The organism is Halobacillus sp. B29 (genome assembly GCF_052246755.1).
GTDB classification, from domain to species: domain Bacteria; phylum Bacillota; class Bacilli; order Bacillales; family Halobacillaceae; genus Halobacillus; species Halobacillus halophilus.
Map to the genome: position 1 here is coordinate 1 of NZ_JBQQCM010000018.1, position 53,269 is coordinate 53,269.

General features: G+C 42.1%; 53 protein-coding genes, 2 tRNA genes and 1 rRNA gene. 53 read left to right on the forward strand and 3 right to left on the reverse strand.

From position 1 onward, the window contains the following. The first annotated feature begins 15 nt into the window (after positions 1-15). The 12 genes from rrf (at position 16) to rsmI (ending at position 8,342) form a co-directional block, all read left to right on the forward strand. Positions 16-129: ribosomal RNA gene (gene rrf, locus ACTWP7_RS18385) — 5S ribosomal RNA — on the forward strand. A 142-nt stretch (positions 130-271) separates the two neighbouring features. Beyond that, complete coding sequence (locus ACTWP7_RS18390) at positions 272-454, forward strand: sigma factor G inhibitor Gin (RefSeq protein WP_041601127.1); 183 nt, start codon at positions 272-274, stop codon at positions 452-454. Positions 455-580: 126 nt separating this feature from the next. After that, positions 581-2,017: an aminotransferase class I/II-fold pyridoxal phosphate-dependent enzyme gene (locus ACTWP7_RS18395; protein ID WP_443124429.1), complete on the forward strand. Its 1,437-nt coding sequence runs from the start codon at positions 581-583 to the stop codon at positions 2,015-2,017. After that, positions 2,014-2,649: a dTMP kinase gene (tmk, locus tag ACTWP7_RS18400; protein WP_443124430.1), complete on the forward strand. Its 636-nt coding sequence runs from the start codon at positions 2,014-2,016 to the stop codon at positions 2,647-2,649. The genes ACTWP7_RS18395 and tmk overlap by 4 nt, the downstream gene beginning before the upstream one ends. A gap of 50 nt (positions 2,650-2,699) precedes the next feature. After that, positions 2,700-3,029 carry a cyclic-di-AMP receptor gene (locus tag ACTWP7_RS18405; protein ID WP_014641339.1) on the forward strand — a complete coding sequence of 110 codons (330 nt, stop codon included), beginning with the start codon at positions 2,700-2,702 and terminating at the stop codon, positions 3,027-3,029. Positions 3,030-3,048: 19 nt separating this feature from the next. Beyond that, positions 3,049-3,489, forward strand: a complete 441-nt coding sequence (locus ACTWP7_RS18410; RefSeq protein ID WP_443124431.1) for a YaaR family protein — start codon at positions 3,049-3,051, stop codon at positions 3,487-3,489. Between the two features lie 15 nt (positions 3,490-3,504). After that, a complete protein-coding gene (gene holB, locus ACTWP7_RS18415; protein WP_443124432.1) occupies positions 3,505-4,491 on the forward strand; it encodes a DNA polymerase III subunit delta' in 987 nt (328 codons plus the stop codon). Positions 4,492-4,499: 8 nt separating this feature from the next. Further along, entirely contained in the window at positions 4,500-5,327 is an 828-nt protein-coding gene (locus tag ACTWP7_RS18420; protein ID WP_014641342.1) for a PSP1 domain-containing protein, read from the forward strand. A gap of 16 nt (positions 5,328-5,343) precedes the next feature. Beyond that, positions 5,344-5,694, forward strand: coding sequence for a DNA replication initiation control protein YabA (gene yabA, locus ACTWP7_RS18425; protein WP_443124433.1), 351 nt, complete (start codon positions 5,344-5,346; stop codon positions 5,692-5,694). A 765-nt stretch (positions 5,695-6,459) separates the two neighbouring features. Further along, complete coding sequence (locus tag ACTWP7_RS18430; protein WP_443124434.1) at positions 6,460-7,203, forward strand: tRNA1(Val) (adenine(37)-N6)-methyltransferase; 744 nt, start codon at positions 6,460-6,462, stop codon at positions 7,201-7,203. Then, a complete protein-coding gene (locus tag ACTWP7_RS18435; RefSeq protein ID WP_443124435.1) occupies positions 7,193-7,483 on the forward strand; it encodes a GIY-YIG nuclease family protein in 291 nt (96 codons plus the stop codon). Before ACTWP7_RS18430 ends, ACTWP7_RS18435 begins: the two co-directional genes overlap by 11 nt. Continuing rightward, entirely contained in the window at positions 7,461-8,342 is an 882-nt protein-coding gene (gene rsmI, locus ACTWP7_RS18440) for a 16S rRNA (cytidine(1402)-2'-O)-methyltransferase (protein WP_443124436.1), read from the forward strand. The genes ACTWP7_RS18435 and rsmI overlap by 23 nt, the downstream gene beginning before the upstream one ends. 111 nt (positions 8,343-8,453) lie before the next feature. Here the strand turns inward: rsmI and ACTWP7_RS18445 are convergent, their stop codons facing one another. Then, positions 8,454-8,729, reverse strand: coding sequence for an AbrB/MazE/SpoVT family DNA-binding domain-containing protein (locus tag ACTWP7_RS18445; protein ID WP_014641347.1), 276 nt, complete (start codon positions 8,727-8,729; stop codon positions 8,454-8,456). 425 nt (positions 8,730-9,154) lie between these two features. Between ACTWP7_RS18445 and metG the strand changes: the two genes are divergently transcribed. From metG to ACTWP7_RS18585, 28 genes are all read left to right on the forward strand, one after another. Then, on the forward strand, positions 9,155-11,110 hold the full coding sequence (metG, locus tag ACTWP7_RS18450; protein ID WP_443124437.1) for a methionine--tRNA ligase: 1,956 nt from the start codon (positions 9,155-9,157) through the stop codon (positions 11,108-11,110). A gap of 77 nt (positions 11,111-11,187) precedes the next feature. Beyond that, entirely contained in the window at positions 11,188-11,958 is a 771-nt protein-coding gene (locus ACTWP7_RS18455) for a TatD family hydrolase (protein ID WP_443124438.1), read from the forward strand. 383 nt (positions 11,959-12,341) lie between these two features. Further along, positions 12,342-12,515 (forward strand): hypothetical protein, encoded by a 174-nt coding sequence (locus ACTWP7_RS18460; protein ID WP_443124467.1) that lies wholly within the window; start codon positions 12,342-12,344, stop codon positions 12,513-12,515. Then, positions 12,512-12,589, forward strand: a complete 78-nt coding sequence (locus ACTWP7_RS18465; RefSeq protein ID WP_443124466.1) for a hypothetical protein — start codon at positions 12,512-12,514, stop codon at positions 12,587-12,589. The genes ACTWP7_RS18460 and ACTWP7_RS18465 overlap by 4 nt, the downstream gene beginning before the upstream one ends. A gap of 92 nt (positions 12,590-12,681) precedes the next feature. After that, entirely contained in the window at positions 12,682-13,242 is a 561-nt protein-coding gene (gene rnmV, locus ACTWP7_RS18470; protein ID WP_443124439.1) for a ribonuclease M5, read from the forward strand. Beyond that, positions 13,235-14,113 carry a 16S rRNA (adenine(1518)-N(6)/adenine(1519)-N(6))-dimethyltransferase RsmA gene (gene rsmA / locus ACTWP7_RS18475; protein WP_443124440.1) on the forward strand — a complete coding sequence of 293 codons (879 nt, stop codon included), beginning with the start codon at positions 13,235-13,237 and terminating at the stop codon, positions 14,111-14,113. Before rnmV ends, rsmA begins: the two co-directional genes overlap by 8 nt. Positions 14,114-14,175: 62 nt before the next feature. Then, complete coding sequence (gene yabG, locus ACTWP7_RS18480) at positions 14,176-15,060, forward strand: sporulation peptidase YabG (RefSeq protein ID WP_014641353.1); 885 nt, start codon at positions 14,176-14,178, stop codon at positions 15,058-15,060. A 267-nt stretch (positions 15,061-15,327) separates the two neighbouring features. Further along, positions 15,328-15,588 (forward strand): biofilm formation stimulator Veg, encoded by a 261-nt coding sequence (gene veg / locus ACTWP7_RS18485; protein ID WP_014641354.1) that lies wholly within the window; start codon positions 15,328-15,330, stop codon positions 15,586-15,588. A gap of 140 nt (positions 15,589-15,728) precedes the next feature. Further along, complete coding sequence (locus ACTWP7_RS18490) at positions 15,729-15,911, forward strand: small, acid-soluble spore protein, alpha/beta type (protein ID WP_014641355.1); 183 nt, start codon at positions 15,729-15,731, stop codon at positions 15,909-15,911. A gap of 1,135 nt (positions 15,912-17,046) precedes the next feature. Continuing rightward, positions 17,047-17,913 carry a 4-(cytidine 5'-diphospho)-2-C-methyl-D-erythritol kinase gene (ispE, locus tag ACTWP7_RS18495; RefSeq protein ID WP_443124441.1) on the forward strand — a complete coding sequence of 289 codons (867 nt, stop codon included), beginning with the start codon at positions 17,047-17,049 and terminating at the stop codon, positions 17,911-17,913. 61 nt (positions 17,914-17,974) lie between these two features. After that, on the forward strand, positions 17,975-18,793 hold the full coding sequence (gene purR, locus ACTWP7_RS18500) for a pur operon repressor (RefSeq protein WP_014641357.1): 819 nt from the start codon (positions 17,975-17,977) through the stop codon (positions 18,791-18,793). Positions 18,794-18,955: 162 nt separating this feature from the next. After that, a complete protein-coding gene (gene spoVG, locus ACTWP7_RS18505; RefSeq protein WP_041601130.1) occupies positions 18,956-19,255 on the forward strand; it encodes a septation regulator SpoVG in 300 nt (99 codons plus the stop codon). Positions 19,256-19,418: 163 nt separating this feature from the next. Beyond that, a complete protein-coding gene (glmU, locus tag ACTWP7_RS18510) occupies positions 19,419-20,798 on the forward strand; it encodes a bifunctional UDP-N-acetylglucosamine diphosphorylase/glucosamine-1-phosphate N-acetyltransferase GlmU (protein WP_443124442.1) in 1,380 nt (459 codons plus the stop codon). A 15-nt stretch (positions 20,799-20,813) separates the two neighbouring features. Then, positions 20,814-21,767 (forward strand): ribose-phosphate diphosphokinase, encoded by a 954-nt coding sequence (locus ACTWP7_RS18515; RefSeq protein ID WP_443124443.1) that lies wholly within the window; start codon positions 20,814-20,816, stop codon positions 21,765-21,767. Between the two features lie 84 nt (positions 21,768-21,851). After that, entirely contained in the window at positions 21,852-22,508 is a 657-nt protein-coding gene (locus ACTWP7_RS18520) for a 50S ribosomal protein L25/general stress protein Ctc (RefSeq protein ID WP_443124444.1), read from the forward strand. A gap of 164 nt (positions 22,509-22,672) precedes the next feature. Further along, complete coding sequence (pth, locus tag ACTWP7_RS18525; protein ID WP_443124445.1) at positions 22,673-23,236, forward strand: aminoacyl-tRNA hydrolase; 564 nt, start codon at positions 22,673-22,675, stop codon at positions 23,234-23,236. Positions 23,237-23,318: 82 nt separating this feature from the next. Further along, positions 23,319-23,549, forward strand: a complete 231-nt coding sequence (locus ACTWP7_RS18530; protein ID WP_014641363.1) for an anti-sigma-F factor Fin family protein — start codon at positions 23,319-23,321, stop codon at positions 23,547-23,549. 52 nt (positions 23,550-23,601) lie between these two features. After that, entirely contained in the window at positions 23,602-27,138 is a 3,537-nt protein-coding gene (gene mfd / locus ACTWP7_RS18535; RefSeq protein ID WP_443124446.1) for a transcription-repair coupling factor, read from the forward strand. Positions 27,139-27,364: 226 nt separating this feature from the next. Then, positions 27,365-27,901: a stage V sporulation protein T gene (gene spoVT / locus ACTWP7_RS18540; RefSeq protein ID WP_443124447.1), complete on the forward strand. Its 537-nt coding sequence runs from the start codon at positions 27,365-27,367 to the stop codon at positions 27,899-27,901. A gap of 93 nt (positions 27,902-27,994) precedes the next feature. Beyond that, on the forward strand, positions 27,995-29,578 hold the full coding sequence (locus tag ACTWP7_RS18545) for a putative polysaccharide biosynthesis protein (RefSeq protein WP_443124448.1): 1,584 nt from the start codon (positions 27,995-27,997) through the stop codon (positions 29,576-29,578). Beyond that, positions 29,575-31,041: a nucleoside triphosphate pyrophosphohydrolase gene (gene mazG, locus ACTWP7_RS18550; protein ID WP_443124449.1), complete on the forward strand. Its 1,467-nt coding sequence runs from the start codon at positions 29,575-29,577 to the stop codon at positions 31,039-31,041. Before ACTWP7_RS18545 ends, mazG begins: the two co-directional genes overlap by 4 nt. A gap of 2 nt (positions 31,042-31,043) precedes the next feature. After that, on the forward strand, positions 31,044-31,301 hold the full coding sequence (locus ACTWP7_RS18555) for an RNA-binding S4 domain-containing protein (protein ID WP_041601495.1): 258 nt from the start codon (positions 31,044-31,046) through the stop codon (positions 31,299-31,301). 243 nt (positions 31,302-31,544) lie between these two features. After that, positions 31,545-32,887 (forward strand): IS3 family transposase gene (locus ACTWP7_RS18560; RefSeq protein WP_443124450.1). Its coding sequence is split into 2 segments (ribosomal slippage): positions 31,545-31,998 and positions 31,998-32,887, totalling 1,344 coding nucleotides; the frame shifts between segments, so codons are not numbered across the junction. Between the two features lie 617 nt (positions 32,888-33,504). Next, a complete protein-coding gene (gene yabP / locus ACTWP7_RS18565; protein WP_014641371.1) occupies positions 33,505-33,810 on the forward strand; it encodes a sporulation protein YabP in 306 nt (101 codons plus the stop codon). After that, positions 33,807-34,397, forward strand: coding sequence for a spore cortex biosynthesis protein YabQ (gene yabQ, locus ACTWP7_RS18570; protein WP_443124451.1), 591 nt, complete (start codon positions 33,807-33,809; stop codon positions 34,395-34,397). The genes yabP and yabQ overlap by 4 nt, the downstream gene beginning before the upstream one ends. A gap of 16 nt (positions 34,398-34,413) precedes the next feature. Beyond that, a complete protein-coding gene (locus ACTWP7_RS18575; protein ID WP_443124452.1) occupies positions 34,414-34,797 on the forward strand; it encodes an FtsB family cell division protein in 384 nt (127 codons plus the stop codon). Positions 34,798-34,872: 75 nt separating this feature from the next. Further along, positions 34,873-35,268, forward strand: a complete 396-nt coding sequence (locus ACTWP7_RS18580; RefSeq protein ID WP_224896015.1) for a S1 domain-containing RNA-binding protein — start codon at positions 34,873-34,875, stop codon at positions 35,266-35,268. Between the two features lie 142 nt (positions 35,269-35,410). Continuing rightward, positions 35,411-36,784: an aspartate aminotransferase family protein gene (locus ACTWP7_RS18585; protein WP_443124453.1), complete on the forward strand. Its 1,374-nt coding sequence runs from the start codon at positions 35,411-35,413 to the stop codon at positions 36,782-36,784. A 782-nt stretch (positions 36,785-37,566) separates the two neighbouring features. Here the strand turns inward: ACTWP7_RS18585 and ACTWP7_RS18590 are convergent. After that, positions 37,567-37,638: transfer RNA gene (locus tag ACTWP7_RS18590), tRNA-Glu, on the reverse strand. A gap of 61 nt (positions 37,639-37,699) precedes the next feature. After that, a tRNA-Met gene (locus tag ACTWP7_RS18595) sits at positions 37,700-37,773 on the reverse strand. Positions 37,774-38,055: 282 nt separating this feature from the next. On the opposite strand from ACTWP7_RS18595, the gene spoIIE reads away from it, so the two are divergent. The 13 genes from spoIIE to lysS all read left to right on the forward strand — a co-directional run bounded on the left by spoIIE (position 38,056) and on the right by lysS (position 53,052). Continuing rightward, the gene (gene spoIIE, locus ACTWP7_RS18600; RefSeq protein WP_443124454.1) at positions 38,056-40,503 is read left to right on the forward strand and encodes a stage II sporulation protein E; all 2,448 of its coding nucleotides are present in this window, start codon (positions 38,056-38,058) and stop codon (positions 40,501-40,503) included. Between the two features lie 63 nt (positions 40,504-40,566). Beyond that, on the forward strand, positions 40,567-41,304 hold the full coding sequence (locus tag ACTWP7_RS18605) for a VWA domain-containing protein (protein WP_443124455.1): 738 nt from the start codon (positions 40,567-40,569) through the stop codon (positions 41,302-41,304). Beyond that, positions 41,285-42,208 (forward strand): protein kinase domain-containing protein, encoded by a 924-nt coding sequence (locus ACTWP7_RS18610; protein WP_443124456.1) that lies wholly within the window; start codon positions 41,285-41,287, stop codon positions 42,206-42,208. The genes ACTWP7_RS18605 and ACTWP7_RS18610 overlap by 20 nt, the downstream gene beginning before the upstream one ends. Before the next feature lie 84 nt (positions 42,209-42,292). Further along, positions 42,293-43,687, forward strand: a complete 1,395-nt coding sequence (tilS, locus tag ACTWP7_RS18615; RefSeq protein WP_443124457.1) for a tRNA lysidine(34) synthetase TilS — start codon at positions 42,293-42,295, stop codon at positions 43,685-43,687. Positions 43,688-43,698: 11 nt separating this feature from the next. Beyond that, on the forward strand, positions 43,699-44,238 hold the full coding sequence (gene hpt, locus ACTWP7_RS18620; protein ID WP_443124458.1) for a hypoxanthine phosphoribosyltransferase: 540 nt from the start codon (positions 43,699-43,701) through the stop codon (positions 44,236-44,238). Positions 44,239-44,356: 118 nt separating this feature from the next. Continuing rightward, the gene (gene ftsH, locus ACTWP7_RS18625) at positions 44,357-46,417 is read left to right on the forward strand and encodes an ATP-dependent zinc metalloprotease FtsH (RefSeq protein ID WP_443124459.1); all 2,061 of its coding nucleotides are present in this window, start codon (positions 44,357-44,359) and stop codon (positions 46,415-46,417) included. A 127-nt stretch (positions 46,418-46,544) separates the two neighbouring features. Continuing rightward, on the forward strand, positions 46,545-47,336 hold the full coding sequence (locus tag ACTWP7_RS18630; protein ID WP_443124460.1) for a type III pantothenate kinase: 792 nt from the start codon (positions 46,545-46,547) through the stop codon (positions 47,334-47,336). A 6-nt stretch (positions 47,337-47,342) separates the two neighbouring features. Continuing rightward, a complete protein-coding gene (hslO, locus tag ACTWP7_RS18635) occupies positions 47,343-48,224 on the forward strand; it encodes an Hsp33 family molecular chaperone HslO (protein ID WP_443124461.1) in 882 nt (293 codons plus the stop codon). 194 nt (positions 48,225-48,418) lie between these two features. Continuing rightward, entirely contained in the window at positions 48,419-49,348 is a 930-nt protein-coding gene (gene cysK, locus ACTWP7_RS18640) for a cysteine synthase A (RefSeq protein WP_443124462.1), read from the forward strand. 133 nt (positions 49,349-49,481) lie between these two features. Continuing rightward, positions 49,482-50,315 carry a dihydropteroate synthase gene (gene folP, locus ACTWP7_RS18645; RefSeq protein ID WP_443124463.1) on the forward strand — a complete coding sequence of 278 codons (834 nt, stop codon included), beginning with the start codon at positions 49,482-49,484 and terminating at the stop codon, positions 50,313-50,315. Next, positions 50,308-50,673, forward strand: coding sequence for a dihydroneopterin aldolase (folB, locus tag ACTWP7_RS18650; RefSeq protein ID WP_014641386.1), 366 nt, complete (start codon positions 50,308-50,310; stop codon positions 50,671-50,673). The genes folP and folB overlap by 8 nt, the downstream gene beginning before the upstream one ends. Beyond that, complete coding sequence (gene folK, locus ACTWP7_RS18655; protein ID WP_443124464.1) at positions 50,670-51,167, forward strand: 2-amino-4-hydroxy-6-hydroxymethyldihydropteridine diphosphokinase; 498 nt, start codon at positions 50,670-50,672, stop codon at positions 51,165-51,167. The genes folB and folK overlap by 4 nt, the downstream gene beginning before the upstream one ends. Before the next feature lie 397 nt (positions 51,168-51,564). Next, a complete protein-coding gene (gene lysS / locus ACTWP7_RS18660; RefSeq protein ID WP_443124465.1) occupies positions 51,565-53,052 on the forward strand; it encodes a lysine--tRNA ligase in 1,488 nt (495 codons plus the stop codon). Positions 53,053-53,269 lie beyond the last annotated feature (217 nt).

Consider the following 53,269-nt stretch of genomic DNA (forward strand, 5'->3'; position numbering starts at 1 on the left):
TCAAACTGTATATGATGTGGTGGTGAAGGCGAAGAGGTCACACCTGTTCCCATGCCGAACACAGAAGTTAAGCTCTTCAGCGCCGATGGTAGTCGGGTCGATCCCCGTGAGAGTAGGACGCCGCCACGTCAATAGTTAACCTTAGAATAAGTTCTAAGGTTTTTTTGTATCTTTTTTTACGATAGATGTATATAAATGATAGATTCGGAGATACTAGAAATAGATATAGTACCTGGTTAAAAGATTAGAAGGAAGCAGGGAGGGGATTTGAATGAGTCGTAAAGAGTGCTGCAGCATATGTTCGAAAGAAACGGAAGACGGCATCTATTTATTAAGAGTTTATATCTGTGCTTCATGTGAGAAAGAAATGATAGAGACGTCCACCGACGACCCTAAATACCAGTTTTTTGTGAATCAGATGTCTAAAGCTCATCGGTCTATGATTCTTTCTTAAGAAAAGTATAGTAGCTATGAGAGAATCACCTCATTCTAAATGAGGTGATTTTTTTATGATCGAATTGCTCCGCGCCCGGGTTTTCTGTACGATAAGATGAGAGATTAAAAAAGTAGGTGAATACGAGTGCACGATCAAAATCAAACGCCGCTTTACGATGCGTTAATTCATCATATGAAGCAGGATCCTATTACCTTTCACGTCCCAGGTCATAAGTTTGGAAAGGTATGGCCGGACAAAGGTCAAGAGAGTTTTAATTCTATTTTATCCATAGATGCCACTGAAATTCATGGGCTGGATGATTTACACTCTCCTGAAGGTGTCATTACCGAGGCGCAGGATTTAGCCAGCCGTTACTTCGGCAGTGATGAGTCCTTTTTTTTAGTAAACGGAAGTACAACAGGAAACATAGCGATGATTCTTGCTATATGTAAACGTGGAGATACTATTATTGTGCAAAGAAATAGTCACCAATCAGTGTTACATGGAATCGAACTTGCAGGGGCTTCTCCTGTTTTTATTTCGCCTGAATTTGAAGTGGAAACCGGGCGGTATAGTAAGCTTTCGGCAGAATCGGTTCAACATGCCATTACCATGTATCCTGAAGCGAAGGCTGTATGTTTAACGTACCCGGATTATTTTGGGCGTACATATGATTTAAATCGAGTCGTGGAAACCATTCACGAACATAACCTTCCAGTTCTGGTCGATGAGGCGCACGGGGTCCATTTTCAGCTTGGAGATCCTTTTCCAACTTCCGCTTTACGCTCTGGTGCCGATGCGGTTGTTCAATCTGCCCATAAAATGGCTCCAGCTATGACCATGAGTTCGTATTTACATTGCCAAAAAGATCGCTTCCCGGTTTTTAAATTAAAGCATTATTTAAAACTGCTGCAGTCGAGCAGTCCATCTTATCCTTTGATGGCAAGTCTTGACCTAGCCAGATATTTTTTAGCGCAGCAAACGGAAGACGAATTACGATCTACTCTGGCTTTTATTCATGAAGTAAGAGAGATTTTTAAGAAAGCAACCAGCCAGTGGGAAGTAAAGCCACTTTCTGTCTATGATGATCCTCTTAAGATGACGTTAGAAACCAGGGGGTTTACCGGTTTTGATATAGCTCGAGTATTGGAGAATCTCAACATTTATCCTGAACTTGCTACTTCCAATCAAGTATTAATAACGTTCGGGTTAAGTCCTCACTTGGATGTGGAACTCTTAAAGCAGCGTCTGGATGATGTAGATTCGCAATTAAAAAACAAAGAAAAGCGTGCTACAATAAAAATAGAACAACCATCGTTTCCTAAAATTCAAACCTTAGATATAAGCTACTCTGATTTAGAAGACAGTCTATCAGAATGGGCTGACTGGTCTAAAGCTGTGGGTTACGTATCAGCTGAAGATGTCATTCCATATCCTCCGGGAATCCCTTTACTTATGAAAGGGGAGCGTATATCTAACCATCATAGAAAACAAATCCAGTCGCTTCTGGGGCAAGGAGCCCGTTTTCAAAATGAAAGAATTGGAGAAGGAGTACGAGTGGTTAAAGGAGAATTGTCGTGAAAGGATTATTTGTAACATTTGAAGGCGGAGAAGGAGCAGGAAAGTCTTCCATGCTGCATGCCATTGGAAAAGAATTGAGCGAAGAAGGGTACCAGGTACTTGAAACAAGGGAGCCGGGCGGAATTGAAATCGCTGAAAAGATCAGGCACGTGATTTTGGATACTTCTCACACAGCCATGGACGCTCGTACAGAGGCGCTTCTATACGCAGCAGCACGAAGACAGCATTTAGTAGAAAAAGTAGTGCCAGCGCTGCAGGAAGGGAAAATTGTGTTATGCGACCGCTTCATTGATTCCAGTTTAGCCTATCAAGGGTATGCGCGAGGGTTAGGCATGGATGAAGTGTACAAAGTAAACGATTTTGCCATTGAACATTGCATGCCTGAACTTACGCTTCTTTTTGATATAGAACCGAGTGAAGGACTGAGCCGAATTGCAGCCAATAAAGGAAGAGAGCAGAATCGTTTAGACCTTGAGGAAATAGATTTTCATCAAAAGGTTTACGATGCTTACCATCAATTGGCTGACAAATACCCGAATCGTATTAAAGTGATTAATGCTGGGCAGTCTTTTGATAAGGTGAAAACAGCGGCTTATCAAGCTTTACGCACCCGTCTTCCCTCAGCTGAATAATTAACGTTTGTTATAATGATATAAAATACCCAACAGGAGGGTTCGATCCAATGAAAATGATCATTGCGGTTGTCCAGGACAAAGATAGTAATCGTTTGACCGATGCCTTAGCAGAGAACGATTTTAAAACCACTAAATTATCCACGACAGGTGGTTTCCTAAGAGAAGGAAATACCACATTTATGATTGGTTGTGAGGACGGAGAAGTGGACGATGCTCTGGAAATCATAAGAAATAACTGCAGTCAGCGTGAACAAATGGTGGCGCCAATTTCTCCAATGGGAGGCAATGCTGATTCCTATATACCAAAGCCTGTAAAAGTAGAAGTCGGTGGTGCTACGGTCTTTATTTTACCTATCGATTCTTTTTTCCAGTTTTAACGTAAAGGAGCCGCCTTACATGAAAATCACCCATGATATGCGAACTCAAATGGAGTCTGCCCAAAAGCAAGCGGCCCAACAATCACAAGGCAGACCAAGATTTGATCAACTTGTTCAATCCCAGACCAGGCAGCTTCAAGAAGTTCAGCTAAACCAGCTTATCAAAAGTATAAATGCTCAAGGGGAGCGTGTAGCCAGGTCTCGTTCCTTTCGGGACCTGGCTAAATATAAGAGACTGATCACGGATTTCGTTAAAGAATCCGTCAATTATGGAATGAACTTAAAACACTCCCACAGCTGGAATCAGTATGGACAAACAAGGAAATTAACTCTTGTAGAGTCAGTAGATGAAAAATTAGCCGAGCTGACGGAAGCTGTAATGGATGAGGAGAAGAAAACAATCGACTTACTGGGGCTTATTGGAGAGATTAAAGGTCTGCTCATTAATTTATATACGTAAGGACGGACGAACAATATGCAGACATGGACAGAAATGAAAGAAATTCAACCTTTAGCTGCTCAGATGCTAATGAACAGCTTTCATAAGGACCGTATTTCGCATGCCTATTTATTTCAGGGAAATCGCGGGACCGGTAAAAGGGAAATGAGTATTCTTTTTGCTAAAAGTATCTTCTGTAAATTTCGTGAAGGAGCTTCTCCCTGTCAGTCATGCCGGGATTGCAATAGAGTAGATTCAGGAAATCATCCAGATCTTCATTGGATTGAACCAGATGGCCAATCCATTAAAAAAGAGCAAATCCTTCATCTTCAGAAAGAATTCACTTATACCGGTATGGAATCTAATCGAAAAGTTTATATCATCGTGGATGCCGATCGGATGACAACCAATGCTTCCAACCGTCTATTGAAGTTTCTGGAAGAACCGAGCCAGCAGACAACGGCTATGCTGCTTACGGAAAGCGGCCAGACGATGCTGGACACGATACGATCACGTTGTCAGCTTCTAGCTTTTCAGCCTCTCAATCCAGAACGAGTGGAGAGTAAACTTATAGAAGAAGGCGTGTCTCAATCAAACGCGAAAATATTAGCTTCTTTAACGAATAATTTAACAGAAGCTATGGAGATTAATGACGATGATTGGTTTGCTAATGTGCGAAAATTAGTGATACAATTAATTGAAGTGCTTCAAAATAAACCAAATGAAGGACTTCTATTTATCAACCATCAGTGGATGCCTCACTTTAAAGAGAGACAACAGCTACAGCGCGGTCTTGATGTCTTAATGCTCTGGTTCCAGGATGTAATTAACTATTATTTGGACCGGGAAAATTCCATCGTCTTTACAACGGAACGGGAGAAATTAGAGCAGGCGGCCATGAGGTGGTCGAGGCAGTCAGCAGCGCAGTGTTTGTCCTATATCCTTGAGGCGAAGCGAAAGATAAATCAAAATGTCCATCCTAATTTAGTGATGGAACAACTTACCCTTCAACTACAGAGGTGATGATCCGGATGATCGAAGTTGTAGGTGTCCGATTTAAACAGGCGGGAAAAATTTATTATTTTGACCCTGGACAGTTAAAAATGACCACAGAGGATTATGTTATTGTCGAAACCGTGCGCGGTATTGAATTCGGAAAAGTTGTCATTGCTAATAAATCCGTAGATGAAGAAGACGTAGTCTTACCACTTAAGAAAGTCATTCGTATTGCGGATGATAAGGATAAGGTGACGGTGGATGAAAACAACGACAACGCTGCAGAGGCTTATCGTGTCTGTGAAGCGAAAATCCGTGAACATAAATTGGACATGAATCTTGTGGACGTAGAATATACGTTTGATCGTAATAAAGTAATTTTTTATTTTACAGCCGACGGCCGAGTTGATTTCCGAACGCTGGTTAAAGACTTAGCTTCCGTGTTTAAAACCCGGATAGAATTGCGCCAGATTGGTGTCCGGGATGAAGCCAAAATGCTGGGTGGTATCGGTCCATGCGGACGCATGCTATGCTGTTCAACATTTCTGGGTGATTTTGAACCTGTATCCATAAAAATGGCGAAAGACCAGAATCTCTCGTTAAATCCGGCGAAAATTTCAGGATTGTGCGGGAGGCTCATGTGCTGCCTTAAGTATGAAAACGACGATTATGAAGCTGCTAAGAAGGAGCTTCCCGATTTAGGCGAGAACATTGCTACTTCCTTTGGCAAAGGGAAAGTCGTTGGTTTAAATATGCTGGAGCGCATGGTCCAGATTGAATTTAGAGAAAAAGAACGTGTTCTTGAGTACTCCTTGCAGGAATTAATTGATGAAGGAGTCGTCCAAACCGAAGCCGCAGAATAAGAGGGTGGAGTCAAGCGTGAATAAAAAAGCTATATTCGAACATGTATCCCATTTAGAATCTCAAATAGGAGAGCTTTATGAACAGCTCGGTGATCTGAAAAAACAGCTCGCTTATCTACTAGAAGAAAATCAACATTTATCGCTTGAAAATCATCACTTGCGGCAGCGTTTAGACAAAGAACATGAAACAGAAAAGCAAAAAGCCTCTTCAGGCACAAAGCAGGAACGCGGTCCTGCTGTAGGCGAAGGTTACGATAACCTGGCCAGGCTTTATGAAGAGGGGTTTCACATTTGTAATTTACACTTTGGAAGCCCGAGAGATGAAGACTGCTTATTTTGTCTCTCCTTTCTAAATAAGAAAAAATAATCCCAGGTCCAAGCCTTTCCTTGCTCTTCCAAGGAAAGGCTCTCTTTATATTAAGATCTGTTAAATCTAGTTGTTGATTTCATAAGAGGTTTATTAAAGTATAGGGCCGGTTACTGTAAGACTCAGTTTCGAGATATTTTTATGAGAAGAAAGGTCCTGCGGGGGATGATTCGCTTTCCGCGGGCATTTGCTGAGCCTCCTCGAGCTAAAGCTCTCCGGGGTCTCACCGATCATGTTCATCCCGCAGGAGTCTTCATCATCCCCCTCCGGACCTGGCCAAATCAGAAGCTCGAAACCACTTTAACTCGTAAGGAATTAGACCAGGTGGTTCTGTACCTATTTTCGGGGCATAACGATGCACAATAGCCTGTTATAAAAGCATTTAATGCAGATTAAGGAGAAGAACTTTCATCTTCTGAAAGGGTCCGTTTGCAACATTATAGTGGGGTTGGTGGGGAAATGATGAGACTCCCATGGGAGAAGGGACTAGGTGAGATCCCACAGGGAGTGAAACCAGCGAGGAAGCTCACCGTTCCCCCATAGGAAAGCGAGTTATTTCCCCACCAGCCCTCCTCCACATAGAGTAACGGACCCATTTATCTCGAAATCAAGTCTTCAAGTAATGGGAGCTTTTGTTTAAAATTCAACACTGTAAATCAACTGAGCTTTATATTAAATAAAAAATGTCCATGATAAGCTTATTAGGAACATCTATGATAATGAAGATCTGATTAACTTCCATACGTTAGAAAGGAAACAAGCATGATGGTACAACTATATGATGACGAACGAATTGACTTTTTATTAGCAAAACAAAATATGAGAATCATACAAAGTCCGACGGTATTTGCTTTTTCCCTCGATGCTGTATTATTGGCTGATTTTACATATGTACCTAAAACAAGAGGAAAGATTCTTGACCTTTGTACAGGGAACGGCGTCATTCCTTTATTTCTATCCACCCGTTCTGACGTACCCATAACCGGTGTGGAAATTCAGGAAAGACTATATGACATGGCATGCCGGAATATTGAGTTAAATAAACTCAACACACAGCTCGACATGATTCATGGCGATTTAAAAGATATGCCGGCCCGATACGGCAATCGTAAATTTGACCTCGTTACCTGTAATCCTCCTTATTTCCCTACTCCTCAAATGGACGAGCGAAATATAAATGAACATTTGGCAATTGCCCGTCATGAGATTTATTGCACGCTTGAAGAGGTCATAGAAGCTTGCAGCCGATTGGCTAAATCCGGAGGTAAAGTATCAATGGTTCATCGCCCGGAGCGAATGGTGGAGATTATAGAGCTATTTCGAAAACACCGCTTAGAGCCTAAACGAATGCGTCTTGTTTATCCAAAGGAAGGAAAAGAAGCAAATACTTTATTAATTGAAGGAACCAGAGATGGCAAACCAGGACTTAAGATTCTGCCTCCTTTATATGCACTTACCTCCGAAGGTGAATACACTTCTGAATTGAAGGAGATTCTGTATGGGAAATAATCATATCGTGTATATTCTACGCTGCAATGATCAATCGCTTTATACAGGATACACGAATAATCTGGAAGCGCGTTTAAAAAAGCATGAGGTTGGAAAAGGCGCCAAGTACACGCGCGGCCGGGGTCCATTTAAACTTGAATATACAAAAGCATTCGAAACTAAACGAGAAGCTTTGCAGCAGGAATATCGAATTAAGCAATTATCTCGTATAAAAAAAGAACAATGGATTGCTGAAACATTGGAAGGAGAGATCCAAGGTGAAAATACAGAAAAGCTATAAGAAAGATGGATCAGAAGCTGGAGCTTTATATGTGGTTCCTACCCCTATAGGTAATTTAGAAGATATGACGTATAGAGCTGTCTCAACTCTAAATGAGGTTGCTGGAATTGCGGCAGAAGATACAAGAAATACAAAAAAATTAATGAATCACTTTAATATTCAAACTCCATTAATCAGTTATCATGAACATAATAAACAAACGCGCGGACCTCAGCTGATCGAGCGCATGAGGAACGGAGAACAGCTCGCCGTAGTCAGTGATGCCGGTATGCCGGGAATCTCAGATCCAGGGTCAGATTTGGTGAGAGAGTGCGTGGAAGAGGACATTCCTGTAATCGTGCTTCCCGGAGCAAATGCGGCCCTTCCTGCGCTAGCTGGTTCTGGAATTTCTACCGAAAAATTTTATTTTTGTGGCTTTTTGCCACGTAAGAAAAAAGACCGATTAGCAGAATTGGAAAAGCTGCAGCCTTTACAAGCCACTTTAATCTTTTATGAATCACCGCACCGCTTAAAAGAAATGCTTTCCCATACCTATGAACAATTGGGAAATCGGAAAGCGACAATCGCGAGGGAACTATCAAAAAGGTATGAAGAATTTGTAAGAGGAAACTTGGAAGAGCTCCTTGAATGGTCTGAGAAAGAGGAAATAAGGGGAGAATTCTGCATCATTGTTGAAGGAGCATCCTTCGAAGAGGAAGAAGAGGATTCATTCTGGTGGACACACTTATCCGTTATCGACCATGTGGAACACTACATGGAAAAAGAGCAAATGAAGAGCAAGCAGGCGATTAAGCAAACATCCTTGGATCGAAAACTATCCAAACGAGAAGTCTACCAGGCTTACCATGTGCATGAATAAAGAAATCCCTTACTGCCAGGCCTGTGAACAGTAAGGGATTATATATTACAACATATGTCTAGTTGTTTTCTTCTCTTTATTAACCAATGTCGTCACTTTTTGTTTATTTATCTATTTAAGATTTTGCTGCAGTTCTTGCAAGAGAATTTGTGCGCCTTCTTTACTTAACACAAGATTGCCATTTGCTAGTTTCATATTTTCATCAGAAACTTCCCCCGTAACATGGCAAGTCATGTTAGGCTTGTACTTTTTAAGGACGATGCGATCATCGTCAACATAAATTTCCAAAGCGTCCTTCTCATTAATTCCTAATGTACGACGTAGTTCGATCGGAATTACCACACGACCTAACTCGTCAACTTTACGTACGATACCTGTAGATTTCATTTTTCTGTCTCCCCTCAATCAAAAGTTATTTCGTCATGTTTCGACATATGTCTCGCCATTATAGTACCAACCATTCCCAAACGTGTCAATTACTTATAACCGATGTTTATTTCCAACTTCATATACCGGTAAGGGTATTTTGGGTGGTGTCACAGAGTACCTGAGCAGGCCTGTGCGAGTAATAGAAAATCTCTACTCTACCAAAAATGGTTGAAATAACCATCTTTTGATTACACTTAATTTTACCAAAGTAATGACAGATGTGAAATGTATAATCTTAACTTTTTTTTGACAGTTATCCAATTCGTTCGGTATATTTTAATGTTAGGAATGGAAATAAAGTAGATAACTCGATAAAATGTTACAATAGCCATTATGAATGAATAGAAGCTTACACAGCTTGGAATTTCAGAGGAGGGAAAATAATGCCTGAGGAAAAGAATACCTTTTACATTACTACGCCGATTTATTACCCTAGCGGTAATCTGCATATCGGACATGCTTACACGACTGTAGCTGGTGATGCTATGGCACGATATAAACGATTGCAAGGATATGAAGTGATGTATTTAACCGGTACAGATGAGCATGGACAGAAAATTCAGCGTAAAGCAGAGGAACAAGGGGTAGAGCCCCAGGCTTACGTGGATGAAATTGTCAGCGGCATTAATGATCTATGGGATAAACTCGACATTTCTTACGATGATTTTATTCGTACCACGCAAGATCGTCATAAAGAAGTCGTTACGAAAATCTTTGATTACTTAATGAAGAAAGGCGATATCTATTTAGATGAATATGAAGGCTGGTATTGTACTTCCTGTGAATCCTTTTTCACAGAACGTCAGCTTGATGAGGGTCACTGCCCAGATTGCGGCGGTCCAGTCGAAAAGGTTAAAGAAGAATCCTACTTCTTTAAAATGAGTAATTACGTTGATCAATTGCTTGAATTCTATGAAAACAATCCTTCATTCATACAGCCAGAAAGCCGGAAAAATGAAATGATTAATAACTTCATTAAGCCAGGCCTTGAAGATCTGGCAGTTTCCCGGACGACTTTCGATTGGGGAGTAGAGGTTCCAGGTAACGCAAAACACGTTATTTATGTATGGATTGATGCGTTAAGTAACTATATTTCGGCTCTAGGATTCGATACAGAAGACGATGCGCGCTATCAGAAATTCTGGCCAGCTGATGTTCAGCTTGTAGGAAAGGAAATCGTCCGATTCCACACCATTTACTGGCCTATCATGCTCATGGCTCTTGATCTTCCACTTCCGAAAAAAGTCTTTGCCCACGGCTGGATTTTAATGAAAGACGGAAAAATGTCCAAATCTAAAGGGAATGTGGTAGACCCTGTCCAGCTAAGTGAACGTTATGGTCTCGATGCACTTCGTTACTACCTGCTTCGTGAAGTTCCATTTGGTTCTGATGGTGTCTTCACTCCGGAAGCATTCGTAGAACGAACTAACTATGACCTGGCCAATGATCTTGGAAATCTACTTAATCGCACGGTAGCTATGGTTAGTAAATACTTTGATGGTCAAATTCCAGAGCTTACCCTTGGTGAAGACGAATATGATCAGAGTCTGGAGAAGCTTGCGCTTGAAACCCGCCATAATGTAGAGAACGCTCTTGAGAACATGGAGTTCTCAGTAGCTCTGGCCGACTTATGGAAGTTTATCAGCCGTACGAACAAATATATTGATGAGACGCAGCCGTGGATTCTGGCTAAAGACGAAAGTAAGAAAGATCGTCTTGGTAATGTTATGGCCCACCTCACAGAGTCCTTGCGTCAGATTGCGGTTATGCTTCAGCCTTTCTTAACTCGCACACCTGAGCGTATTTTCACGCAGCTTGGTGTAAAAAAAGAAGCACAGAAAACGTGGCAGAGTCTTAGCGAATTTGGCGCGATTGAAGCGGGAACAGCCGTTCAAAAAGAAGACCCAATTTTCCCACGCCTGGATGCTGAAGAAGAGACACAGATTATTAAAGATATGATGAAAAAGCCTGCTGCTCCTAAGGAAGAAGAGCAGGAAGAGAAGCCGGAAACAGATGAAGTCACAATCGATGATTTCATGAAGCTGGATTTCCGTGTAGCTGAAGTCGTTAAGGCAGAGCCAGTGAAAAAAACGGATAAGCTATTAAAGGTTCAGCTGGATCTTGGTTATGAAAAACGCCAGGTCATTTCCGGTATCGCTGAACACTATTCTCCGGAACAACTCATTGGAAAAAAAGTAATTTGCATCACGAATTTGAAACCTGTAAAGCTTCGCGGTGAACTATCTCAAGGAATGATTCTAGCCGGTGAAGACGATCAGGGAACCCTGTCCTTAGCTTCCGTTGATCAAACGTTAAGCAATGGCACTAAAGTGAAATAACTGACGTAATGACAGAAAGGGAGAGCGGGACTAAGCTTTCCCTTTTTGTTATCAAATGAAGAAGAAAGGGGATTACTATGCTTTTTGATACACATGTCCACTTAAATGCGGATCAATTCGAGGAAGATTTGGAAGCTACCATTCAACGCGCTAATGAAGCGGGAGTAGAGTATATGACGGTCGTTGGCTTTGATCATAAAACGATCCCTAAAGCTATTGAAATTGCGGAAAGCCATGAGAAAATTTATGCGGCCGTCGGCTGGCACCCTGTTGATGCCGTTGACTTATCAGACAAGGAACTTGAGTGGATTGAAGAACTCTCTTCTCATCCTAAGGTTGTGGCAATAGGAGAGATGGGGCTGGATTACCATTGGGACAAGTCTCCAGCAGACGTTCAAAAAGAGGTCTTTCGAAAACAAATCCGTTTGGCTAAGAAAGTGAAGATGCCCATTATTATTCATAATCGTGAAGCGACGGATGATATCGTGGAAATATTGAAAGAAGAAGACGCTTCAGAAGTAGGAGGAATCATGCATTGCTATAGCGGTCCTGTTGAGACGGCCCAGGAATGTATAGATATGAACTTTATGATTTCTATAGGGGGCCCGGTTACTTTTAAAAATGCCAAGCTGCCGAAAGAAGTGGCTAAAGCGATCGACTTGAAGCACATGCTGGTAGAAACGGATTGCCCATTCCTTGCCCCTCATCCCAATCGAGGCAAGCGCAATGAGCCGGCATACGTAAAACTTGTAGCCGAACAAATAGCGGAGTTAAAAGAAATCACCTTTGAAGAGGTGAGCGAAGTGACGACCTCAAACGCTCTTCAATTTTTTGGTATTCAATCATAATACAGGTTCAATTGTTACAGTCAACTCTCATTTGTACTGGAAATGTAACATGACTGTTATGTTAATTATTCATGAAAAATTGCATAATAAAGAAGCTAGCTCTACCCAAGCTGGCTTCTTTTTTTGTTGGCTCTTTTAAATCACCTTTTTGAATACTACATAAAAAAACCGGAATCAAGTGGTTGCTATTGGGACAAAAGCTTGAAAAGTTAAAAAGCGTCGGATGCTGAGCACGCTGATCGTTCTACACGGACAGCCAGTCTATCCGTACGTAAGGCCCCCGTTCAAATGGAAATCTCCATAAACCTTCGAATCGCTCAGCATCTGAAGAAGTAACGGCAGCCTCCAGGGATAGTCAAAGTAATAAAGAAGAGACTCTTTATATGCATGCTACGGCATACACTGCCCAATGTACAGGCTGCTCAGGAGTAACCGCTACCGGCATAAATCTAAACGGCAATCCAGATGTGATTCCTTTGGGAAGCTGTGTCTGGATAAAAGATTACGGGTATGCTGTAGCAGGGATACCGGTGGTGCGATTAATGGTAAATGTATAGATCTTTTCGTTCCAGATAAGGAACAAGCACTGAGCTTCGGCCGTCAGCAAGTTAAGGTCAAATTTCTGGACTAAGCAGAGGCATCCTTCCTCTGCTTTTTTCCGTTATACACTCGTGGTATGCTATGAAAAGATTAATTGAGGTGAATAAACAGGAGGAAATAAAGTTGAGAATAAAAGAAGTGATTGTAGTGGAGGGAAAAGATGATACCGCAAGAATTCGTGAAGCTGTGGAGGCCGACACCATTGAAACGAATGGATCTGCTATTGACGAAGAGGTGTTAGAACAGATCAGCCACGCTCAGGCTAAACGAGGGGTTATCATCTTTACAGATCCTGATTTTCCAGGGGAGCGGATTCGACACATCGTAGATCAGTACGTACCTGGCTGCAAGCATGCTTTTTTACCTAAGCATTTGGCGCGTGCCAAGCGTGATAAAGGGGTGGGAATTGAACATGCCACTGTAGATGATATTAAGGAAGCTTTGGGCTCTGTGTATGAACTAATGGAATTCTCCGAAGGTTACATTACCAAAGAGGATTTAATTGATTATGGCCTGATTGGAGGGCCTTCTGCCAGAAAACGGAGAGAAAAATTAGGAATTGAACTTCATATTGGCAAAACTAACGGGAAACAGTTGCTGCGCCGATTAAATATGTTTCAAATCACTGCAGAGCAATTAGAAGAGGCGATGCAGCGTATCATAGAGGAGGAAAGCAATGAATAATAAAGCAGTCGCTACACCCACGCGTACAAAGGAAATATTAGAAACGTATGGATTTTCTTTCAAGAAGAGTCTGGGTCAAAATTTCTTAATAGATGTAAATATATTGAAAAACATTATCGAGCATGCGGGGATTGACCATTCTGTAGGAGCCATTGAAATTGGTCCAGGGATTGGGGCTCTGACTGAACAACTGGCTATTCATGCCGATCGGGTGGCTGCTTTTGAAATTGACCAGCGTCTGCTACCTATTCTTGAAGACACGCTGAGCGCTTACGATAATGTACACATTATCAATCAGGACATATTAGAAGCTGATGTGACAAGTGTTATTAAGAATACCTTTCATGAAGGACAGGAGATTCACGTCGTAGCGAATCTTCCCTATTACATTACGACTCCGATCTTAATGAAACTGCTGATGGATCAACTTCCGATAGACAGTATTACGGTGATGATTCAAAAAGAAGTGGCCGACCGTATGGCCGCTGAACCAAATACAAAAAGCTATGGTTCACTTTCTATAGCGGTACAGTATTATACCGAAGCTCATGTATCCATGAACGTACCTAAGACCGTGTTTATGCCGCAGCCTAATGTTGATTCTTCTGTGCTTCACCTTAAAATGCGCGACCAGCCTCCTGTTGAAGTGGTCGATGAGAATTTCTTTTTTGAGATCGCCAGAGCAACATTTGGCCAGCGTCGAAAAACTTTAATGAATAACTTAGCCCGTCATTTTAAAGGTAAAATGGATAAGGAAGAAATTCGACACCGTTTGCAAAGAGCAGATATTGATCCAGGACGCCGTGGAGAATCATTAACAATGGAAGAGTTTGCTCGATTAGCAAATGTTTTTTATTCAGAATCCATCTAAATGACACAGGGAAGCCAAACTCACATACACTAATGTAGTGCTCTTTGTGAGGTGGGTGAACCATGATAACAAAAGGAGATCTTGTTACAAGAAAGTCGTATCAGCATGATATCATTTTTCGTGTGAAAAATTGTGATAAACCACTTGTTAAACTCATGGGAGAACATATCCGCTTAGAAGCGGATGCGCCCCTTGAGGATTTAGAAAAAGTGAGTGGAGACGAATACCACAGAAGAAAAATAGAAGTAGATGAACAGGAAGCTTTTTCTTACAGACTCTTTAAACAGGATTATCGGCTTCTAAAAGAGAAACGGGATTCCCAGGCTGAGAGTGGTTATGCTTCAGGGAAGGATGCTAAATATTTTCAAATTCCTCCCCGCGTGCTTCATATAGATGGGGACCCTCTTTTCCTGAAAAAATGTATTGCTCTTTATGAAGAGCTGGGAATACAAGTGCATGGTCAATATATGCATGAAAAAGAAATGCCGGAGCAGGTCATGGGGCTTATAGAGAAAGTCCAGCCGGAAATTGTGGTGCTTACAGGACATGATGCTTATTCAAAGGCTAAAGGTACTGTAAAGGAGCTTGAAGCGTATCGCCACTCCCGTTTTTTTGTGGAGTCGGTTAGGAATATAAGGCAGAAGTATCCGAATTTTGACCAGATGGTTATCTTTGCAGGAGCCTGTCAATCGCATTTTGAATCTTTAATCAGAGCGGGAGCTAATTTTGCCAGTTCGCCTTCAAGGGTTAATATACATGCAATTGATCCCGTATATGTTGCAGCGCGTGTAGCTTATACTTCCTTTATGGATCATATAAATATTTGGGAAGTCATCCGTAACACAATTAGTGGGGAAAAGGGGCTCGGAGGAGTGGAGACCCGCGGTCTTTTGAGAATTGGTATTCCTTATTCGGAACATTCGGAAGATCCTAATGACATCAGTTAGTAATATTTGAACGGAAACGCTCATATACTCAAATTAACGTGTGTTTGGTCCACACATGTAGAAGACCTGCCTAAAGAAAAGAAAAAGCAAGGTCTTTTTCATTTTTTGAAGAAAGTCACATATTTTTCCTGTTATTGGAGAACCTAGCAGAGAACATCTATAAAATTTTTATGTTGACATGGATTTTGACATATTGGTATAATTTATAGTTTTATTTGACTTTGTCCAATCTGTGTGGTACTATAAATAACAGTGAGGTGGAGTGTAGTGGCTAAAACGTTAGTAGAAATCAAACAATCCCTGGAAGGGCAAATTGGCAGACGTCTAACCCTGAAAGCAAATGGTGGACGTCGTAAAACGATTGAACGCTCAGGAATTCTGGCTGAAACATACCCAGCCGTTTTTATTGTTGAACTGGACCAGGAAGAAAATGCTTTTGAACGTGTATCCTATAGCTATGCCGATGTTCTTACCGAGACTGTAGAACTGAATTTCGATGATTTACAGACCTTGGCTCTTGAGCAGTAAACTCCACGTTTGCTGCTTTTTATTTTTTTATAAAATGGGAACAGCTGTTAGATCATCCAATCATTTCTCGTATAGCTTAATTGCAAAATCATATACTAACCTTGTCGTAGCTTTAGTGGTTGCGAAAGGAGCTGAAGACGATGGGGCGCAGAAGAGGTATGATGTCCGATTCGTTTAAAGAAGAGATCGCGAAAGAACTTGGGTTTTACGACAAGGTTCAAAAAGATGGCTGGGGCGGTATTACGACACGCGAAGCCGGCAATATGGTGAAATGGGCAATAGAGAAAGCAGAAGAACAGATGATAAGAGAACAGCAAAAATAAATTAAAGCTCCTTGAAGCCTTCATTGGCCTCAAGGAGCTTTTTTACATCTGACCCTGTGTCGATTTCATAGGATACTTATTCAACAATAGGGCATATTGTGGAAGACTCGATTTCGAGATGTTTTTGGTCCGTTGTTGATATAGAGAGGTGCTGGCTACGGAAACAACTCGTCTTGTTCCATCACCCAGACACTCGAGACATAAGCCGATTATCAACGGATTGAAAAACCGCAATCCTTTTGATGATCGGCTTATGCTGGTCGTGTCTTTCGGGGTGATGCCACATTTGAACACTTTCCTGCGGCCCTACACGACGTAGGGTCGATCGACGTTGCCACAGGACGTGGTGACTTTAGTCGATCCTCCTTTTAAATGAGCCTCCTCAGTCGTTAACACTCCTTGTGGGGTCTCGCCTAGCTCCTTCTCCCGTTCTTACACTCAGGATAGGTGTATCATAAACCAATGCCTAAACGGCGTGGAGTGCTATCCAGCTCCAGCACCTAGCGTCTAGTGAGACTTCCCTCACTTCTGTACGATAAGGCAACATCGAATCGCTCCGCTCTTCGTGTTTTCTTTATCTCCGCCAGCTCAGTCCAGTCCATACGACGCTGACCAAGGTGCTTACGCTTTTAACCTGGGAGTCTCGTCGTTTCCTCCGCCTCCCTATGATGGAAGAGTGGACGGACCCTTTTAAAGGCAAATTCATCATCCTGAATTTGCCTTTAATGCTTATACAGCAAGGATTATCCAACGAACCCGCTCATTGTTATAGGTTTATCCCCACCATAATTTAGAGCGTTTCATACATGATTTCGAGCTCTCTGTATCGCAAGATGTCCGGAGGGGGACGGTGTAGACTCCTGCGGGTGACCATGATCGGTGAGATCCCGCAGGGCTGTTAAGCCCGAGGAAGCTCACCTCATGCCCGCGGAAAGCGAAAGCGTCCCCCGGAGGACCTACCGCTCCTCCAATGTCTCGAGACTGAGTTTTAAACAAACGGGAGCTATTCTTTAAAATCAGGCGCAGAGATTACCAAAGTCTTGTTGAAGGAGATATGCAATTTTCAGGTCCTCTGCCTAACGCCTTAAAATATGGTACAATGCTTTAAGATAATCTGTTAGGATGAGGTGCTTGAATGCAAATTTTTGAGAAAGCTCCCGCTAAAATCAATTTGTCTTTAGACGTCTTACATAAACGTGAAGATGGGTTCCACGAAGTCGAGATGGTGATGACCACCGTGGACCTTGCTGACCGGATTGAGTTGAACACGTTAGATGACGGTTCCATACGTGTAGAGTCGGAAAGTCGTTTCGTACCAAATGATGAACGTAACCTTGCGTATCGGGCAGCTAAACTAATGAAAGATCACTATTCAGTTAAACATGGCGTGCGTATTTTTATTGAGAAAAATATTCCGGTAGCTGCTGGTCTCGCAGGAGGGAGCAGTGATGCAGCAGCTGTACTTCGAGGATTAAACCGTTTGTGGGGCTTAAACAAAAGTCTGGACGAACTGGCTGTTTTAGGTGCTGAAATTGGATCTGATGTTTCTTTCTGCCTTTACGGTGGAACCGCTCATGCGACCGGGAGGGGGGAAAAGATTACGCCTCTTCCGGCTCCTCCACCTTGCTGGGTGGTGTTAGCTAAGCCTCCTCTCGGTGTTTCTACCCAGACGGTTTATCAGAATCTGAACCTTGCTGATGCTCATCATCCCAACACCAATGCGATGATTGAAGCGTTAATGGATTATGATTTTGATGCCATTTGTGCGCAAGTGGGGAATACGCTTGAAGGAGTAACTCTCAATCTTCACAGAGAAGTGGGACAAATTAAAGAGCAAATGAGGCAGGCTGGAGCTGATGCGGTGTTAATGAGCGGCAGCGGTCCAACCGTCTTTTCTTTAGTCGACACGGATGCCAGAGCACAAAGGATTTACAACAGCTTAAAAGGTTTTTGTACAGAGGTATACGTCGTTCGTATGCTCGGATATCAAGAAAGAACTTGATAAAAACCGTACAAATCTGATATATTTATTATTAATATTCGGATTTCGGGGTGTATTGCCAATGAAAAGAAGTGAACGGTTGGTTGCAATGACTCATTTTATTCTTGATCGGCCACGCGAATTGATTTCGCTGCCATTTTTCTCAGAGAAGTATGATGCGGCTAAATCCTCAATTAGTGAGGATTTAGGGATTATAAATAAAATGTTTCAACATGAAGGTATTGGTTACTTAGAGTCTGTTTCTGGAGCTTCAGGAGGAGTTAAATATATTCCGGCATTTTCTAAAGAGTACAGCGAAGAGTTCGTTCATCAGCTTTGCAGGCGATTAGAAGATCCGGAGCGGCTTTTACCTGGAGGTTATTTGTTTATGAGTGACATCCTTGGAGATCCCGAAGCAACAAGAAGCATCGGGCGTTTATTTGCTTCTGCATTTAGAGACAGAGATATTGATGCCATTATTACGGTCGCGACAAAAGGCATTCCGCTTGCCTATGCCGTTGCCTCTTATTTAAATGTCCCGGTCGTGATTGCAAGAAGGGATCCTAAAGTTACCGAAGGGTCTACTCTTAGTATTAATTATGTGTCTGGCTCAACTAGGAAGATTCAGACCATGGTTTTAACTAAACGGTCTCTAAAAGAAGGCTCTAAAGTTTGTATTATAGATGATTTTATGAAAGCTGGAGGAACGATCAGCGGAATGAAAAACCTTCTCCATGAATTCAACGCCGAGGTAGTCGGTATCGGCGTTTTAGCCGAAGCAGAAGATGAGGATGAAGAACGAGTGGTGGATGACTACATTTCGCTTGTTCAAATCCTGAATGCAGATGACCGCAAAGGTTCCATTGAAGTGATTCCTGGAAATCTTCTAAATTATTTATAGCGTCTCAAGAAAGCCCTGACTTCTTAGTTCGGGGCTTTCTTTTATTAGATCTGGAAGAAAAATCAAAAGGATAAGAAATTTTTTTATAAAAGTTGCAGGAATTTTTACCGTTTTGTGGAATTTAACTACATAAGTTCTTTTGTAAAAAGGTGGTGAATGATAATGGAAGTAACTGACGTAAGACTGCGACGCGTGAATACTGATGGAAGAATGCGAGCAATTGCTTCTATTACCTTAGATCAGGAGTTTGTTGTCCATGACATACGGGTGATTGATGGTAACAATGGATTGTTTGTAGCGATGCCTAGTAAGCGTACTCCTGATGGAGAGTTTAGAGACATTGCACACCCGATTAATTCTGGCACACGTGGAAAGATTCAAGATGCTGTGCTGGAAGCTTATGAGCGTGCTGGCGATGAGGAACAATCAGAAGTGGAATATGAAGAAGCCGGAGCTTCCTAATACTTACGAAGATCAAAGGAGTCTGACCTAATTTTAGGTTAGACTCCTTTTTGATGGGGAAAAACTCTTTTTGTAGCGCTTATTTTGTAAAAGGACGGATTGTTGAAATCAAGAGGATTTTAAGATATTATTCATAATGGATAAATAGGATGGAGGTACGTTCATGACTAACCGATACGCTGTCGTGCTGGCAGCAGGCCAAGGCACTCGCATGAAATCAAAACTATATAAGGTTTTACATCCTGTGTGCGGTAAGCCTATGGTGCAGCACGTCGTTGATCAACTAAATACACTGGAACTTAACGAATTAATTACAGTCGTTGGATTTGGAGCTGAGAAAGTTCAGCATCAACTAGGTGAGGACAGTCACTATGTCGTTCAGGAAGAACAACTGGGGACAGGCCATGCGGTTTTAAAGGCTGAAGATATTCTGGCTGATAAAGAAGGAACCACCGTTGTTGTATGCGGGGACACCCCTTTATTAACAGCAGAGACGCTTCAGAAGCTGCTGGATCATCATGATGAACAAAGTGCTCAAGCCACTATACTTACAGCCCATGCAGATGATCCATCAGGTTACGGACGTGTGATTAGAGGCGGAAACGCGCAAGTAGAGCGAATCGTAGAACAGAAAGACGCTTCTGAAGAAGAAAAAGCGATTCAGGAAATCAATACAGGTACTTACTGCTTTGATAACCAGAAGCTTTTTGAAGCTTTGCAAAACGTGGCAAATGATAATGCTCAAGGTGAATATTATCTGCCTGACGTCATTGAAATCCTTAAGAACGAATCCGATAAGATCAGTGCTTATCAAACCCCTGATTTCTCAGAGTCACTTGGAGTAAACGATCGAGTGGCGTTATCTAAAGCAGAAAAATTAATGAAGCAGCGTATTAATGAGCAGCATATGAGAAATGGCGTTACAATTGTTGATCCTGACCAGACTTACATCGGTCCTGACGTACAAATCAGCCGTGATGTTGTCATAGAGCCTGGCTGTGTAATTGAAGGAAACACAATTATCGAGGAGGATGCAATAGTAGGTCCTCATTCATCGATTACGAATTGTTTTGTCGGAAAAGGCACAGTTATCAAGCAAAGTGTGGCAGCTGACAGCCATATTGGTGAGCGTGTGCAGGTAGGACCCTATGCTCATATCCGGCCGGCTTCTTCCTTAGGAGATGAAGTAAAAGTTGGAAACTTTGTGGAAGTTAAGAAAGCTTCATTCGGAAGCGGAAGCAAAGTATCCCACCTAAGTTATATCGGGGATGCAGAAGTTGGAGATGGAGTGAATATCGGTTGTGGTACAATAACTGTGAATTATGATGGACATAATAAACACTTAACCACGATTCAAGATGATGCCTTCATCGGATGCAACTCTAATTTAGTAGCTCCTGTAACTGTCGGAAAAGGCGCTTACGTAGCAGCGGGTTCTACGATTAATAAGGATGTCCCTGCTGAAGCTTTATCGATCGCTAGAGCGAGGCAGACCAATAAAGAAGGTTATGCTGCAAAATTGAAGTCGAATAAAAAAGAGTAACGGAGGGTTCAATCCATGGCAACTGGATATAAGGATTCAAAACTGAAAGTATTCTCACTGAACTCCAACCCGGAATTGGCGAAAGAAATTGCTGAAAATATCGGGGTGGAATTAGGGAAGTGTACGGTAACAAGCTTTAGCGATGGAGAAATTCAAATTAATATCGAAGAGAGTATCCGCGGCTGTGATGTGTATATTGTTCAATCAACAAGTGAGCCTGTGAATGAGCACATCATGGAACTCCTGATTATGATTGATGCCTTGAAGCGTGCCTCAGCCAGAACGATTAACGTCGTTATGCCTTACTATGGTTATGCACGTCAAGATCGTAAAGCTCGTGCACGTGAACCGATTACGGCTAAGCTGGTAGCGGATCTTCTGGAAACAGCCGGAGCATCCCGTGTCCTTATGCTGGACCTTCACGCTCCTCAAATCCAAGGCTTCTTCAACCTGCCTATTGACCACCTGGTAGGAGTGCCGATCTTATCGGATTACTTTGAAGAGAAGAACTTTGATGATGTCGTTATCGTTTCACCCGATCATGGCGGTGTGACGCGTGCTCGCAAAATGGCCGATCGGTTAAAAGCGCCAATCGCTATTATTGATAAACGACGCCCTCGTCCCAATGTTTCTGAAGTTATGAATATCGTTGGAAATATTGAAGGAAAAACGGCCATTATCATTGATGATATTATTGATACAGCGGGTACGATTACACTCGCGGCCAATGCACTCGTTGAAAACGGGGCTACAGAAGTGTACGCGTGCTGTACTCACCCTGTACTGTCAGGGCCTGCTATTGAGCGCATAGACCGTTCTAAAATTAAAGAACTTGTTGTTACGAATACCATTCCTCTCGGGGAAGAAAAAGCAAGCGAAAAAATCACTGAACTATCCGTTGCCGGTTTAATCAGTGAAGCGATCATACGCGTTCATGAACGTCAATCCATCAGTAGCTTGTTTGATTAAGAAGTTTATGAGAAAATAGGTTTAACGTTTGAGCGAAACGGGAAAAAGACCAGATGACTGGTATATAATTGGAGGTTGAGTAATTTGTCTATTTCATTAAAAGCATCTCAAAGAAACGAATTAAAACAATCAGTGACACGTGAATTGCGCCAAGAAGGTAACGTACCAAGCGTAGTTTACGGGAAAGATAAAGAACCAATCACTGTTTCTGTTAACAGCATCGAATTGCTTAAAACAGTACGTGATGAAGGTAAGAACGCGATCATTTCACTTGATATAGAAGGTAAAGACAGTGTAGATGTTATGCTGCACGAATATCAGATTGACCCTCTAAAAGATGAGTTAATCCACGCGGACTTCTATATTGTGGACATGAGTCAGGAAATGGACGTTGAAGTACCTGTTCACCTTGAAGGAGAAGCAGCAGGAAGTAAAGAAGGCGGCGTCCTTCAGCAGCCGCTTTATGATCTGGCTGTTCGTGCGAAGCCGGCTAACATTCCTGATGAAATTCTAATTAATGTTTCTGAATTGAACATTGGCGACAGCATTCTGGTAAGTGATATTACCTCTTCCCGTGGTTACGAAATCACAGAAGATCCAGATACCACAATCGTTGCGGTTACACCTCCGGAAGAAGTACCGGAAGAGCCTGAAATCGCTGATGAAGATGCTGAACCTGAAGTTATCAATGAGAAAAGTGATGATGAGGATCAGGATGAAGAAAAGGAAGATAAAGAATAATCCTGAGATCAACAAAGGGCGTGGCCAAAAGGCCCGCCTTTTTTCTATGTTAAAACGGTCTTCTGAAGGGATGTTTTTCAAGATCGATACAAACTGACATTATTTTTAATCAACCTTTGTTATACTAAGGAGAGCACGACTATGATGGATAAAGGAAGTTTGCAATGAAGTGTATAGTAGGTCTGGGAAACCCAGGTAAGAAATATGCAAAAACGCGTCATAACATTGGTTTCATGATTCTTGATGAGCTAGTCAAGCAAAATCATTGGTCTATGGAACAGACGAAATTCCGTGGGATATATACCACAGAACATGTAAATGGTGAAAAGATTCTATTATTAAAACCTCAGACGTTTATGAACCTGTCTGGGGAATCTCTAGTTCAGTTCATGAATTTTTTCGATTTGGAAGCAGACGATATTCTCGTCGTGTATGATGACCTGGATCTTCCTCCAGGAAAAATACGTCTGCGTAAGAAAGGCGGACACGGCGGGCATAATGGTATCCGTAATATTATTGACCATTTAGGTACAAAGGAATTTAATCGTTTACGTGTAGGTGTAGGACGGCCGGATGGCCCTGTTTCCGTCGTGGACTATGTACTTGGGACGTTTACCAAACAGGAACAGGCCCCAGTAGCTGACAGTATAGACGCTGCTGTGAAAGCATGTGAAGCGTGGATGACCCAGCCTTTTAATGAAGTCATGAATGATTTTAACGCGACGTAAATAATTAAGTCTTACCTAGTTTAGTATAAGCTTAATACAAGCCGGCAAAACTAATGACCATCAGCTTTGAAGGAGGATGGAAATGAAAATTCATTATTATTGCCGGCATTGTCAGCGTCAAGTAGGTGAATTAGATGCAAAGCATGTGGATGTATCCCAATTAGGTTTAGACTTATTAAACGAAGAAGATCATCAGCAAATGGTTCATATGCACGCTAACGGTGATTTAAATATTCGTACGATTTGCGATTCATGTAAAGAAACCTTGGATCAACATCCACATTATCATGAGTTAGATTTTTTTATTCATTAAGTCAAGAGCGGACCTTTTGAAGCGGTAGGCCTTGATGGTGGAGGAGTTCGTTATGCAAGGAATTAAAGATTACTTATATCCCCAGGATGATGTCCATTCAATCATAGAGGGCTTTGAATCAGGGATGAAGGAACAAATGGTTGCAGGATTGTCTGGTGCATCACGAAGTTTAATGATCTCCTTGCTTAAGGAATCATTGGACCGTCCTGTCCTGCTTGTTACCCATCAATTGATTCAGGCTCAGCAGTTGTATGAGGACATGCAAGAACTGACCGAGGAGGGCCAGGTTCAATTATATCCCGTAAACGAACTGATCGCCTCTGAGATTGCGATTGCAAGTCCTGAATTAAGAAGTCAGAGAATTGAGGCCTTGAGCAACTGGCTTAAGCAAGATAAAGGGATCCTTATTGTCCCTGTAGCTGCTCTAAAACGCATCATGCCGCCAAAATCCTACTGGGAGCATAATCAGCTCCCTTTTCGTGTTGGGGAAGATATTGAGCTGAACACGTATTTGGAGCAGCTGGTAAGCATGGGGTATGAACGTACAGAGATGGTAGCTACCCCGGGAGAGTTCTCCCTGCGTGGGGGAATCTTTGATATTTATCCGTTAACGGCAGAATTTCCTTACCGGATTGAATTGTTTGATACCGAAGTAGATTCAATTCGTACATTTGATTCGGAAACCCAGAGGTCGCACGATAAACTGAATGAAGTTACGGTAGGGCCTGCCACGGAATTACTGCTTCATAAGGAAGACTTTACGAGGGCTTATCATCGCTTGGAAAATGCTCTCAGTCACTCCTTGAAAAAGTTGACGAAAGCGGATGCAAAAGAAACCTTGAACACCGTAATTGAGCAGGACCTGGACCGCTTGAAAGATCAGGAACGCTTTCAGGAGATGTATAAATACATTGGTTATTTTTATGAAGAGTCTGTAAGTCTGCTAGACTATCTTCCTGAGAATGGATTGATGATTCTGGACGAGATGAGCCGTATTCAAGAAACCGCTAACCGTCTTGACCAGGAAGAAGCGGAATGGCATCAAAGCCTATTAGAAGCAAACCAGACGGTCCGCGACTTGAACATCTCTTTTGACTGGCAGGACACATGGGCCAAGATGAAGCATCCTACCCTATATATGTCCGTATTCATGCGTCATATTCCAAATACTCACCCTCAGAATGTAGTCAATATTTCAAGCCGTCAAATGCAGCAATTTCACGGGCAGATGAATTTATTGAAGAATGAAATGGAGCGGTGGCAGAAGCAGGATTATTCGGTTATTATTCTGGCTCCTGATCACAACCGTAGTGAAAAGATCCAGTCGGTTTTAGAAGATTATGATATGGAAGCTGTCATCTCTAAATCAGATGTTAAGCTGCCTCTAGTGAAGCCGACAATCGTCATCGGGAATATCAGCAGTGGCTTTGAATGGCCTATGCATAAATTGGCCGTTCTGACCGAAAATGAACTGTTTAAAACTCGTACAGCCAAGCCCAAACGTAAACAGAAGCTTTCCAATGCAGAACGCATCAAGAATTACCAGGAGCTTAAAGTGGGAGACTATATCGTCCACGCTAATCACGGGATTGGTAAATACTTAGGTATAGAAACACTTGAGATGAATGGCAATCATAAAGATTTTCTAATGGTTAATTATTCAGGTAATGATAAGCTGTATGTCCCGATCGACCAGATTGACCTTATTCAAAAATATGTGGGTTCTGAAGGGAAAGAGCCTAAAATATATAAACTCGGTGGCAGTGAGTGGAATAAAGTCAAGCGCAAGGTTCAATCTTCAGTAGAGGATATCGCTGATGACTTAATTCAGCTTTACGCAGAGAGGGAAGCTTCTAAAGGTCACGCGTTCAGTGAAGATGGCGAAATGCAAAAAGATTTTGAGATCGCTTTTCCTTATGAAGAAACCGAGGACCAGGTGCGTTGTATAGAAGAAATTAAGGAAGATATGGAACGTATTCGACCTATGGACCGCTTGTTATGCGGAGATGTCGGATACGGTAAAACGGAGGTAGCGATCCGAGCCGCCTTTAAAGCAATTTATGAAGGCAAACAAGTGGCGATCCTTGTACCTACCACCATATTGGCTCAGCAGCATTATGAAACCCTTCAGGAACGCTTCCAAGGGTTTGGCATTAACCTCGGATTAATGAGCCGCTTCCGTACGCGTAAGCAGCAAAAAGAAACGACAGACAGACTTAGGAAAGGATTGGTGGATATCATCGTGGGCACCCACCGGATTCTTTCAAAGGATGTACAATTTAAAGATCTGGGTCTGCTGATTGTAGACGAAGAGCAGAGGTTTGGCGTGAAGCATAAAGAAAAAATCAAACAACTGAAGCATAATGTGGATGTTCTGACATTAACAGCCACTCCAATTCCTCGAACACTTCATATGTCGATGCTCGGCGTCCGCGATTTATCGGTTATTGAAACACCGCCTGCGAATCGTTTTCCTATTCAAACGTATGTCCTGGAATATAATCCAATTTTCCTGCGGGAAGCGATTGAAAGAGAAATGGCGCGCGGCGGGCAAGTATTTTTCTTATTTAACCGGGTGGAAAATATCGAACGGATGGCTCAGGAAATCGCTGCGCTCGTCCCCGAAGCCCGCGTAACATTTGCGCATGGGCAAATGAATGAAACGGAGCTTGAGAATGTCATGTTTTCCTTCTTGGGAGGGGAATATGATGTACTTGTGAGTACCACCATTATCGAAACAGGAGTCGATATTCCTAATGTGAATACACTTATTGTTTACGATGCGGATCGTATGGGCTTAAGCCAGCTTTATCAACTTCGCGGCCGTGTAGGCCGTTCGAATCGTGTGGCTTATGCTTACTTTACCTACCAACGTGATAAAGTACTGACGGAGGTAGCTGAAAAACGTCTCCAGGCTATTAAAGAATTTACTGAATTAGGCTCAGGTTTTAAAATCGCCATGCGGGATCTTTCCATCCGAGGAGCAGGTAATTTACTAGGGTCTCAACAACATGGATTTATTGATTCAGTAGGGTTTGATATGTATTCTCAAATGCTGAAGGATGCGATTGAAGCGAAAAGACAAGGTAAAGAACCGGAAGCCGTACAGCCGTTCCAGCCAGAATTGGATATGATGATGGATGCTTATATTCCTGGCACATATATTCAGGATGAAAAGCAGAAGATTGATATGTATAAACAATTCCAGGCGGTGGAATCTGTAGAAGACGTGCATGATTTACGTGATGAATTGATTGATCGCTTCGGAGATTACCCGGAAGAGGTGGAGAACTTATTTAGGGCTACTTCCATTCGTCTCTTTGCTAAACAGGCACGGATTGAATCCATTACGGAGAAGAAAAGGAAGCTTGAAATGGTTATGGATTCAGACCAAAGCCAGCTGATTGACGGAGCGAAGCTGTTTGAGTACGCCAATAAATATGGTCGTATCGTACAGTTAGGCACGGAAGATAACCAGTTAAAAGTCACTTTCAAATGGGATCGTCAGCCGCAGGCCAAGCGGTATGAGATCGTCGAGGAGTTCTTAAGTCAACTTCCATCCATGATTCGTGAAACGACTACAGCTTAATTAGAAAAGAGGTCTTCCAAGCAGGAAGGCCTCTTTTTTGTGCGCTCTTTAAGGAATCCTCAAGTTAAAATTTGCAAGAAAACGGAATTATTATAAAAAAATCCATACCAAGGGTGTATAGGTTTTATATGCTGTACCATACTATCCTTAATCACCCGCTTATTCTCCATGCGCTTCAAAAGGATAATAACAGGAATATCATCACAGAAAGGGAGGCAGCATAAGAATGAAAGCAACTGGTATTGTACGCCGTATTGATGATCTGGGGCGTGTGGTTATTCCAAAAGAAATTCGCCGCACGTTAAGGATTCGTGAAGGAGACCCTCTGGAGATTTTTGTGGACCGCGAAGGTGAGGTTATTTTAAAGAAATACTCGCCCATCAGTGAGCTTGGTGATTTTGCGAAGGAATATGCAGAAGCTCTTAGTGAAGCCTTAGAAGTCCCTGTAATGATTTGTGACCGAGATGAGTATATAGCCGTAGCTGGTGTAACGAAAAAAGATTACCTGAACCGATCCATCGGTTCAAAAATTGAGCAGGTGATGGACACAAGAACGATGAGTTATGAAAAACACCCTTCACCGATAGAGTTTACCCGCGGCCAAGAAGAAGATGTCATTTCTTATATCATTCATCCTATAATCGCCCAGGGAGATCCCATCGGTTGTGTAGCAGCTTTCAATAAAGAAGGTTCACCTATCGAAGAAGGATCAAATAAAGCAGTCCAAATAGCAGCCAATTTTTTAGCGAAGCAAATGGAATAGGAGAAGGGTCAGGTCCGTAAAGGTAAAGGATCTGACCTTTTTGTATGATATAATGGATTCGTTTACTATCATACAAAGAAGAAAGGTATAGCTATGAGCAATCATTCCTCCCCCTCTGTGCTGAAGGGGGCATTTATCTTAACGGTTGCTGGACTTCTTAGTAAAATACTTAGTGCAGGTTATCGAGTGCCTCTTCAAAACATAACTGGAGACCTAGGTTTTTATATTTACCAGCAAGTGTACCCAATTCTCGGGCTCGCCATCGTGTTATCTCTCTATGGATTTCCTGCTGCGATTTCTAAGCTTGTTTCGGAAATCACAGAAGAACAGCGTTCTCTTTCCGTACCTTCCTTCTATCTTCCAGTCTTTTGCTGGCTGATGGGGATATGCGGAAGTATTTTTATAGTAGGTTTTACACAGGCTCCATGGATAGCGGATATAATGGGTGACGAAAAGCTTATCCCATCTTTAAGATCTGCTTTTTGGGTGTTTTTAATCGTTCCTTTTGTTTCATTGTTTCGCGGAGTTTTTCAAGGAAGCAATCAAATGAAACAGACAGCCGTTTCGCAGGTAATCGAACAGATGATACGGGTTACCATCATCATTTTGACAGCTGTTTTAGTGATGAAGCGGGGAAGTATGTATGCCATTGGAATTGGAGCATCCGCTGCTTCAGTCTTGGGAGCTTTAGGTGCTTTCATAGTGCTTCTCGCTTATTTTAAGAAAACAAATAGCTGGACGTTTCAGCGCTGGTCATCATCCCTATCCTACATAAAACCTATTTTCTTTTATGGTCTGTTTATCTGTTTTAATTACATGCTTTTATTGTCTTTTCAAATGGTTGATGCTTTAACCCTGATCCCAAGTCTGCGCCAGGCGGGAGTAGATTTGGAAACGGCTCGAATCTGGAAGGGGATTTTCGATCGCGGTCAGCCTCTGATTCAACTGGGGACGGTTCTTGCTTCTTCCGTCGCGTTAGCTGTGATTCCATCCGTTACAAGAACCCGTTTGATGAAAAACCCGAAAGAAGTTGAAAGGTACGTGTTTGCCTCAACCAAATTCAGTTTAATCATCGCACTAGGTGCTGCAGCCGGATTAATCGTTTTGTTCCCATTCATTAACGCTTTGTTCTTCCAAGATACGGAAGGGACAGGGCCGCTGAGAATGTTAATGCTCGTCATTATTTTTAGTTCGGTTTCCATCACTACCTCTTCTGTACTTCAGGGACTGGGTTATGTCAGTCACACAGCGGTTATTGTCATAAGCGGGGTATTCGTTAAATATCTTATGAACGCGTGGCTGATCCCCGTTTACGAATTAAAGGGGGCCGCTATTGCTACGATAATAGCTGCCGCTTTTGTTTTATTTGGAAATATCGTAATCTTAGGGAAAGATTACTCAATAAGAAAATGGGCAGGATTACCTTGGGTAGCTTTACTTGCTGCTTTAACAGGAATGGCAGTATTGCTGACAGCCGTCACCAGTATAGCTGGATACAACATTTTTGAGTCCAGCCGGCTGGGACTGTTGGTTTATACGTTAACCTTAACAGCAGCAGGAGCCAGTGTATATTTTATACTACTGTTCCGACTCGGGGCGTTTTTCAGCTATGAAGTAAAAGTCCTGCCTTTTCAAAAATGGCTGATTCGATTACTTCCGAAAGGGATGAAACAATGAATAGAATTACTGTCGTGGGGCTTGGAGCGGGAGATCTGAATCAATTGCCCCTTGGAATATATCGTTTGTTACAGAATGAAAACCAGGGGGTTTTCGTCCGTACCTCCGATCACCCTGTGCTTCAGGAATTAAAAAAAGAAGGCCTGCATTTCGAAAGCTTTGACCATGTTTATGAAGAAAAAGCACAGTTTGAAGATGTATATAATGAAATTGTCCGGCAGCTTGTGAAAACAGCTGAGCATCAGGATACGGTTTATGTGGTACCGGGCCACCCGATGCTTGCTGAAAAAACGGTACAATTATTAATTGAAAAGAGAAAACAAGGAAAAGTGGACCTTCACATAGAAGGGGGTCACAGTTATCTGGATGCTGCATTTTCATCATTGGAAATCGACCCAATTGAAGGCTTGCAGTTTTTAGATGCAACGGATTTGAAGCGGGAAGAGATTCAGTTCCGCAACCATATCATTCTATGCCAGGTTTCTGACGCTGGAGTGGCTTCTGAAGTGAAGTTGACGCTGCTTGAAGACTTACCTCCCGAATACCCAGTCACAGTGGTTACAGCAGCTGGCAGCAAGGAAGAGAAACTGACTACGGTGCCTCTGGCAGATTTAGACCGGAGCATTAAGGTCAACAATTTAACCAGCGTTTATGTTCCTCCAGTAGAAAAACAAAAACTCAATCATCAATTTGGTCGTTTGAGGGAGATTATTCGTATCCTGCGTAGTCCGGAAGGCTGTCCGTGGGATCGTAAGCAAACCCACGAATCGCTGCGTAAATATTTGATAGAAGAAGCTTATGAATTCATCGATGCTGTAAACAGGCAGGATGATGAACATATGGTTGAAGAATTAGGAGATGTTCTTCTTCAAGTGATGCTTCATAGTCAAATTGGAGAAGATGAAGGATTTTTCACAGTGGATGACGTAATAGTATCGATAACAGAAAAAATGATTCGTCGTCATCCTCATGTATTTGATGAAGCCACAGCTGAAAACGCTGAAGAGGTAGTTACGAATTGGGAGACCATTAAGATGGAAGAGAAGGGTGCGAAACCAGTTTCTATCCTTGAATCAGTGCCGGCGAGTTTTCCAGGGCTTTTACAAGCAGAGGAATTGCAGAGGAAAGCCGCTAAAGTTGGCTTTGACTGGGACTCTCCAGAACCTGTTATTGAAAAAGTAAAAGAAGAGTGGGAAGAGTTCCAGGAAGCACGTCTGAACAAAGATCAGGAAGAGATGGAGAAAGAATTTGGAGACTGGCTGTTTGCTATTGCGAATTTAGGAAGGCACTATGGAATAAATAGTGAAAATGCCCTGCAACGTACGAATCAGAAATTCAGAACCAGACTCTTCTCCATGGAGCAAACCGCAGAAACAGGCGGGAAGACCTTAGCTGATTATGATTTAGACGAGCTGGAGCAATTATGGGTGGATGCTAAACTAAAGCATAAAGGAGCGGAATAATGATGCGCTTAGATAAATTTATGAAAATTTCCCGACTGATTAAAAGACGGACCTTGGCGAAGGAAATCGCAGATCAAGGCCGTATCAGCATCAATGGAAATCAAAGTAAAGCCTCAAGCAACGTAGATATTGGGGACGAGTTAACCATTCAGTTTGGTCAAAAGATTTTAACCATTGAGATTAAGTCGCTTAAGGAAAATGTAAATAAAAATGAAGCGGCGTCCCTGTATGAAATCAAGAAAGAAGAACCAGTCAAATAACAAAACAACAAACCACTGCATAATCACGCAGTGGTTTGTTGTTTTTTAGCTCGGAAAAACTTTTTGTTGAGTTTATACTACAGACTTATTCAACAATAGGGTTGAATTGTGTAAGACTTTTTTGGAGGAAAAGGTCCTCCGGGGTACGATTTCGCTTTCCGTGGGCATGTGCTGAGCCTCCTCGAGCAATGTAATGACCCCCAAATGTTGGACACCTCACGAAACCTAGGAGGGATCCACCATATGTCCAAACTTACTTCCCAAGAAAAACACTTGGCCGTACACCGTTATCTCACGGAAAATGTCAGTTTCCGAGACTTAGAAAAACAATTGGGAGTTGATAATTCTTCGATCCGCTATTGGGTGAAATTAACCGAATATCATGGAGAAGAAGCCTTCGACTTCCCCTATACAAACTATTCTGCTGCCTTTAAACTGAAAGTAATTCAATGTATAGAGGAAGAAGACTATTCGATTCGAGATGCTTCAGCTATGTTCCACATCCCCCACTTTTCTATGGTGCGCCGATGGCGCAAGAAGTGGCTGGAAGGTGGAAGAGAAGCCCTTGAATTCACGAGGAAGGGGCCAACCCAAATGACGTCTCATAAGAAGACACAAGATTCTATGGATTCGTTTGAAGCCTTAAAGAAAGAGAATGAGCGCTTACGAATGGAAAATGAATATTTAAAAAAGTTGAAGACCTTAGCTCAAAAAAAGCAATTATCTCAAAAGAAGAAAAAGCGCAAATAATCGACGAGTTAAGGGTTCGATTTCCTGTTAAACAACTGACTGAAATAGCTGATATCCCGCGAAGCACTTATTATCATTGGAAAGAAAAGCAACACGAACCAGAAAAGGACCAATCATGGAAGGAGCTTATCACCTCCATTTTTCATGAACATAAGGGCCGTTATGGCTATCGCCGAATTGAAAATGAGCTTCGTAATTGCGGTCATGAAGTGAACCATAAAAAAGTCTATCGTCTTATGAGAGAGCTAGGGCTACAGTCTACGGTGAAAGTGAAGAAATATAGTTCTCACAAAGGAAAAGTTGGAGAAACAGCTCCAAATATTTTAGATCGAAATTTCAAGGCAGATCAACCGAACCAGAAATGGGCTACAGACATTACGGAGTTTAAGCTGTTTGGCCAAAAGCTTTATGTTTCCCCTGTCTTGGATCTATTCAACGGAGAAATCATCACATACACAATTGGTTATAAACCCACCTATTCCTTGGTAGATGAAATGTTAGACCAAGCTTTTGAAGGCCTTCATCCATCGGATGAACTGTATATGCACTCCGACCAGGGATGGCATTACCAAATGGCTCCCTATCGAAAGAAATTGAAAGACCATGAAGTAACCCAAAGCATGTCCAGAAAAGGGAATTGTCATGATAACGCCGTTATGGAAAACTTTTTCGGTATCATGAAGTCGGAATTTCTTTATTTAGATGAATTTGAAAGTCTGGCCCATTTCAAACAAGAGTTAGAGAAATATATCCATTACTATAACCATAAACGCATCAAATCAAAGCTCAGAATGAGCCCCGTTTCTTATCGAACCCAGTTTCAAGAATCGGCGTGATAAGTTTAAGGAACGTGTCCAATTTTCGGGGGTCAGTTCAGCAAGCTCTGCGGGGTCTCACCGATCATGTTTATCCCACAGGAGTCTTCATCGTCCCCCTCCGGACCTCGCCATATCTGTACCTCGAAATCACATCAAACATCACCTGCGTGATGAGGAATGAGACCATGTGGTTTTCTAACCATTTTAAGGATGTAACGACCTGCAACAGCCTGTCATAAAAGCATTAACCAGAGTAAGCAGGAGAGTTTTTCTTTTCTAGAAGGGTCCGTTTTTCTTAATCATGTTGGATTGGTGGGGAAATGATGAGACTCCCGTGGGAGAAGGAGCTAGGCGAGACCCCACAAGGAGTGATAACGACTGAGGAGGCTTGCCAGTTCCCCCACAGGAAAGCGAGTTATTTCCCCACCAGTCCTTTTCTATTTAACGTAACGGACCCCAATTATCTTGAAACTGAGTCTTCCAGTATCGGGAGCTTTTCTTTTATAATCAACATGGAGATATATTGGGGTATTGGGTTTAAAATCTAGAAATGTAAACTTCTTTTTTGACTGACTTTCCACGTTCTAAATGCCCCTTTCGTCTCATAGCTTGTACTAGAGAAGGAGGCGGTACAGATGGAAGGTTACGATAAAAACCAGAACTTGCGCAGCCAGCCGCAGGTCGAGCATAATGTGAAAATATGGAACAGAAGAAACATAGAAATATCAGGCGTGAAAGAAGTCGACAGTTTTGATAGCGAGGAATTTCTTCTTCAGACTTCCATGGGTTACTTAGTGGTCAGAGGCCAGAATCTCCAAATGAAAAATTTAGATCTTGACTCAGGTCTTGTATCCATTAAAGGGAAAATATATGACATGTCTTACTTGGACGAGCATCAAGGGGAGAAAGCTAAAGGTTTATTTAGCAAGCTCTTCAAATGACGCTGACAACCCAATTCGTTACCATCCTTTCGATGATAGCTGGAGGAATATTCGTAGGTGCTTCTTTTGACACATTTGAACGTCTTTTCCATAGAAGGAATAAGAAGAGCTGGTTTGAAATCATCTATCAGCTCACCTTCTGGATTTTTCAAGCTGCTTTTCTTTTTTATCTATTATATTTAGCTAACTATGGGGAACTGCGTGTCTATGTGTTTTTAGCGGTGTTATGCGGGTATGCAGCTTATCGAGCCTTACTCCAATCGATTTACATGAAAATGCTGGAAGTATGGATCCGGGTGGTTACCTCTATCTTGCGTGCCATAAAGAAAATATTCTTACATTTAATTTTTATTCCTTTAAAATCCATCTTCTTCCTAATTATCACTTTACTTATTGGTATTTTTAAGATACTTTTAAAAGGTATATTCTTATTATTTCTTGTCGCATTTTATCCAATTAAGGTTGTTTTTCGTTTGATTTGGCGATTATTGCCGAAAAACACGAGAAATTACTTAAGGCGTTTAGCAGGGTTTTTGGATAAAATCAAGAATATAGGGATCAATTGGTTTAAAAAATTCCGTAAGTAAAGGAGGACGAACGCAAATGGCAAAAACACAATCGGAGTCAGTAGCTCGCTTAGATTCTACATACATGAAGCACTACGATGCGTACATGGAAAGACACCAGAAAAAGAAAAAGCGACTAGTTCGCCGTCTTGTCATGTTTGCCCTTTTAGTGATGATCGTTGCTGGCTCTATGGTGGTTTACCACGTCAATCAACAGTCGCTGTACGCGGAAAAGCACCAGAAGTATGAAGAACTTCAACAGGAAATGAGCACATTGGAAAAAGAACAAAAAGATTTGAATGAGGAAATCAAGCTATTGAATGATGAAGAATACGTTCTGCAAATTGCCAGAACCAATTATTTCTATTCAAAAGAAGGCGAAATCATATTTAAAATGCCGAATGAAGACCCTTCATATTGACACCCTTTTCATAGCTTATATATAATATGTAAGAAGGATATTTTTATCGAAATTTTAAGGAGGAGCATTTTTTTTATGTCAATTGAAGTAGGCAGCAAGCTGAAGGGTAAGGTAACAGGTATCACTAATTTCGGAGCGTTCGTTGAACTCCCGGAGGGGAAGACCGGTCTCGTTCACATTAGTGAAGTTGCCGACAACTATGTAAAAGACATTAATGAACACTTAAGCCAGGGCGATGAGGTGGAAGTGAAAGTCATTAATGTTGGAGATGATGGGAAAATTGGCTTGTCCATCAAAAAAGCGAAAGAAAACCAACAAAGCCAGAGTCGTCGTCCTCAAAAGCCTCGTAAGCCGGCTGAATCTTTCGAACAGAAGATGAACAGGTTTATGAAGGATAGCGACGAGCGTCTAGCATCACTGAAAAAGCACACGGAATCCAAACGTGGAGGTCGAGGTGCTAAAAGAGGATAGCTTGCTGTCTAGGACAATGAGTAAAAGATGCACGTTTTAATAAAAACCAGCTCCCAAAAAATGGGAGCTGGTTTTTTTATATCTTATTTTTGTCTTGTTTAAATTGTGTTATTATAGCTTGAAATTATCGATCATAGGAGGATTGGCATTGAATAGGCAAGATTTCATATCACATAATACAGCAACATCCCGGGAGCTGCATAAAAAAGCACAAGAAGTAATTCCAGGAGGGGTCACCGCTAACATAAAACATATAGACCCTCATCCAATCGTTATGGAAAAGGGAAATGGAAGTAAGCTCTACGATGTAGATCAAAATGAATATATTGATTACTTACTGAGTTATGGAGCCTTAATTGCAGGGCATGGACACTCGGCTGTTTTTGATGCTGCTATAGGACAGATGAGAGAAGCGGGAACCACGATTTTCGGAACGCCTCACCGGCTCGAAACCGTCATGGCTGAGAAGCTCGTATCTTTATATCCCAGTATTGAAATGGTCCGATTTACCAACTCAGGGCTTGAGGCTACCATGCTTGCGATTCGAGCGGCTATGGCCTATGCTGGTAAGTCAAAAATCGCCAAGTTTGAAGGGCACTATCACGGCGGTTATGATCAGGTGCTCATGAGTGTGAATCCAGATCACATAGCAGCAGGGGATCCATCTTCGCCAAATGCTGTACCCGAGTCTTTAGGAATTCCTGATTACTATCAGCAGAATACAGTCGTCCTTCCTTTTAACGATTTAGAAGCCACTGAGAAGATTTTAAGACAAAGAGCCGGTGAAGTGTCTGCTATCATCATGGAACCGGTACAGGGAGGCTTCATACCTGCTGATCAAACATTTATAGAAGGGGTAAGAACTTTGACGGAAGAACTTGGGATCCTGTTAATTTTTGATGAAGTTAAAACGGGTTTCCGGTTAGCTCTTGGAGGAGCTCAAGAAAGCTATGGAGTGACCCCGGATCTTACAGCACTTGGAAAAGTGCTTGGTGGAGGGTTTCCCGTAGGAGCGATAGGCGGAAAAAAAGAAATTATGGATATTCTTTCTCCAGCTGGTTCGAGAGATATTTTAACAGCAGGGGCAGATCAGCGAGCAAAACATGATACGTTATTCCATAGTGGCACCTATAATGGTCATCCTACCGTTTTGGCTTCCGGTCTGGCTACTATTGAAATACTGGAGAAAGACCGCACGTTGCAAGATTTATTTGATAAAACGAATCGCCTCAGAAACGAGCTGGAAGAATTGTATCAAGCTTATAACATCCCGATGCAAACGGTGGGGCGAGGGAGTATATTTAATATTATTCTGGCAGAAGATTCTATTAAGAATTACCGTGATTTAAAGAAAGCAGACACTTCCTTAAGAAAAGAGTTGGATTACGAGTTATTAAATCTGGGAATCTATACGAAACCTCTCAATCGCTATTCTCTCTCAACGGCCCATAGTGAAGAAGATCTTAAGCGCACGGTAGAAGCCCATAAACAAGCGATTGAAAACGTTATGAAGTGAGGACAGTAAAGAAAACGACTTTTTTTCCATGGGCATTTGCTGAGATAAGAAAACTTAACAGTTAAGTTTAACAGAGCTTCCTTTAAATAATATGCTCTTTTAAACTTCAGTGTGATTTTTGAAGATATGCTCCCATTAGTTGAAGACTTGATTTCGAGACATTTGTTGAGCGGAAGGTCCTGCGGGGGACGATTTCGCTTTCCGTGGGCATGTGGTAAGCTTCCTCAGGCTTCACCTTCCCGGGATCTTACCGATCATGTTCATCCCACAGGAGTCTTCACCGTCCCCCCTCCGGGCCTTGCGATATATGGTGCTCGAAATCATGTTTAAAACGCGCCGGTTTATGATGGAGATAAACTTCTAACAATAAGCGTGTACGTTTAGATAATTCCCGCTATAAAAGCATTTAAGGCGGATCAAAGCACCCCCCTATCGCCTATAGAAGGGTCCGTTCATTCTTCCATCATAGGGTGGCGAAGGAAACAAAGAGACTCCTGCGAGAGAAGGAGCTAGGCGAGACCCCACAGGGAGTGAAACGAGCGAGGAGGCTTGCCAGTTCCCCCGCAGGAAAGCGAGTTGTTTCCGTAGCCGCCCCTCATCTACTTTTTAGCCACGGACCTGAGATATCTCGAAACTGAGTCTTCAACTATACGGCCCTATTGCGTAATAAGGCTCACATGAAAAATCACCAATGAACTTTAACAGAGGTTTTTAAATAAAAAAGTGGACCCTTCCTTAAAATTAAGGAAGGGTCCACTTTCTTTAGGACAAGAATGTTTCGATGACCCGTACGGGATTCGAACCCGTGATACCGCCGTGAAAGGGCGGTGTCTTAACCACTTGACCAACGGGCCTTGTATGTAGGCAGTTTCTTTTTTGTTAATTGGCTCAAAGCCATCTAATTCTAAAAAGTAGTGGCGGCGGAGGGGATCGAACCCCCGACCTCACGGGTATGAACCGTACGCTCTAGCCAGCTGAGCTACACCGCCATAAATAAATATGTTGTGTTCAAAGTCACAACGAATATAGTACACCATGAAAAAAAAACTGTCAATAAAAAATAAAAATATCAGACTAGTATGTAAATTTCGATAGGGAATGGAGGTGGTTTTTGAATGGATAAGGGAGGGGGGCAGGTAGATTTTGTAGAAAGTCTTATGCTTCTTGAAAAAAGGATCGAAGTTTTTGTTTCTGTTCTCCTGTTGTTTTGACAAAATGCTTGTCTTTTATGTGGTTTAATAAAGTTCAATAACAAAAGGAGTGATGAAAAAATGTCAGGTACGGTGATGAAGCGTGAAGATCGTCAAGCAACACTTAAGCAGTCTAGTTTAGGTAGAGGGTTACAAAAAGCTTCACTAGGGATGTTTTCGTTTATGGCGGACAAAGGCGTTTTCCACATGGTGCTTTCCTTATTATTGGGACGAGCCATTATATTATCTTCTATGGCACCATTCTCGGTTGCGTTTTTAGCCGTAATCTGGTGGTTAAAAAGACCTTTAGTCGTGCCGGTTACGATTATGATGGCGGCAGGGGCATCTACCTACAGTTTCACCCATGCAGGGTTCGTAGTAGGAGCATCGACGACTTTTTTGCTATTAAGTCTGGCGCTGCGCAGAACAAGTCACCCCCAAAGATGGCTGCCGGCTATTGCCTTAGTAGCAAGTTTGCTTCCCCGTACGGCAAGCCTCGCATTACTCGATCGATGGCAGCTTTACGAACTTACTTTGATGTTAGCTGAAGGAGTTCTTACTTTTATACTTGTACTAATATTTATGCAGAGTCTTCCTTTATTATCACCGCAAAAATATCATCCAACATTAAAAAATGAGGAAATCGTCTGCTTAATTATATTGTTAGCTTCCGTGTTAACCGGAATGATTGGATGGCAGATTCAAGGTGTAGCAGTCGTCGATGTATTTGCGCGCTACCTGGTTATTCTCCTTGCTTATATTGCGGGGGCTGCCATTGGTTCAACGGTTGGTGTTGTGACAGGACTTGTGCTGAGTTTATCTAATATGGATCATATCTATCAAATGAGCCTGCTTGCATTTTCAGGCTTATTAGGAGGTTTATTAAAAGAAGGCAAAAAACTGGGGGTGAGCGCAGGTCTTGCAGTAGGTACGTTATTAATTGGATTTTATGTATCGAGTGGAGGAGGGCTGTCCGATTCAATATGGGCCTCGGGTTGGGCCATTATTTTATTTGTGGTGACTCCAAATTCCTGGGTTAAACGTCTGTCCCGTTATATTCCAGGTACAGAAGAGCATAATTCTGAACAACAAAAATACTTACAAAAGGTGCGTGATGTTACCGCTGTACGAGTAGGTAAGTTCTCTGATGTATTTAAAGCGCTTTCTAAGAGTTTCAATGATCTAGACCATTCTAAGGAGGCTGTAGAGGGTACAGAAGAAATTGATTACTTTCTTAGTCATGTAACAGAAAAAACCTGCCAATCCTGTTTTAAAAAGGAAAAATGCTGGGTTAATCAGTTTGATGAGACTCATGATTTAATGACAGGATTAATGATGGAGCTGGACGAAAGAGGGGAACCAACCAGGATGACCCGGAAAAACGTGGATGCACACTGTGTGAAATCACAGAAGTTAATCGATACGATGAACCACGAATTGTCTTTCTATCATGCAAACAAACAATTGAAAAAACAGGTCCTGGAAAGCCGTCGCTTTGTAGCTGAGCAGCTTCAGGGCGTATCGGATGTAATGAGTACTTTTGCTAAAGAAATAGTAAAAGAACGTGAACATCACGAACAAAAAGAACAAATTATTTATAATGCCTTAGAAAGAATGGGGATGGATATACAAAAACTTGAAATCTATACATTGGATGCCGGAAATATTGATTTAGAACTCGTAGTTGAAATAAATAATTACCGAGGGGAAGGAGCGAAAATTATTGCACCTGTGCTATCGGATATTTTAGGGGAAACGATTGTGGTTACGATGGAAGAGATTTCTCCTTATCCTAATGGCAGGTGCTATTTAACGTTTGGTTCAGCTAAGCATTATTCTATTGAAACAGGAGCAGCCCATGCAGCAAAAGGAGGAGGGTTTATATCGGGAGACAGCTTTACCATGATGGAACTGGGAAGGGGGAAATATGCACTCGCTATCAGCGATGGAATGGGGAACGGGGAACGTGCTCATGAAGAAAGTATGGAAACGCTAAGACTGTTGAAACAGATTCTGCAATCGGGGATGCAGGAATCCGTAGCTATCCAGTCGATAAACTCTATATTATCACTGCGAACAAATGATGAAATATTTTCGACCCTGGATTTAGCCGTCATTGATTTGCATAAGGCTACTTCCAAGTTTATAAAGGTGGGAAGCACACCTAGCTTTATTAAAAGAGGAGATCAAATTTTAACTGTCGAGTCCGGAAACCTGCCGATGGGCATTATACCAGAAGTGGATGTAGATATGACCAACGAGCAGTTGAAAGCAGGCGATTTATTGATCATGCTGAGTGATGGCATATTAGATGGTCATAATCACGTAGAGAATGTGGAGATATGGTTCAAGAGAAAAATAAAGGAGGTTTACAGCAGCGAGCCTCAAGTGGTGGCTGATCTTCTACTGGAAGAAGTGATCCGCACGCATCGAGGTTCCATTAATGACGATATGACGATTCTTGTAGCAAGAATAGACCGGTATATGCCGGAGTGGTCCTCTATCCCCACAGAGAAAAAACAGGCTTAACCGGCGTATAAGATTCCTCCTTTTCGGCGAAGATGGAAGCAACGAAACAGGAGGGATGTCGAAATGAAAGCAGGCCGGTTAAAACAAATTCTATTATTGACGGATGGATGCTCGAACCATGGAGAAGACCCTATAGCCGTAGCAGCTCTGGCTAGAAATCAGGGAGTAACGGTCAATGTGATTGGCGTTCTTGACGATCGGCAGAATGAGAAGCCTCAAGGGCTTGAAGAAGTTGAATCGATTGCTGAGGCAGGTGGAGGCGTCAGTCAAATTGTATATCAGAAAAGTTTGTCCCAAACCGTGCAGATGGTTACGAGGCAAGCCATGACTCAAACCATTCAGGGTGTCGTTAATAAAGAATTACAGGAAATTCTGGGAGAAGGCCAAAGTATTGAAGAGCTGCCACCCGCTACAAGGAGTGAAGTAGTAGAAGTGGTGGAAGATTTAGGTGAGGCATGTGAACTTGAAGTACTTGTACTTGTGGATACAAGCGCGAGCATGCAGCATAAATTACCTACCGTGAAAGAAGCGCTTTATGATCTTTCTTTGAGTCTCAACGCACGTACCGGATCAAACCAGTTCAGTATTTATACATTTCCCGATGTAAAACATACGATCCGGCGGGTCATTAAATGGACTCCAGAACTAGGAGAAATCAATGGCGTTTTTTCTAAACTTTCAAGCGGTGGATACACGCCTACGGGTCCTGCGCTGAAAGAAGCTCTCTATGCCTTTACTGAAAAACCTTTCTTCAGAGGCATGCAGGATGGAGAAGATCCTTATGAAGAAACAGGATTTTAAATTATTTCCCGGGACATATTTACAAGGAAAGTGGAATGGTCATAAATATAAAGTGATCCGAAAACTTGGAGCGGGAGCTTGCGGCGCCGTGTATTTATGCCAGACTTTCCAGGGGGAAAAGGTAGCCCTCAAAGTAGGGAAAGATAGCTCCAGAATGATGCTTGAGGTAAATATGTTGAAGAAATTCAGTAAGGTCCAAGGGGTGAAACTTGGGCCTGCTTTTGTTGATGTAGACGATTGGAAAGCACCGTCTCTTCAAGTTTTCCCTTTTTATGTCATGGAATATGTAGAAGGGGTGCCTCTTACCCATTTTTTAAAAGGGAAAAGTAAAGAATGGATTGGTATTTGTACAATCCAGTTGTTAACCGATCTGGAGCATCTTCACAAAGCGGGATTCGTCTTTGGGGATTTGAAGACGGATAATTTGTTAATGTCAAATTCCAAAGTGCGATGGATTGATGTAGGAGGCGTTACAGCGATAGGCCGGGCTATCAAAGAGTACACAGAGTTTTATGATCGAGGATACTGGGGGTTTGGCTCCCGGAAAGCTGAACCTTCTTATGATTTGTTTGCCGTCACCATGATTATGTTAGAGATGGTGCATCCGAATAAATTTGAAAAAGGAGCTCATCCTAGAAGGACGCTTGCAGCAAAGCTTTCTTCCTCTAATGATCTAAAACCTTATCATTCTCTTATTGCAGGAGTATGGAAGGGGAAGTTTCAAAGTGCTTCAGAAATGAAACAAGCTTTATCCTATATAGTAATGAAACGAGCAAAAGGATCACCTGTTTCCAGGAAGCAAATGAAAGCTCAGAAACATTCTTCTGAGTGGGTTGAGCTATTGGCTTTATCTGCAGTTGCGGGGGTGTTCTGTGGATTTTCAATATTTAGTTTCTGGTTATAAGTGTATTCTTTTGCAGAAGGTGATAAGAGTGGTACGATGGAGAAAGAAAGCAGGCAGTTTGAATTTAACAGGAGTGATCTTCACATGGAGCAGATCGTTCATTCATTTGTAAAAGAACATCAACTTATTTCCCCTCATCAAACCGTACTCGCGGCTGTTTCAGGAGGACCGGACTCGATGGCTCTTCTACACTTCCTTTGTTCCATTAAAAACTCCTGGAATCTAAAAGTCATTGGTATTTCTGTCGATCATGGACTGCGAGGACAAGAGTCCCTTGATGATCTGGAATTTGTGAAAACTCAATGTGAAGAATGGGGTGTTGAATTTGCGGGGACTTCTGTCGATGTTCATTCATACAGAAGTGAGGCCGGAACGGGCACGCAAGAGTCAGCCCGATACTTGCGTTACCAGTACTTTGAGAAAATGATGGAGGAAAGAAAAGCAGATGTACTGGCTATGGGGCACCATGGTGATGACCAGGCTGAAACTATGATGATGCAGCTGGTTCGCAGTGCACGTCCTGAGTCGCTACAGGGAATGCCGATTCAGAGACCATTTGGAAGAGGGCGGCTTGTAAGACCATTCCTGTCTTTATCTAAGAATCAAATTGCTGAGTATAACGCCCGTCATCAAGTAATGGCGCGGGTAGATCCTTCAAATGAGGAGACGAACTACACAAGGAATGCATTTCGTAAGCATGTCATACCGTTCTTAAAGGAGCAGAATCCAAAGTTCCATTCTCATATGCAGGCAATGAGCCAAAGGATGAGAGAAGACCAGTCATACATAAGGGAACAGGCCGGAGAAGTATTAGATACTATGTATTTTTCTTCAAATATGAAGAAAATCGTACATTTCTCCTTATCAACTTTTAAAACGTTTCCACTTGCTTTACAAAGAAGTGCCTTTCATCTAATATTGAACTATCTGTATGTTAACCAAACTGAAGATATTTCCTATTTGCATGAGGAAATGTTTATGAACCTATTATATGATCACAAACCGAATGCAAAGCTGGACTTTCCTCAAGGTTTGCAAGCCGTTCGCGCTTATGATGAAGTGACCCTTTCTTTTGACCGTTCAGATGAGGAAGATAAGTATGAGTATTTCCTTAATGCTGGAGAAAAAGTTGTTCTTCCTGATGGAGCTCATTTATACGCTGAGTGGGGCAGTCCTCAGGAAAAAGAGGGAGATTCTGTCTTTACATGTGATGCTCATCACGTAAAATTACCCTTTATTGTAAGAACGAGGCGGAATGGAGATCGAATGCGTTTGAGAGGAATGAATGGTTCAAAAAAAGTAAAAGATATTTTTATTGACCAGAAAATACCGGCTCATCTACGCAAAACGTGGCCGCTTGTAACAGACAGCAGTGGAGAGATCCTATGGCTGGTCGGCTTAAAAAAAAGCGGGGGAAGTACGGATGAATCTTCAGGGACTTGGCTTCGGTTGCATTATGAAAATAAAGCAGAAACGTAGGAGGAGCAGACATGCACAGCGAAATTGAGAAGGTCCTGATTTCGGAAGAAGAAATTCAGGAAAAGTGTAAGGAGATGGGGGACCACTTAACGGAAGAATATAAGGATCGTTTTCCGTTAGCCGTCGGAGTATTAAAAGGCGCAACTCCATTTATGGCAGACTTACTGAAAAGAGTAGAAATCCATCTTGAGATGGACTTTATGGATGTTTCAAGCTATCACGGTGGCACAAGATCGTCTGGAGAAGTTAAAATTGTTAAAGACCTGGATACGAAAGTGGAAGGGCGGGATATTTTAATTATAGAAGACATCATCGATAGTGGATTGACGTTGAGCTACTTAGTAGACTTATTTAAATACCGTAAAGCGAATTCCATTAAAGTTGTAACTCTGCTTGATAAGCCAGCTGGTCGTACTGCTCATATTAAAGCAGATACGATTGGTTTTGAAATCCCTGATGAATTTGTTGTGGGATATGGGTTAGATTATCAAGAGAAGTATCGCAATTTACCTTACATTGGGATTCTGAAGCCGGAAGTTTACGGCGGATGAAAAATCAATCGATGATTATGAGTTTTGAATCTGCAGGAATGAGGGTAATTAGTTGTGTCGTCCGTTTTTGTTATGATACTATTTACTATAGTTTTTCTCGCTTGGGAGGAGGTAGGCAATGAACCGGATATTTCGTAATACTATATTTTATTTACTTATCTTCCTCGTAGTTATCGGCGTCGTCGGTCTATTTAGAGGTCAAGGTGAGCCACAGCAGCAGTTGAACGTAAATGATTTTTACAATAAATTAAATAATGGTCAAATTGAAGAGATGACCATTCAGCCTGTAAATGGTGTGATTCAAATCACCGGACAGCTGGCTGGAGAAGGTGAAGATCAAGGGGAATTCTCAGCAAAAATCCCTGCAAACGATGAAATCGTCTCAAATATTACCCAAACCGCTCAGGAACAAAGTGTTCTTAATGTTGCAGAAGAAGAGCAGCCTAGCGCATGGGTGACATTTCTAACTTCGATCATCCCGTTTATCATTATTTTCATCTTATTCTTCTTCTTGCTTAATCAAGCTCAAGGCGGCGGAAGCCGTGTCATGAACTTTGGTAAAAGTAAGGCTAAGATGTACACGGAAGACAAGAAGAAGGTTCGTTTTAAAGACGTAGCCGGAGCAGACGAAGAAAAGCAGGAACTTGTAGAGGTCGTAGACTTCCTAAAAGATCCCCGTAAATTCTCTGCCGTTGGTGCCCGCATTCCTAAAGGTGTCCTGCTCGTAGGACCCCCTGGTACAGGTAAAACCTTACTTGCACGTGCCGTTGCAGGAGAAGCAGGAGTTCCATTCTTCTCTATCAGTGGTTCAGATTTCGTAGAAATGTTTGTCGGTGTCGGTGCTTCTCGTGTACGTGATCTATTTGAAAACGCGAAGAAGAACGCTCCGGGCATTATTTTCATTGATGAGATCGATGCCGTTGGTCGTCAGCGTGGCGCAGGCCTTGGCGGAGGACACGATGAACGTGAACAAACGTTGAACCAATTACTAGTAGAGATGGATGGTTTCGGTGTTAATGAGGGTATTATCATTATCGCTGCTACTAACCGTCCTGACATTCTGGACCCTGCCCTTCTTCGTCCAGGACGTTTCGACCGTCAAATCACGGTAGACCGTCCAGACGTGAAAGGTCGTGAGGCCGTACTCGCTGTTCACGCAAAAGATAAACCACTATCTGAAAATGTTGATTTGAAAACGATCGCTCTTCGTACTCCAGGTTTCTCAGGTGCCGATCTTGAGAACTTATTGAATGAGGCAGCTCTTGTAGCCGCCCGCGGAGATAAGAACAAAATTGATATGGATGATGTGGATGAAGCAATTGACCGCGTTATTGCAGGACCAGCTAAGAAGAGCCGTGTAATTTCTAATAAAGAACGTAATATCGTAGCTCACCACGAAAGTGGTCATACGGTAATTGGAATGGTTCTGGATGATGCCGATATGGTTCATAAAGTAACGATCGTACCCCGTGGACAAGCAGGCGGATATGCCGTTATGCTTCCTAAAGAAGATCGCTACTTCATGACCAAGCCGGAATTGTTTGATAAAATTACTGGTCTGCTAGGTGGTCGTGTCGCTGAAGAAGTTATGTTTGGTGAAGTAAGCACAGGTGCTCACAATGACTTCCAACGTGCCACTGCCATTGCTCGCAAGATGGTAACTGAGTATGGAATGAGTGAAAAACTCGGCCCTCTTCAATTTGGTTCTAATTCAGGTGGTCAGGTATTCCTTGGCCGCGATATCCAAAATGAACAAAATTACAGTGATCAAATCGCCTATGAAATTGATCAAGAAGTTCAAAACTTTATCAATTATTGTTACGATCGAGCGAAAACGATTCTTACGGATAATAAATCTAAGCTTGAGTTGATCGCAAAGACTCTACTTGACGTAGAAACTCTTGACGCTACTCAAATTCGATCCCTCTTCGATAAAGAGCGCCTTCCTACAGACGAAGAGCTGGAAGAGCTTGCTCGTAAGAATAACGCAAAAATCAAGAACAATACTTCATCAGGCAAAGATCATTTTAGTGATGACGATGATGTACGAGTAAATATTCAATCAAAAGAAGCAGAAGAAACAAAAGAGTCAGAGTCGACTAAGGATAACTCTTCTACTGAAGAAGTAGACGACAAAGACCAAACGTCTGATTCAGATTCTGAAGATCGTCGTTCTTAATTGGCGTAACATGTCACATCGGCCTCTATGGCTGGTGTGACATTTTTCGTTTGCGCACTTGTGGGCACGCGAAGGGTTAGGTGTGATATGATGGTAGCCGAAGGAAATGAGGCAGGAGGCTGTAAGCATGAATTTTGTTCTTGATGTAGGTAATACGAATACCGTGCTTGGGGTATTTGACAATGGATCATTAAGTTATCATTGGAGAATAAAAACGGATCGACATAAAACAGAAGATGAATATGGCATGCTGATTAAATCACTATTTGATCATGAGGGTTTAACATTTGAAGATATGGACGGTGTAATTATTTCCTCTGTCGTACCGCCTATAATGTTTGCACTTGAACGCATGTCTCGTTATTATTTTAAAAAGCAGCCCATGATTATAGGGGAAGGGAATGTATCTCATGGTCTTGCGATGAAGTACCCGCATCCTGAAGAGATTGGAGCGGACCGCATAGTTAATGCAGTAGGAGCAATTGAGGATTATTCGCTTCCACTCATCATCATAGATTTTGGTACAGCCACAACGTATTGTTATATTAACGAAAGTGGAGAATATATGGGAGGTGCCATTGCACCGGGCATTAACATTTCGATGGAAGCTTTGTATGCTAAAGCAGCGAAACTCCCTAAAATTGAAATTAAGAGTCCCGATAACGTTGTAGGGCAAAGTACAGTAGAAGCGATGCAAGCTGGAGTTTTTTATGGGTATGTTGGGCAAGTAGATGAAGTGGTCCGACGGATGAAAGAAACAGCTGAGTCTACTCCTACAGTCATTGCGACAGGAGGGTTGGCTACACTGATTGCTGGTCAGTCGAGGACCATTGATCATGTAGATCCTTATCTAACTTTAAAAGGTCTTCATAAAATATATCAGCGTAACAAAGGAAAAAAAGCATTTAAAGGAGAATGATGAGCCATGTCAGATTATTTAGTACGTGCTCTGGCTTTTGATGGACAAGTAAGAGCTTATGCCGTGCAATCAACGGATACCGTAGAGGAAGCCCGGCGCAGACAGGATACATGGGCGACGACTTCTGCTGCCTTAGGCCGAACCCTTACCATTAGTTCCATGATGGGAGCTATGCTTAAAGGGGAGGATAAAATTACGGTAAAAGTAGAAGGTGATGGCCCGGCCGGGGCTATTATAGCTGACACAAATGCAAGGGGCGAAGTACGGGGCTATATTATTAATCCTCACGTAGATTTTGATTTAAATCAAAATGGAAAGCTGGATGTAGCCCGTGCTGTTGGTACAAATGGTACGTTAAGTGTCGTTAAGGATCTTGGTATGAAAGATCACTTTACTGGGCAGGTGCCACTCGTTTCTGGTGAAATAAGTGAAGACTTCACCTATTATTTCGCCAATTCTGAACAAGTTCCATCTGCGGTTGGTGCCGGAGTTCTAGTGGATACGGATTATTCCATTCTTGCTTCTGGTGGATTTGTTATTCAAATGATGCCCGGAGCGGACGATGCTACTACCAGTGAAATAGAAAGACGCTTGTCAGAGATGCCAGCCATTTCAAGTCTAGTTCAAGAGGGAAAAAGTCCTGAAGAAATTTTACAAACGGTGCTCGGAGAAGATAAGCTGCAAATTTTGGATACGATGCCTGTGCAGTTCAAATGTCACTGTTCACGGGAGCGTGTAGAAGTGGCGATAGCAAGCCTTGGAGATGAAGAAATTCAACGCATGATTGAAGAAGATCAAGGGGCGGAGGCTAAGTGTCACTTTTGTAATGAGGATTATCAATTTGATGTTACTCAATTGAAAAACCTGCAATCTCAGGAAACAGAATAATCGCTTGCCTCATAGAGTAACTATAGTTAGACAGGGCGGAACAATTCTTGTGCATAATTAAAACAGGAATCTTGTTTCGCCCTTTTTTAAAGGGAACGTTACTAATAAATGATTGAAATGTTTGACAATATGCTCATCCTTCAGTACATTAGAGTTAAATCCTATCAAAATACTTGGTTTTAGGGGTGGAAAAAATGAGAATTGTTAATAATGTTAGTGAACTTATCGGTCAGACGCCGATGGTAAAGCTGAATGGGTCTGCAGAGGAAGATAGCGCGGACATTTATTTGAAACTGGAATACATGAATCCGGGCAGCTCTGTAAAGGATCGTATCGCGTTATCCATGATTGAAGAAGGGGAAAAGTCCGGAGATCTAAAAGAAGGCGACACCATTATTGAACCTACCAGTGGAAACACAGGGATTGGGCTTGCTATGGTTGCCGCTGCTAAAGGTTACAAATCCATTCTTGTGATGCCGGATACGATGAGTCAGGAACGCCGCAATCTGCTGCGTGCTTATGGTGCGGATCTTGTTTTGACTCCAGGAAGTGAAGGTATGAAAGGGGCTATTAAGAAAGCAGCTGAACTTCAAAAACAGCATAACTATTTCATGCCTCAGCAATTTAATAACGAAGCTAATCCAAGAATCCACGAAAAAACGACGGGTCCTGAAATTGTGGAACAAATGGGTGACCAATTAGATGCGTTTGTTGCTGGAATTGGCACTGGCGGAACGATTACGGGTGCAGGAAAAGTGTTGAAAGCACACTATCCTGATATTCAAATTCATGCCATAGAACCAGAAGGCTCGCCTGTATTGTCGGGAGGAGACCCAGGTCCCCATAAAATCCAGGGGATCGGAGCCGGTTTTGTACCGGGCATCCTGAATACAGAAATTTACGATGAAGTTCATCAGGTTAACACGGAGGATTCTTTTGCTGCGGCGCGCGAAGCTGCCCGTAAGGATGGAATTCTAGGCGGGATCTCTTCCGGATCAGCGATTCATGTGGCTAAAAAGGTAGCTAAGAAACTTGGTAAAGGTAAAAAAGTTGTAGCAGTGATTCCGAGTAATGGGGAACGTTATCTATCTACACCACTATATCAATTCGAAGAAGAAGAATAATTAATTCTTAAAAAATGCGCTCTTTTACAGGGCGTATTTTTTTATGGGAATAACAAACGGGTGCGGTAAGTGATAGAAATAAAAAAATGATGTAAGATAGGGAAAGAAGCTTTTAAAGAAAGAGGTACCGGCCATGGGATTTAAGTTGAAAATGCAGAACCACTCATACGATTTATCCGAACGAACATTAGTCATGGGCATTTTAAATGTTACCCCGGATTCTTTTTCAGACGGAGGCAGGTTTAATACGGTAGAAGGAGCCGTACGGCGTGCGACTGCTATGGAAAAGGATGGGGCGCATATTATTGATATAGGTGGGGAATCCACGCGTCCTGGCCATGAACCGGTCAGTGAAAAAGAAGAGATTGAACGGGTTGTTCCGATCATCCAGGCTATTCACAATGAAGTGGATCTCCCTATATCGATTGATACGTATAAAGCAGAAGTTGCCAGAAAGGCGATTGAAGCAGGAGCCTCCATTATTAATGATGTGTGGGGCGCTAAAAAAGAACCGGCCATTGCGAAGGTAGCGGCTGACTATAATGTACCGATAATTTTAATGCATAATCGCAACGATAGGAACTACACATCTTTAATTGACGATATTAAAGTTGACTTAGAGGAAAGTATTAATATAGCAAAGCAATCAGGAGTTAAAGAAGGAAACATTGTGCTCGATCCAGGGATTGGATTTGCCAAAGCAAAAGAAGAAAACTTAGCAGTGATGCGTAATCTTCACCAGTTTGAATCGATGGGATATCCTCTATTGCTCGGCAGTTCACGAAAATCATTTATAGGAACCATCCTGGATTTACCTAAAGATGAACGCATGGAAGGTACAGGAGCTACGGTTTGTTACGGGATTGCCCAGGGAGTTCATATTGTGCGAGTCCACGACGTGAAATCTATAGCTCGAATGACAAAAATGATGGATGCTATGATGGGAAAGGAAGGTTTTAATGGATAAAATATATGTAAATCAAATGGAATTCTGGGGCTATCATGGGCTTTTCCCCGAAGAAAACAAACTGGGGCAGCGCTTTTATGTAGATGCTGAACTTGAACTAGATTTAAAGCCTGCTGCTGAGACGGACGACATGACGAAATCCGTAGATTATGGCGCGATTTATGAAACCTGTAAAAAAGTAGTCGAAGGCGAAGCACATAAATTAGTGGAAACGGTCGCAGAAAAACTTTCGGCTGAGTTGTTTAATCAGTTCAGTCCCGTTCAAGGATGCCGTCTTAAAGTTTATAAACCTGATCCTCCTATCCCTGGGCACTATCAGTCGGTAGCTATTGAAATATACCGGAGCCGTACCGAATGAATACCGCGTATATCGCACTTGGCTCCAACATTTCTAAGAGAGAAGAATTTTTGGAAAATGCAGTGGCCAGCATAGATGATCACCCGGAGATTACGGTGGTTTTAAAATCAGCAGTATATGAAACAGCGCCAGTAGGTTATACCGAGCAGAATGATTTTTTAAATATGGTTATACAAATTGAAACCTCTCTGCCTCCTTTACAATTACTTGATCATTGCCAGTCCATTGAAAAGGAATTAGGACGAAAACGAGTGGTAAAGTGGGGGCCACGTACAATAGATCTTGACATTTTGCTATATAATCAAGAACATATGAGAGCAGAGCGCCTGATTCTTCCTCATCCACATATGCAGGACAGAGCTTTTGTTATGGTACCACTAGCGGAAGTGAATCCAAAAGTAACGATACCGTTTATAACTAAACAAGCGGACGAGATTCTGGAAGATTTGCCTGCAGAAGATGTCCAGAGTATGAGGGTATGGGGAAGGATATAATAGGTAATCTTATTAATTTAAATTTCGGACGAAAAAGCATCGATCATCCAGAGTGTTTCTGGATAACCGTACAGCCGAATATTTAGAAATAGAAAAACTTGCGAATGAACGTTTCTCCAATGGTGGATCGATGTATATATGGTTCATATAGACTGTATGATTCGATTGAAAAATGAAAAAGTGGCTATAATGAAGATACGTAAACATCCCTCATAGTATTTAAAGTCTTAAGAAGGATAATGAGTCAGGGGGACGCATGAAAGTATCGTCGGCGTTGACACAATTCGACGTCTTTTCTATACTAAATCATAGTTAGAATACTGCCAGTCCGAAGCTGGCAGTTTTTATTATTGAAGCGGCTTACTTATACAATAGATAAGGGAATGGAGTGATTAGAATGTCGGAAGAACTCAATGAACAAATGCGGGTGCGCAGAGATAAATTGAATACTTACCGTGAACAGGGCCTGGATCCATTTGGCGACAAGTTCGAACGTACTCATCTGGCGGAAGATCTCATCGAGAAATACGACCAGTATAATAAAGAGGAGCTTGAAGAAAAACAATTTCCTGCAACTATCGCTGGTCGAATTATGACTAAGCGTGGAAAAGGAAAAGCAGGATTCACCCATATTCAGGACGTAAGTGGACAAATTCAGCTTTACATTCGTAAAGATCGAATCGGAGAGAAAGCTTACGAAGTTTTTAACACAGCTGACCTTGGGGACATCATAGGGGTAACCGGAGTTATGTTTAAGACAAATGTAGGGGAACTTTCCGTTAAAGCGGACGAGTTTCACTTACTTACCAAAGCTCTTCGTCCTCTTCCGGAAAAATTTCACGGTTTGCAAGACGTAGAACAAAGGTATCGTCAGCGCTACTTAGATTTAATTACTAACCCTGGAAGCCGTGACACGTTTATCACCCGGAGTAAAATTATACAATCCATGCGCCGGTACCTGGATGGTCTGGGTTTCTTAGAAGTAGAAACTCCATTAATGCACGGGATCCCAGGCGGAGCATCCGCACGTCCATTTGTTACTCACCACAATGCGCTGGACATGCAGCTTTATATGAGGATTGCCATTGAACTCCATCTGAAACGTTTGATCGTGGGCGGCATGGAAAAAGTATATGAAATAGGACGCGTTTTCCGAAACGAAGGAGTCTCTACACGACACAATCCAGAGTTCACGATGCTGGAACTGTATGAAGCATATGCTGATTACCATGATGTCATGAGTCTGACGGAAAACATGGTTGCCCACATTGCAAAAGAGGTCCTTGGTTCTGCGAAAGTTACGTATAACGAGCAGGAAATTAATTTAGAACCAGAGTGGACACGCTTGCATATGGTCGATGCCATTAAAGAATATACAGGCGTTGATTTCTTTGAGGATATGAGTGATGAACAGGCGAAAGAATTAGCTAAGGAGCACAATGTCGAAATTCAGGACTCCATGACTTTTGGTCATATCGTTAATGAATTTTTCGAGCAATATGTTGAAGATAAATTGATTCAGCCTACTTTTATCTATGGACATCCTATTGAAATCTCACCACTAGCGAAGAAGAATCCGGAAGACCCTAGGTTTACAGATCGTTTCGAATTGTTCATCGTAGGGCGGGAGCATGCCAACGCATTCTCCGAGCTTAATGATCCAATTGATCAAAGAGAGCGGTTCGAAGCTCAACTGAAAGAGCGGGAAGAAGGAAATGATGAAGCTCACATGATGGATGAAGATTTCTTAGAGTCATTAGAATACGGACTCCCGCCAACAGGTGGTTTAGGAATCGGAATTGATCGTCTGGTTATGCTTTTAACAGATTCTCCTTCCATTAGAGATGTATTGCTTTTCCCTCAGATGAGAAATCGAGAATCATAAAAAGGAATAAATGACTTTATAAACCCCCGGCTGACAGGCTTCGGGGGTTTTGTTTGATTCAATGGAAAGATGATTAGAAAAAAATATACAAAAAGGTGTTGCCAACATTATTTCAGCGTGGTATATTATTACTTGTCGCATTAAGACAGAGCGGCAAGCCGGAAACGGCAAGCAAAAAATCATTTAAAAAAGTTGTTGACTTAAACGAGTCACAATG

Bases quoted from the DNA above. Each gene is read 5' to 3' on its own strand.
- spoVT (WP_443124447.1), top strand. From the start codon at position 27,365: ATGAAAGCAACTGGTATTGTACGCCGTATTGATGATCTGGGGCGTGTG.
- hslO (WP_443124461.1), top strand. From the start codon at position 47,343: ATGTCAGATTATTTAGTACGTGCTCTGGCTTTTGATGGACAAGTAAGA.
- folB (WP_014641386.1), top strand. From the start codon at position 50,308: ATGGATAAAATATATGTAAATCAAATGGAATTCTGGGGCTATCATGGG.
- ACTWP7_RS18530 (WP_014641363.1), top strand. From the start codon at position 23,319: ATGAAAATTCATTATTATTGCCGGCATTGTCAGCGTCAAGTAGGTGAA.
- holB (WP_443124432.1), top strand. From the start codon at position 3,505: ATGCAGACATGGACAGAAATGAAAGAAATTCAACCTTTAGCTGCTCAG.
- ACTWP7_RS18490 (WP_014641355.1), top strand. From the start codon at position 15,729: ATGGGGCGCAGAAGAGGTATGATGTCCGATTCGTTTAAAGAAGAGATC.
- hpt (WP_443124458.1), top strand. From the start codon at position 43,699: ATGCACAGCGAAATTGAGAAGGTCCTGATTTCGGAAGAAGAAATTCAG.
- ACTWP7_RS18575 (WP_443124452.1), top strand. From the start codon at position 34,414: ATGGCAAAAACACAATCGGAGTCAGTAGCTCGCTTAGATTCTACATAC.
- mfd (WP_443124446.1), top strand. From the start codon at position 23,602: ATGCAAGGAATTAAAGATTACTTATATCCCCAGGATGATGTCCATTCA.
- ACTWP7_RS18405 (WP_014641339.1), top strand. From the start codon at position 2,700: ATGAAAATGATCATTGCGGTTGTCCAGGACAAAGATAGTAATCGTTTG.
- pth (WP_443124445.1), top strand. From the start codon at position 22,673: ATGAAGTGTATAGTAGGTCTGGGAAACCCAGGTAAGAAATATGCAAAA.
- ACTWP7_RS18455 (WP_443124438.1), top strand. From the start codon at position 11,188: ATGCTTTTTGATACACATGTCCACTTAAATGCGGATCAATTCGAGGAA.
- yabG (WP_014641353.1), top strand. From the start codon at position 14,176: ATGATAACAAAAGGAGATCTTGTTACAAGAAAGTCGTATCAGCATGAT.
- ispE (WP_443124441.1), top strand. From the start codon at position 17,047: ATGCAAATTTTTGAGAAAGCTCCCGCTAAAATCAATTTGTCTTTAGAC.
- yabQ (WP_443124451.1), top strand. From the start codon at position 33,807: ATGACGCTGACAACCCAATTCGTTACCATCCTTTCGATGATAGCTGGA.
- ACTWP7_RS18435 (WP_443124435.1), top strand. From the start codon at position 7,193: ATGGGAAATAATCATATCGTGTATATTCTACGCTGCAATGATCAATCG.
- folK (WP_443124464.1), top strand. From the start codon at position 50,670: ATGAATACCGCGTATATCGCACTTGGCTCCAACATTTCTAAGAGAGAA.
- ACTWP7_RS18515 (WP_443124443.1), top strand. From the start codon at position 20,814: ATGGCAACTGGATATAAGGATTCAAAACTGAAAGTATTCTCACTGAAC.
- ACTWP7_RS18630 (WP_443124460.1), top strand. From the start codon at position 46,545: ATGAATTTTGTTCTTGATGTAGGTAATACGAATACCGTGCTTGGGGTA.
- ACTWP7_RS18420 (WP_014641342.1), top strand. From the start codon at position 4,500: ATGATCGAAGTTGTAGGTGTCCGATTTAAACAGGCGGGAAAAATTTAT.
- yabP (WP_014641371.1), top strand. From the start codon at position 33,505: ATGGAAGGTTACGATAAAAACCAGAACTTGCGCAGCCAGCCGCAGGTC.
- folP (WP_443124463.1), top strand. From the start codon at position 49,482: ATGGGATTTAAGTTGAAAATGCAGAACCACTCATACGATTTATCCGAA.
- tilS (WP_443124457.1), top strand. From the start codon at position 42,293: ATGGAGCAGATCGTTCATTCATTTGTAAAAGAACATCAACTTATTTCC.
- ACTWP7_RS18555 (WP_041601495.1), top strand. From the start codon at position 31,044: ATGCGCTTAGATAAATTTATGAAAATTTCCCGACTGATTAAAAGACGG.
- ACTWP7_RS18580 (WP_224896015.1), top strand. From the start codon at position 34,873: ATGTCAATTGAAGTAGGCAGCAAGCTGAAGGGTAAGGTAACAGGTATC.
- rsmA (WP_443124440.1), top strand. From the start codon at position 13,235: ATGAATAATAAAGCAGTCGCTACACCCACGCGTACAAAGGAAATATTA.
- spoIIE (WP_443124454.1), top strand. From the start codon at position 38,056: ATGTCAGGTACGGTGATGAAGCGTGAAGATCGTCAAGCAACACTTAAG.
- spoVG (WP_041601130.1), top strand. From the start codon at position 18,956: ATGGAAGTAACTGACGTAAGACTGCGACGCGTGAATACTGATGGAAGA.
- ACTWP7_RS18605 (WP_443124455.1), top strand. From the start codon at position 40,567: ATGAAAGCAGGCCGGTTAAAACAAATTCTATTATTGACGGATGGATGC.
- ACTWP7_RS18430 (WP_443124434.1), top strand. From the start codon at position 6,460: ATGGTACAACTATATGATGACGAACGAATTGACTTTTTATTAGCAAAA.
- ACTWP7_RS18610 (WP_443124456.1), top strand. From the start codon at position 41,285: ATGAAGAAACAGGATTTTAAATTATTTCCCGGGACATATTTACAAGGA.
- ACTWP7_RS18445 (WP_014641347.1), bottom strand. From the start codon at position 8,729: ATGAAATCTACAGGTATCGTACGTAAAGTTGACGAGTTAGGTCGTGTG.
- ACTWP7_RS18410 (WP_443124431.1), top strand. From the start codon at position 3,049: ATGAAAATCACCCATGATATGCGAACTCAAATGGAGTCTGCCCAAAAG.
- mazG (WP_443124449.1), top strand. From the start codon at position 29,575: ATGAATAGAATTACTGTCGTGGGGCTTGGAGCGGGAGATCTGAATCAA.
- glmU (WP_443124442.1), top strand. From the start codon at position 19,419: ATGACTAACCGATACGCTGTCGTGCTGGCAGCAGGCCAAGGCACTCGC.
- ftsH (WP_443124459.1), top strand. From the start codon at position 44,357: ATGAACCGGATATTTCGTAATACTATATTTTATTTACTTATCTTCCTC.
- purR (WP_014641357.1), top strand. From the start codon at position 17,975: ATGAAAAGAAGTGAACGGTTGGTTGCAATGACTCATTTTATTCTTGAT.
- ACTWP7_RS18460 (WP_443124467.1), top strand. From the start codon at position 12,342: ATGCATGCTACGGCATACACTGCCCAATGTACAGGCTGCTCAGGAGTA.
- metG (WP_443124437.1), top strand. From the start codon at position 9,155: ATGCCTGAGGAAAAGAATACCTTTTACATTACTACGCCGATTTATTAC.
- cysK (WP_443124462.1), top strand. From the start codon at position 48,419: ATGAGAATTGTTAATAATGTTAGTGAACTTATCGGTCAGACGCCGATG.
- ACTWP7_RS18390 (WP_041601127.1), top strand. From the start codon at position 272: ATGAGTCGTAAAGAGTGCTGCAGCATATGTTCGAAAGAAACGGAAGAC.
- lysS (WP_443124465.1), top strand. From the start codon at position 51,565: ATGTCGGAAGAACTCAATGAACAAATGCGGGTGCGCAGAGATAAATTG.
- ACTWP7_RS18545 (WP_443124448.1), top strand. From the start codon at position 27,995: ATGAGCAATCATTCCTCCCCCTCTGTGCTGAAGGGGGCATTTATCTTA.